At 36.6% G+C, this 57,671-nt stretch carries 49 protein-coding genes and 5 pseudogenes (2 of these 54 running past the window's edge); 38 read left to right on the top strand and 16 right to left on the bottom strand.

Features of this window, described 5'->3' with window-relative positions; all coding sequences use genetic code 11:
• From argB to LI951_RS02690, 6 genes are all read left to right on the top strand, one after another.
• A protein-coding gene (argB, locus tag LI951_RS02715; protein ID WP_229441179.1) for an acetylglutamate kinase crosses the window boundary here: on the top strand, positions 1 to 747 show its 3' portion. It extends 6 nt beyond the left edge of the window; only the last 747 of its 753 coding nucleotides appear in the window; its start codon lies beyond the left edge, outside the window; it ends in the stop codon at positions 745 to 747.
• Complete coding sequence (locus LI951_RS02710; RefSeq protein ID WP_229441178.1) at positions 744 to 1,898, top strand: acetylornithine transaminase; 1,155 nt, start codon at positions 744 to 746, stop codon at positions 1,896 to 1,898. The genes argB and LI951_RS02710 overlap by 4 nt, the downstream gene beginning before the upstream one ends.
• The gene (gene argF, locus LI951_RS02705) at positions 1,891 to 2,829 is read left to right on the top strand and encodes an ornithine carbamoyltransferase (protein ID WP_229441177.1); all 939 of its coding nucleotides are present in this window, start codon (positions 1,891 to 1,893) and stop codon (positions 2,827 to 2,829) included. The genes LI951_RS02710 and argF overlap by 8 nt, the downstream gene beginning before the upstream one ends.
• 361 nt (positions 2,830 to 3,190) lie before the next feature.
• The gene (locus LI951_RS02700) at positions 3,191 to 3,460 is read left to right on the top strand and encodes an IreB family regulatory phosphoprotein (protein WP_202068039.1); all 270 of its coding nucleotides are present in this window, start codon (positions 3,191 to 3,193) and stop codon (positions 3,458 to 3,460) included.
• A complete protein-coding gene (gene ruvX, locus LI951_RS02695; RefSeq protein ID WP_202068040.1) occupies positions 3,457 to 3,885 on the top strand; it encodes a Holliday junction resolvase RuvX in 429 nt (142 codons plus the stop codon). Before LI951_RS02700 ends, ruvX begins: the two co-directional genes overlap by 4 nt.
• A 41-nt stretch (positions 3,886 to 3,926) precedes the next feature.
• Positions 3,927 to 4,223: a DUF1292 domain-containing protein gene (locus tag LI951_RS02690; protein WP_229441176.1), complete on the top strand. Its 297-nt coding sequence runs from the start codon at positions 3,927 to 3,929 to the stop codon at positions 4,221 to 4,223.
• 166 nt (positions 4,224 to 4,389) lie between these two features.
• On the opposite strand, the pseudogene LI951_RS02685 reads toward LI951_RS02690, so the two are convergent.
• From LI951_RS02685 to LI951_RS02665, 5 genes and pseudogenes are all read right to left on the bottom strand, one after another.
• Positions 4,390 to 4,614 (bottom strand): annotated as a pseudogene (locus tag LI951_RS02685) (transposase); the annotation flags it as partial.
• 173 nt (positions 4,615 to 4,787) lie between these two features.
• Positions 4,788 to 5,246: a type II toxin-antitoxin system HicB family antitoxin gene (locus tag LI951_RS02680; RefSeq protein ID WP_202068043.1), complete on the bottom strand. Its 459-nt coding sequence runs from the start codon at positions 5,244 to 5,246 to the stop codon at positions 4,788 to 4,790.
• A gap of 35 nt (positions 5,247 to 5,281) precedes the next feature.
• Positions 5,282 to 5,463 (bottom strand): annotated as a pseudogene (locus tag LI951_RS02675) (type II toxin-antitoxin system HicA family toxin).
• 370 nt (positions 5,464 to 5,833) lie between these two features.
• Entirely contained in the window at positions 5,834 to 6,466 is a 633-nt protein-coding gene (locus LI951_RS02670; RefSeq protein ID WP_202068045.1) for a hypothetical protein, read from the bottom strand.
• Between the two features lie 287 nt (positions 6,467 to 6,753).
• Entirely contained in the window at positions 6,754 to 7,047 is a 294-nt protein-coding gene (locus tag LI951_RS02665) for a hypothetical protein (RefSeq protein WP_229441175.1), read from the bottom strand.
• A gap of 113 nt (positions 7,048 to 7,160) precedes the next feature.
• Between LI951_RS02665 and LI951_RS02660 the strand changes: the two genes are divergently transcribed.
• Entirely contained in the window at positions 7,161 to 7,391 is a 231-nt protein-coding gene (locus LI951_RS02660) for a helix-turn-helix domain-containing protein (protein WP_229441174.1), read from the top strand.
• 1,772 nt (positions 7,392 to 9,163) lie between these two features.
• On the top strand, positions 9,164 to 9,799 hold the full coding sequence (locus tag LI951_RS02655) for a MarR family winged helix-turn-helix transcriptional regulator (protein ID WP_202068047.1): 636 nt from the start codon (positions 9,164 to 9,166) through the stop codon (positions 9,797 to 9,799).
• Positions 9,800 to 10,391: 592 nt separating this feature from the next.
• Here LI951_RS02655 and LI951_RS02650 read toward each other — a convergent pair.
• Together LI951_RS02650 and LI951_RS02645 are read right to left on the bottom strand one after the other, a co-directional pair.
• Positions 10,392 to 11,690, bottom strand: a complete 1,299-nt coding sequence (locus tag LI951_RS02650; protein ID WP_229441173.1) for a murein hydrolase activator EnvC family protein — start codon at positions 11,688 to 11,690, stop codon at positions 10,392 to 10,394.
• A 213-nt stretch (positions 11,691 to 11,903) separates the two neighbouring features.
• Complete coding sequence (locus LI951_RS02645) at positions 11,904 to 12,521, bottom strand: helix-turn-helix domain-containing protein (RefSeq protein WP_229441172.1); 618 nt, start codon at positions 12,519 to 12,521, stop codon at positions 11,904 to 11,906.
• A 205-nt stretch (positions 12,522 to 12,726) separates the two neighbouring features.
• Between LI951_RS02645 and LI951_RS02640 the strand changes: the two genes are divergently transcribed.
• The 13 genes from LI951_RS02640 to clpB all read left to right on the top strand — a co-directional run bounded on the left by LI951_RS02640 (position 12,727) and on the right by clpB (position 30,425).
• Entirely contained in the window at positions 12,727 to 13,290 is a 564-nt protein-coding gene (locus LI951_RS02640) for a hypothetical protein (protein WP_202068050.1), read from the top strand.
• Between the two features lie 189 nt (positions 13,291 to 13,479).
• Entirely contained in the window at positions 13,480 to 15,510 is a 2,031-nt protein-coding gene (locus tag LI951_RS02635) for a heavy metal translocating P-type ATPase (protein ID WP_229441282.1), read from the top strand.
• A gap of 203 nt (positions 15,511 to 15,713) precedes the next feature.
• Positions 15,714 to 17,189: a helix-turn-helix domain-containing protein gene (locus LI951_RS02630; protein WP_229441171.1), complete on the top strand. Its 1,476-nt coding sequence runs from the start codon at positions 15,714 to 15,716 to the stop codon at positions 17,187 to 17,189.
• A gap of 206 nt (positions 17,190 to 17,395) precedes the next feature.
• Positions 17,396 to 18,307 carry an aldo/keto reductase gene (locus tag LI951_RS02625; protein WP_229441170.1) on the top strand — a complete coding sequence of 304 codons (912 nt, stop codon included), beginning with the start codon at positions 17,396 to 17,398 and terminating at the stop codon, positions 18,305 to 18,307.
• Between the two features lie 21 nt (positions 18,308 to 18,328).
• Positions 18,329 to 19,051 (top strand): hypothetical protein, encoded by a 723-nt coding sequence (locus LI951_RS02620; RefSeq protein WP_202068053.1) that lies wholly within the window; start codon positions 18,329 to 18,331, stop codon positions 19,049 to 19,051.
• 375 nt (positions 19,052 to 19,426) lie between these two features.
• Positions 19,427 to 22,072, top strand: coding sequence for a DNA polymerase I (polA, locus tag LI951_RS02615; protein ID WP_229441169.1), 2,646 nt, complete (start codon positions 19,427 to 19,429; stop codon positions 22,070 to 22,072).
• Positions 22,073 to 22,349: 277 nt separating this feature from the next.
• Positions 22,350 to 23,192 carry a DNA-formamidopyrimidine glycosylase gene (gene mutM / locus LI951_RS02610; protein WP_202068055.1) on the top strand — a complete coding sequence of 281 codons (843 nt, stop codon included), beginning with the start codon at positions 22,350 to 22,352 and terminating at the stop codon, positions 23,190 to 23,192.
• A complete protein-coding gene (coaE, locus tag LI951_RS02605) occupies positions 23,192 to 23,788 on the top strand; it encodes a dephospho-CoA kinase (protein WP_202068056.1) in 597 nt (198 codons plus the stop codon). The genes mutM and coaE overlap by 1 nt, the downstream gene beginning before the upstream one ends.
• Positions 23,789 to 23,943: 155 nt before the next feature.
• Positions 23,944 to 24,429 (top strand): transcriptional regulator NrdR, encoded by a 486-nt coding sequence (gene nrdR, locus LI951_RS02600; protein WP_202068057.1) that lies wholly within the window; start codon positions 23,944 to 23,946, stop codon positions 24,427 to 24,429.
• 12 nt (positions 24,430 to 24,441) lie between these two features.
• Entirely contained in the window at positions 24,442 to 25,854 is a 1,413-nt protein-coding gene (locus tag LI951_RS02595; protein WP_229441168.1) for a replication initiation and membrane attachment family protein, read from the top strand.
• Positions 25,854 to 26,783 carry a primosomal protein DnaI gene (gene dnaI / locus LI951_RS02590; protein WP_229441167.1) on the top strand — a complete coding sequence of 310 codons (930 nt, stop codon included), beginning with the start codon at positions 25,854 to 25,856 and terminating at the stop codon, positions 26,781 to 26,783. Before LI951_RS02595 ends, dnaI begins: the two co-directional genes overlap by 1 nt.
• 203 nt (positions 26,784 to 26,986) lie before the next feature.
• A complete protein-coding gene (locus LI951_RS02585) occupies positions 26,987 to 27,469 on the top strand; it encodes a hypothetical protein (RefSeq protein ID WP_229441166.1) in 483 nt (160 codons plus the stop codon).
• A 346-nt stretch (positions 27,470 to 27,815) separates the two neighbouring features.
• Positions 27,816 to 30,425: an ATP-dependent chaperone ClpB gene (gene clpB, locus LI951_RS02580; RefSeq protein WP_229441165.1), complete on the top strand. Its 2,610-nt coding sequence runs from the start codon at positions 27,816 to 27,818 to the stop codon at positions 30,423 to 30,425.
• Between the two features lie 91 nt (positions 30,426 to 30,516).
• Here the strand turns inward: clpB and LI951_RS02575 are convergent, their stop codons facing one another.
• The 4 genes from LI951_RS02575 to LI951_RS02560 all read right to left on the bottom strand — a co-directional run bounded on the left by LI951_RS02575 (position 30,517) and on the right by LI951_RS02560 (position 33,559).
• Entirely contained in the window at positions 30,517 to 30,753 is a 237-nt protein-coding gene (locus LI951_RS02575) for a hypothetical protein (protein ID WP_229441164.1), read from the bottom strand.
• 268 nt (positions 30,754 to 31,021) lie between these two features.
• Positions 31,022 to 31,702, bottom strand: a complete 681-nt coding sequence (locus LI951_RS02570) for a hypothetical protein (protein WP_202068065.1) — start codon at positions 31,700 to 31,702, stop codon at positions 31,022 to 31,024.
• A gap of 44 nt (positions 31,703 to 31,746) precedes the next feature.
• Positions 31,747 to 32,229 (bottom strand): nucleoside 2-deoxyribosyltransferase, encoded by a 483-nt coding sequence (locus tag LI951_RS02565; RefSeq protein ID WP_229441163.1) that lies wholly within the window; start codon positions 32,227 to 32,229, stop codon positions 31,747 to 31,749.
• A gap of 109 nt (positions 32,230 to 32,338) precedes the next feature.
• Positions 32,339 to 33,559, bottom strand: a complete 1,221-nt coding sequence (locus LI951_RS02560) for a GNAT family N-acetyltransferase (protein WP_202068067.1) — start codon at positions 33,557 to 33,559, stop codon at positions 32,339 to 32,341.
• 474 nt (positions 33,560 to 34,033) lie between these two features.
• On the opposite strand from LI951_RS02560, the gene lepA reads away from it, so the two are divergent.
• Positions 34,034 to 35,869 (top strand): translation elongation factor 4, encoded by a 1,836-nt coding sequence (gene lepA / locus LI951_RS02555; protein ID WP_324254773.1) that lies wholly within the window; start codon positions 34,034 to 34,036, stop codon positions 35,867 to 35,869.
• Positions 35,870 to 36,585: 716 nt separating this feature from the next.
• The gene (gene ltrA / locus LI951_RS02550; RefSeq protein ID WP_229441162.1) at positions 36,586 to 37,860 is read left to right on the top strand and encodes a group II intron reverse transcriptase/maturase; all 1,275 of its coding nucleotides are present in this window, start codon (positions 36,586 to 36,588) and stop codon (positions 37,858 to 37,860) included.
• Positions 37,861 to 37,993: 133 nt separating this feature from the next.
• Here the strand turns inward: ltrA and LI951_RS02545 are convergent.
• Positions 37,994 to 39,153: pseudogene (locus LI951_RS02545) on the bottom strand (IS3 family transposase).
• Between the two features lie 414 nt (positions 39,154 to 39,567).
• Here LI951_RS02545 and LI951_RS02540 point away from each other — a divergent pair.
• From LI951_RS02540 to LI951_RS02515, 6 genes are all read left to right on the top strand, one after another.
• On the top strand, positions 39,568 to 39,765 hold the full coding sequence (locus tag LI951_RS02540; protein ID WP_202069389.1) for a class II bacteriocin: 198 nt from the start codon (positions 39,568 to 39,570) through the stop codon (positions 39,763 to 39,765).
• Positions 39,766 to 39,816: 51 nt separating this feature from the next.
• A complete protein-coding gene (locus LI951_RS02535; RefSeq protein WP_229441281.1) occupies positions 39,817 to 40,077 on the top strand; it encodes a bacteriocin immunity protein in 261 nt (86 codons plus the stop codon).
• A gap of 104 nt (positions 40,078 to 40,181) precedes the next feature.
• Positions 40,182 to 40,328, top strand: a complete 147-nt coding sequence (locus LI951_RS02530; RefSeq protein ID WP_202069388.1) for an EntF family bacteriocin induction factor — start codon at positions 40,182 to 40,184, stop codon at positions 40,326 to 40,328.
• Positions 40,329 to 40,402: 74 nt separating this feature from the next.
• Positions 40,403 to 41,650 (top strand): sensor histidine kinase, encoded by a 1,248-nt coding sequence (locus LI951_RS02525; protein WP_202069391.1) that lies wholly within the window; start codon positions 40,403 to 40,405, stop codon positions 41,648 to 41,650.
• A 14-nt stretch (positions 41,651 to 41,664) separates the two neighbouring features.
• Positions 41,665 to 42,417, top strand: a complete 753-nt coding sequence (locus LI951_RS02520) for a response regulator transcription factor (RefSeq protein WP_202069387.1) — start codon at positions 41,665 to 41,667, stop codon at positions 42,415 to 42,417.
• Positions 42,418 to 43,477: 1,060 nt separating this feature from the next.
• Positions 43,478 to 44,536, top strand: a complete 1,059-nt coding sequence (locus LI951_RS02515; RefSeq protein WP_229441160.1) for an IS30 family transposase — start codon at positions 43,478 to 43,480, stop codon at positions 44,534 to 44,536.
• A 151-nt stretch (positions 44,537 to 44,687) separates the two neighbouring features.
• On the opposite strand, the pseudogene LI951_RS02510 reads toward LI951_RS02515, so the two are convergent.
• Both LI951_RS02510 and LI951_RS02505 read right to left on the bottom strand, forming a co-directional pair.
• Positions 44,688 to 44,967, bottom strand: a pseudogene (locus LI951_RS02510) (hypothetical protein).
• Positions 44,968 to 45,480: 513 nt separating this feature from the next.
• Positions 45,481 to 45,708 carry a hypothetical protein gene (locus LI951_RS02505; protein WP_202069399.1) on the bottom strand — a complete coding sequence of 76 codons (228 nt, stop codon included), beginning with the start codon at positions 45,706 to 45,708 and terminating at the stop codon, positions 45,481 to 45,483.
• Between the two features lie 267 nt (positions 45,709 to 45,975).
• Here LI951_RS02505 and LI951_RS02500 point away from each other — a divergent pair, with 267 nt between their 5' ends.
• From LI951_RS02500 to LI951_RS02480, 5 genes are read left to right on the top strand one after another with little or no spacing between them, the layout of a single operon-like run.
• Entirely contained in the window at positions 45,976 to 48,129 is a 2,154-nt protein-coding gene (locus LI951_RS02500) for a peptide cleavage/export ABC transporter (protein ID WP_229441159.1), read from the top strand.
• Between the two features lie 16 nt (positions 48,130 to 48,145).
• On the top strand, positions 48,146 to 49,513 hold the full coding sequence (locus tag LI951_RS02495) for an HlyD family secretion protein (protein ID WP_202069394.1): 1,368 nt from the start codon (positions 48,146 to 48,148) through the stop codon (positions 49,511 to 49,513).
• A gap of 32 nt (positions 49,514 to 49,545) precedes the next feature.
• Positions 49,546 to 50,580, top strand: a complete 1,035-nt coding sequence (gene sppA, locus LI951_RS02490) for a signal peptide peptidase SppA (protein ID WP_229441158.1) — start codon at positions 49,546 to 49,548, stop codon at positions 50,578 to 50,580.
• A gap of 1 nt (position 50,581) precedes the next feature.
• Positions 50,582 to 51,103 (top strand): RDD family protein, encoded by a 522-nt coding sequence (locus LI951_RS02485; protein WP_202068732.1) that lies wholly within the window; start codon positions 50,582 to 50,584, stop codon positions 51,101 to 51,103.
• Positions 51,100 to 51,486, top strand: a complete 387-nt coding sequence (locus tag LI951_RS02480; protein WP_229441157.1) for a DUF4064 domain-containing protein — start codon at positions 51,100 to 51,102, stop codon at positions 51,484 to 51,486. Before LI951_RS02485 ends, LI951_RS02480 begins: the two co-directional genes overlap by 4 nt.
• Before the next feature lie 292 nt (positions 51,487 to 51,778).
• On the opposite strand, the pseudogene LI951_RS15320 reads toward LI951_RS02480, so the two are convergent.
• Together LI951_RS15320 and LI951_RS02475 are read right to left on the bottom strand one after the other, a co-directional pair.
• A pseudogene (locus LI951_RS15320) lies at positions 51,779 to 51,913 on the bottom strand (IS3 family transposase); the annotation flags it as partial.
• A gap of 64 nt (positions 51,914 to 51,977) precedes the next feature.
• Positions 51,978 to 52,628, bottom strand: a complete 651-nt coding sequence (locus LI951_RS02475; RefSeq protein ID WP_229441280.1) for an IS3 family transposase — start codon at positions 52,626 to 52,628, stop codon at positions 51,978 to 51,980.
• A gap of 260 nt (positions 52,629 to 52,888) precedes the next feature.
• Between LI951_RS02475 and LI951_RS02470 the strand changes: the two genes are divergently transcribed.
• From LI951_RS02470 to LI951_RS02450, 4 genes are all read left to right on the top strand, one after another.
• Positions 52,889 to 53,173 (top strand): transposase, encoded by a 285-nt coding sequence (locus LI951_RS02470; protein ID WP_229441156.1) that lies wholly within the window; start codon positions 52,889 to 52,891, stop codon positions 53,171 to 53,173.
• 78 nt (positions 53,174 to 53,251) lie between these two features.
• Positions 53,252 to 54,085 carry an IS3 family transposase gene (locus LI951_RS02465; RefSeq protein ID WP_229441155.1) on the top strand — a complete coding sequence of 278 codons (834 nt, stop codon included), beginning with the start codon at positions 53,252 to 53,254 and terminating at the stop codon, positions 54,083 to 54,085.
• A gap of 386 nt (positions 54,086 to 54,471) precedes the next feature.
• The gene (locus LI951_RS02460) at positions 54,472 to 57,108 is read left to right on the top strand and encodes a BspA family leucine-rich repeat surface protein (RefSeq protein WP_229441154.1); all 2,637 of its coding nucleotides are present in this window, start codon (positions 54,472 to 54,474) and stop codon (positions 57,106 to 57,108) included.
• 513 nt (positions 57,109 to 57,621) lie between these two features.
• A protein-coding gene (locus LI951_RS02450) for a histidine phosphatase family protein (RefSeq protein ID WP_324254775.1) crosses the window boundary here: on the top strand, positions 57,622 to 57,671 show its 5' end (the start). Its footprint extends 244 nt past the window's final position; the window shows 50 of its 294 coding nt (coding positions 1-50); it begins with the start codon at positions 57,622 to 57,624; its stop codon lies beyond the right edge, outside the window.

The following is a 57,671-nucleotide window of genomic DNA, read 5'->3' as shown; positions in this document are numbered from 1 at the left end:
GCTTTAATAGTTATTAAAATTGGGGGAGCAGCCGGAGACACATTGACTCCAGGATTTTTCAGTCAGATTCATGCATGGCAGGCAGAAGGAAAAAAAATTATTATTGTCCATGGAGGCGGGCACTATATTTCTGAGATGATGGATTGCCTGAATATTCCCGTCTGCTATAAAAATGGGTTGCGGGTAACGACGGATGAAGTATTAAAAATCACTCAAATGGTATTGATTGGACAGGTACAGCCCATGATCACTGTCCGTTTTCAGCAGGAAAATCTTTCAGCTGTGGGCTTGAATACATCAAGTAATAAAATTATTTTAGGTGAGTATCTGGATAAACAAACCTTGGGTCATGTAGGGAAAGTGATCGATATCCAAACAGATTTACTGCTTGATTTACTTGAAAAAGATTATATTCCGATTGTTGCCCCTTTAGGAATAACCGATTCTGGAGAGTGGCTGAACATTAATGCCGATGATTCCGCCTGCCAGATTGCTTCGGAATTAAAGGCAGAAACATTATTTTTGTTAACCGATGTTGCAGGAATCAAATACGGAAACGAATATATTGAAGAATTGCGGATTTCCGATATTGAGTCGTTGATTGAGGAACAAGTGATAACCGGAGGTATGATTCCCAAAATAAAAGGTACGGAAAAAGCTATCAAAGAAGGTGTGGGGACTGTACATATTACTAATGATATCTTAAGCAAAGGAACAGTCATAATAGGAAAGAAGGTAGCGATATGAGTTATTTGTTTCCAAACTATCTTAGAAAAAGCATTGAATTTGTTGAAGGAGATAAATGCAGCCTGATGGATGCTCAGGGAAAGCGTTATTTGGATTTAACCAGCGGGATTGGGGTTGTCAACCTTGGATATAATCATCCTGTGTTGAATCAGACACTTCAGGAGCAATCGCAAAAAGTCTGGCACATTCCAAATCTTTATAAGAATAGTTTGCAGGAAAGAGTTGCTGAGAAGCTTGCTGATGGAAAAGAGTATGTTGCTTATTTTTGTAACAGCGGAGCTGAAGCGAATGAAGCAGCTATTAAACTTGCTCGAAAAGCCACAGGTCGAACAAAAATTATTTCTTTTCTTCAATCATTTCATGGGAGAACATTTGGTGCAATGAGTGCCACAGGTCAGGATTCAATTCATGCAGACTATCATCCGCTAGTTCCAGGCTTTATTTATGTTCCTTACAATTCTCTTGAGGGTCTTAAAGAACATCTTGATAATGATACTGCTGCTGTAATTGTAGAGGTTATTCAAGGAGAGGGCGGTGTTATACCCGCAAAACAGGAATGGTTGAAAGAACTGAAAGCAGTCTGCCAAGACAATGGGAGTCTGCTGATTGTTGATGAAATACAAACAGGAATTGGTCGGACGGGTACCTTTTATGCGTCAGATGGTTATGATCTTGTACCTGACATTATTACATTGGCCAAAGGGTTGGGGAATGGTTTTCCAGTTGGTGCAATGCTTGGAAAAAAAGAACTCGCAGCTTCTTTCGGACCCGGCAGCCATGGCTCTACATTTGGCGGAAATCTTTTGGCAATGAGCATTGCAGAGAACGTAATCGATCTGATTAATCAGGAAGAATTTTTATCAGATGTAGCTGTAAAAGGCAAGAAGACAATTGACGAGCTTTCCACAAGATTAAAAGAAAATAGGGTAGTAAATGAGGTAAGAGGCACAGGATTGATGATCGGAATCGAACTGATAAACAGTCAGATTTTGGCGCAGGCCATTGATAAATTACAATTAGCTGGTGTACTGGTCTTGAAAGCAGGAAGTAATGTTCTGCGGCTTTTACCACCGCTGACAATCACAGAAAAGGATCTGGCAAAAGGAGTTGACAAAATCTGTCAAGTATTGGAGGAGATAGCAAATGACTGAAGGACTATATGGAAAAAGTCTGTTGGATTTAACTGAACTGACAGAGGAAAATTTTATTGAGATTATACAGCTGGGAATTGGCATGAAAAAAGATTCAGAAAAATACAAGACGGTATTATCAGGTAAAATCTTGGCTATGATTTTTGAAAAAAACAGTACACGTACCCGAGTTTCTTTTGAAGCAGGTATTATTCAGCTTGGCGGTCAGGCAATTATTCTGGATACTAAAAGTACGCAAATGGGGCGGGGAGAACTAGTTAAGGACACTGCAAAAGTCATTTCTTCTTATGTGGACGGAATCATGATTCGTACATTTTCAGATCAGATGATTCAGGAATTTTCAAAAGAGTCTTCCGTTCCTATTATTAATGGACTGACGGATCATCATCATCCTTGTCAGGTTCTTGCAGATTTTATGACTATTTTTGAGATAAAAAATAAGCTGAAAGGTATTAAACTTGCTTATGTTGGTGATGGAAATAATATGGCACACTCTTATCTTCTTGGCGGAAGCATCGTTGGTATGGACATTGCCATTGCATCACCAAAGGAGTATCAGCCTAACCCGGAATATGTCGAACAGGCACAGAAAATTGCAAACACCTCAGGGAGTCAGATTATTATAACTGATGATCCATATGAAGCTGTAAAAAATGCAGATGTTGTGGTAACAGATGTATGGGCAAGTATGGGAGATGAAGGAGAACAAGAGATGCGTACACAGATTTTTCACGACTATCAGGTTAACGACTCACTTGTTCAGCAGGCAAAATCCGATTATATATTTTTACATTGTTTGCCGGCTCATAGAGAAGAAGAGGTATCTTCAAAGGTGATAGATGGAGATCATTCTTACATTTATCAGGAAGCTGAAAACCGTCTTCATGCGCAGAAAGCTTTATTGGTTAAACTGATGGCAAAAGAGAAGTAGACGTGGAAAAATTAGATATTGTTAACCAGCAGAGGATTCGGAAGAAAACAGGACTTCCGAATTTTTTTTATTGTTTCCAGAAGTTTTGAGAATAGGTAATTTCTTTATTAATAATGGCTTGAAAGCGAATAAAAAGCTAGATAGCTCTGGTTATCTCAAAAAAAATGAACCGATTGAGGATATTGAGCAAAGAGAACTGAAGGATGAAATTTATAAGATATAATAGAAATGCAGATTTTTTAGCTGTTCTTTTAATAATTTTATCTATATTAGTTTATATTGGAAGAATTTTTGTTTGTAGTTTTAATTACTTTCTAGTAGAATGAAACTGTATGTAATGAAAGAAAAGAGGTGTAGATAAATGGGTTTTACAGATGAAACAGTACGTTTTGACTTTGATGAAAGTCGTAAGAAAGAAGTAAGCGAGACGTTGGCAACTGTCTACCGGGCTTTGGAAGAGAAGGGTTACAACCCAATTAATCAAATTGTGGGATATTTACTTTCTGGAGACCCGGCCTACATTCCTCGTTATCAAGATGCGCGGAATTTAATTCGCCGTCATGAACGGGATGAAATCATGGAGGAACTTGTAAAGCATTATCTATCAAGTTATGGTATCAACCTTCGATGAGAGTGATGGGGTTGGACGTTGGATCAAAAACTGTTGGAGTTGCTGTCAGCGACCTTTTGGGATGGACGGCACAAGGTATAGAGATTATTCGAATCGACGAAGAAAAACAGGAGTTTGGTTTTGATCGTTTAGGTGAACTGATCAAAGAGTACGAAGTGACCAAAATGGTGGTTGGTCTGCCTAAGAATATGAATAATTCTATCGGACCAAGAGCTGAGGCCTCCATGGCTTATGGAAAACAAATCGAGGAAAGATTTCACTTGCCGGTTGTTTTTCAGGATGAACGGTTAACTACTGTTCAGGCAGAACGTATGTTGGTTGAACAGGCAAATACTTCTCGTGCAAAACGAAAAAAAGTGATAGATAAGGTAGCAGCTGTAATGATTCTGCAAAATTATTTGGACGGTGCAGGAAAAAATGCGTAACAGTATGTTTCCAAATTATTTATAGAAGAGGGAGAACGACAATGACAGAGCATAATCATGAGGGACATGAACATATTACGTTAGTAGATGAACAGGGGAATGAAACTTTGTATGAAATTCTTCTAACTGTTGACGGACAGGAAGAATTTGGTAAGAATTACGTTCTTCTATATCCAGCCGGCGTACCTGAAGATGAAGATGTGGAATTACAGGCTTACGCATATATTGAAAATGAAGAAGGCACAGAAGGTGAACTGCAGCAGATCGAAACAGATGCTGAATGGGATATGATCGAAGAAGTGTTCAATACATTCATGGCTGAAGAAGAAGAAAAGTAAGAATATATGAGCTAAGCCCTTGATATGTAAGGACTTAGCTTTTTCTGTTATTCGTTTGAATATGATAACGAATATGATTCGTTTAGAAATTTAAGTGGCACTTTGTCAACGAATGTTGGTAAGAAAAATCGAGAGAAATAGAGTCGAGTCTAGAGAGAAATTTTCTCTAGGCTTTTTTGTTCAGTTTGAAATGCGCTTCGCCAAAGCAGAGATTGATCCTGAGTTTGACGTTATAAAAGCTTCTGAATCCATAAGTATTGCGTTTGAGTACCTTGATATGATTGTTTAAGCTTTCCAAAGGGCCGTTAGAATAAGGTTGTTCAAGGGATCGCTTAATCTTCTTTGACATTTTTTTGAAGGTTTGTATCGTTTTTTGATAGTTTTCTGGAAGAGACATCTTCCAGAAGCGATTGGTGGAAATAAGAAAAATTTTTCTCTCTAAAAAAGATGCCAGTGATTTCTCACCAATATCATAAAGTATAGAGCCCTTAGAAATGCTAAGATTGAAATTACTATAGTAGGGTACAAAAACCCCCAACATCTTAAGAAGCTGGGGACTAAATTCTATACATTGAGTTTTTTATCAGCAATGGCATCGGTGAGAGTTTTAGAGAAATTTAAGTGCATCTCCCGGCCTAGTTTATCAGCCCATTTTGGGATGGTAAGAGTTTTTTTAATAGGCTCTTGGCTATCTAAGTATTCAGAAACATCCACGCTGACCATTGATATAAATGATTTTTCCGGATCGTAAGTATAATTAAGCTCTTCATCATTTTTAAAAGGGTTATTCCCAACAAGTGATAGCTGGCTGATTTGTGACGGTGTAGGGACTTTCCGGCCGTTTTCTATATCATCAGCCAGAGTTATGCCTAACCAATCAGAAGCCATATACATTGCTTCTGTAACCGTATCGCCGCAAGTTCCGCCGAAGTTCTCAAAATCCGGGAAAAAGACGGAATACCCTTCGCTATAACCGTCTTTTTCTGGTTCAAAGTAAAATAATGCTGGAAAAGTTACTAACATTCTTATTCTCCTCCCATCGTTTTAGAACAAGCGGGCTATCTAAGCCCAGCTTGTTTCAATATCCCCATTTCTAACCCCTTCTTGATCTTTTGGGGACAGTTATAGGTCGGTTAACTCCTGGATACCTCACCTTAACGTGTGAGCCTTTGCCGCCTTTGACTTCTACGCCTCCGTTGGCTACTAGAAGTTTAACCAGTTCTTTTTGTGTCATTGGCATTGTGCACGTATACCTCCTGACATCTATCATTGTATACGTGTTGCACGTGTTTTTCAATGGATTTACTGAAAATGTTGATTTTATCGTGTTGGACAAAAATGTCTGTCCCGTGTATTTTATGCCCTTTTCAACCGTGTTTACAATGTTGCTAGACTTTTATGGTAATTTCTATTGAAGGGGGTGTAAGACATCCGTATAGGCTAACATTCATATTCTTTAGAACCTCATATTCGTTCACGTATGGGACTTAATAAAACTTAACTTTTAAAATAAATAGTAAATTAAGCGGACTTAGCAAAACTTGGTTTTCAAATGGACAGGAATTTCATAACCCTGATAAAACCTGATATTTAAGTACTATAAGCGGTAGCTATTGCTCTTTGTTTCTCTTGATTTTCACTAGTTTTGGCAGTTTTAACTTATTTTGGAATTCTGGGTTAAAGAATTTTCTCCATTTAGATTGATGCCAGTAAATGCGCATAAGTCTTGACTTATTGTATCTAGTTTCGTATTCAAAATTAAAACTAAAAGTTGTTAGCTTATTTACGAAAAGACCGTGTGATGTTTCGGTTTCTAAATAATAAGTGCTTTTGTTGTATATCGTCTCTGCGGATTCACCGCTTAAGAAAAAAGCGTAGAAACTGGAAGAATAAGAGTATGGAGCTATCGTAATTGGCAACAATGATGTAGATTCATCTGTCATAACGGAAATTCCAGTTCTGAAAAACGATGAAACAGTACGTTTCTCAAAGATTAATTGACCATCATTTCCTGCAAATATTTTTCCGTTTTCGTCTAATATATTTGTATCATAAATAGTTAAAGGCGTAGATGATTCATTGATAAAAGTAATCCTGGCAAAGAGAATCTCTTCTTTTATGTTTGGCATGAAGTTGTCAGCCGATATCCCTAAACGATAAAGTCTGTTAAAGTGCTGGTTAGCAAAAGTGTATAACGAGAGAGCGGAGGATAATACCGAAATAATTAAAGCAAATAAGCCCATAGGAACACTTCATTTCAATCAAGTATATTTCAGCAAACTACTTGCTGATAGGAATAGTATAACATTTCAAAATGAAACACAAAACAAACACAGTCTAATTTCAAAACAACACGGATAGAAAGCCTAAAGTAAGGGGATTTATAGACATTTCAACGCTCCTTTTCAATCGGAACGTTGAAATGTCCAGAACCTGACAAATCCTGACTTTTATTTTATATATACAGTCGCATACAGAAAAACCTCACTCCTGTTTTTGAGTAAGGTTCATCCGGCACGCTTTGCGTTCCTTAGAGTTTTTCGCTTCGTCTTAAACTAGATATTTGATCGTCTATTTTATTGGTTAAGTCATGAAAATCGGAAACGAAAGCATTGAAAATTTTAGCCTGTGCATAGTATTGTTTGGCAATCTGCTGCTTGTTAACTGGCCGCTTCTTATCGCCGAAAAAGCTTTCTAATAACTTTAGCGGCTCTTTCCATGAATTGAGCTGTTCCACCAAGTCATACAAGGTATAAATATCTTGGTGAGTAACTTTTTTGATCGGTTGCGTGTCCTTAATCACTTTGTTTGGCTGTTCTTCCATCTGTCATACCTCCATACTTCTAAAACCCATGTCTATATAAACAACAGTGTAAGAATATCTTACTATATCATGTTCATACAGACAACAAAATTTTGAGTATAGGGGAAATTCTAATGAGTGCAGATCATAGTGAAATAAAAGTAGAAGTGTTGATAAATAAGCTATTAGCCGAAAGAAATATGTCATTAAGAGAGTTGGCAAGGCTATCCGGCATCGAACCATCAAATTTAAGTAACCTTGCGAATGGAAAACGGAAGAGGATTTATTTAGAGCATATCGAAAGAATCGCAGATGCTTTGGAAATTGATGATATTTCAAAAATCATAAAATTAACGAAGAAATAGGGTAAGCCTTGAATGTGGGTACAAAAAAAGATGGCCCTTTACCATCCTTTTTATGTTGTAGCCTTATGTATAAGCGCCGCAGCTTATGAGAATTTTTAGTGAATGCCATTTTGAATGCCAACAGTAAAATACTTGTTGATATTCAATGCTGTTTTTCTTCTTCTATTTTTGATTTAATTAATGAGATGATACCCTTAAAAATCTAGTGAAATCTGGCTATCATTCATGAGTGAAGAAGAAGAAAAGTAAGAATATATGAGCTAAGCCCTTGATACATAAGGACTTAGCTTTTTCTATTATTCGTTTGAATACGATAATGAATATGATTCGTTTAGAAATTTAAGTGTTATGTCAGTTTTTAAACTGTTCTTTCTTTCGATTCTAATATTGACTAGATGGATAAAGCTTAACGAGGGTCTTCTTGAGCAAAATTGTCAGTCTCACTGATGCTAGTGGGATTGCTAGTCCTGTTTGTTTACTCAGTAACAAGCTAGCAGGCTGGTATGCAATGCATTTATACTGGCGAATGTCTTAAGGTCATACAAGAACTTGCTCCTACGCTTCTTCGAATGCTCGTCGCCTATCCAGTAGTCTTATATGTAATACAGATAGGCTGTACATTTCTTGGATTAGAAGCATAGCTTGGTTTTGAAGCGATCAATACACTGGACAATTGTCATGATTATTTCTTCTAAATAGGGAAATGAAAAATAAAAAAACTGACCACCATAAGGCAATCAGCAAAGATTGATAGTTAGTAGTGTGGAGAATATATTTTTTTCTGTAAAAAATAACTGTGCTGCAAATTATAACTATGTGCACTAACTACCAATGACTTTAGAAAGCAGACTCATATTGGAAATGATGTTACGCATTGTTAAGAAAATCTCTTCCCCAAGATATTCCCTCATGCTAATTAGTATAACTGGTAAATAATAATTTAGTGTGAACAAGATATGCAAATTCGCATATTTTTATGAATGAATAATGAGTGTTATTTAAGAATTTGATAAGAAAACGGGGAGTTTTTGGTGGTACTCTTGTTACAGATAACGTTACTACTTTTATGAATAAGACATAAACCAAAAAGATTTAAGTGGTTTCCTAGACAGGATTACAAGAATGGTCCTGCAAAATTTAAGGATCACTTATAAAAAAATGTGTTAAGCTAAAAAGAAGAATTGTCACTTCCAAAAATATTTTGGCTGTTCAAAAAAGGTGAAGAGTTCCTATCAGATATTCGAATGTTATGTCCGCATATTATACTACTGTTAAATAAGAGCAGTCTGTTAAGAGAACATTTTCCTATTAAGAAATGGTAAGAGTTATGTTTGAGTTAGTGAAAAACGAAAAGATTGGACGGTCAAGAATTTCTGCAAGGTTAAAGGGAGATAGGGAATAAGCAGCTGCTTTATAAAGATAGTTACAGCTGCTTTTGCCAGTTCCCTTTATATAAAATTTGTAGTGGAATTGCCAGTTCCACTTTTGTACTGCCGTTTATTTGGGGGTAGATACGAAGAGAGCTTGGAACTTTATTTCTGTCCCACTCTCCTTTAAATAGTGTGTGTCCACTTGTTTTAGCAGAATACTGGACGAAGCTCTAAGGGACCTGTGACATTAGTATATCTAGAACCCTTAAAACCGAATAAACCGTATTCTGTAAACTGGAGAGTAAAATAGAAGTTGACTTTTTATTAAGGTACCTGTAATGTATGTTTCAAAGGTACCTTATATATAGTGAAAGGGATTTAATTGAAGCTGGAGGAAATCGAATGGAAAATTCAAACTTATTGGAATATTACTTGAAATTTGAAACATTGCTGCATAGATATTTTGCTTGGAAGAGAAGAGAGGAGGGACCACGCGGCAATCCACATCGTGGTCAAGGAAGGATTTTAAGTATTTTGAAGTTGCAGCCTGAAATTAGTCAAAAGGAAATGACCTATTTATTAGATATGCGACCACAGTCACTTGGAGAATTATTGACAAAGCTGGAGAAAGCAGAATTTATTACTCGAAAACCTTCTGAAACTGATCGTCGTGTTATGATTATTACCTTAACAGAAGCTGGTGCAGATGAAGCAGAAAAAATGAATAATGTAGAAGAAAAAAATATTTTTGACTTACTTAGCCAAGAAGAACGGGAACAATTTGAAGCAATTATTGCAAAGCTGGCCAGGGCGATTAAGGATGAGCTTCCTGAAGATGCTATGCATTCAGGGAAATATCGTCATTCTGAATTTGGTGGATTTGAAGGGCATCGCAGAGGATTTGGAAAACGGAGAATAGAAGATTTTCATCCTCACGGAAGAGATGGAGAACTTGGAGACTTTCAGGGTTATTCTGGATTTGGAGGATTTCCTCATAGATTTGGGCCTGATTGTTCAGGAGGAATTGAAGATGAATAGGATGAAGTTGCTTCAAAATTAGGAGAAGCTAAAATACTCAGTTAAAATATAGAAGAACGAGGTTGTAAAAATCTTTGATTTTCTAGGGGAACGAAGGGCTTTGCTTCTACGGTTCTCACCTTATTCTGATCCTTGAAGCACACAGAGACTGGAATATCTTTAAGGAGTCAGGAATACTAATGCTCTAATCGTATTTTCTACGGTTAGTCAAGGAGGTAATAAAAAGCTCTTTGATTTTTCAAGTATGTAAAAAAATAGGGGCTAGAGGATACATCAGGGAACTATCTGAAATTTTTATCTGGTCTGTGACATAATCTGCTCATAAGCATTTGTTCTTATTAATTGCTGGAGGTTGTATACACACTGGCGTATACTGTATAATTTCAGACTATGGAATACATGTACTTCAGAAGCTTGCTCATACAGGCGGCTGCGGCAATCTCCTCTTTTTTAGGGTTATATACAGACTTGAAGTTCGTAGGTCATGCTTGAGCTTCCGTTCACTTTCGCTATATTCTATCAATAGACAATAGCGGGTAAGATATTCCGTCGAATACCTACCCGCTAATTCTGGTATGTTTTGCTATTTTAATTAAAGACCTAAGAAAGGGGCTGGATTTACATAGCCAGACCAAAGTCCAGTTGAGATAGCAAAGTGCAAGTGAACTCCTGTTGAATTTCCAGTTGTACCCATATACCCAACTTGTTGTCCGATACTTACTGATTGTCCTTGGTTGACAGTTGTGCTGCTAAGATGAGCATACATTGAATAATATCCATTACTGTGCTTAATAATTACGCAGTTTCCTGACATGCTGTCATATCCTACGTAGGCAACTGTTCCTGTGGCAGCAGCCATAATAACTGTACTTGAGCTTCCGCCAAAGTCAATCCCTTCATGGAAAGTACCGGAAAGTCCGGTTGGATCTTGACGATAACCATATCCGCTAGTAACAACTACACTGGCAACGGGCGTTCTCCAGCCGCTGCTTGTTTCTGTATAATCAGTGTTTGTATTATTTGTATCTTCATAAGGTGTCGTTCCAGTTGTTTCGGGAACAGCGGCAGTAGCTGTTGATTCATCTGCAACAGCTTGTGCAGCAGCTTCTTCAGCGGCTTTTTGAGCTGCTGCCTGGCGTTCTTTTTCTTGTTGTTCTGCTAAGGCTTGAGCTTCAGCCATTTTTTTCTTTCGTTCTTCCAGTGCTTTAAGCTCTTCTTGTTTCTTTCGTTCGGCTTCAGCCTTTTGTTCTTCAAATTGTTTTTTTTCAGCTGTTTCTTTTGTCAAGCTGGCTGCAAGTTCATTCAACTTAATTTCTTGATCTAGCTTTGCTTGAGCAAGAGCATCTTCTTGTTCAGCCAGTTCAGCTGTTTTCGCTTCCAACACTTTTACCTGTTCCAAAAGGGAATTCTTTAAGAGATTTAATTCCTCTTTATCTGCTTTCTGAGCTTGAATAATATCGTTGTTTGCAGTAACGATTGTATTTACAGCTAAAACTTTTGAAATCGCATCAGAAATGGATGTGGCATTTAACAAAACAGAAATCATTGATGTATCCTGACCTGCTTGAGTTGCACGTGCCTGTGCTTCAAGCTGTTCGCTGCGCTTTTCAATCTTTACTTCAAGTGCAGCAATTTCGGTGTTCATTGTATTAAGCTGCTGTTCAGTATCTTGTTTCTCTGCCAAGACAGCATAGTATTCTTTTTCAAGTGCAGCAATTTCTTTTTCCAGAAGAGCTGCATAGTCGGAAGCTTCTTTCTGAGAGTTAATGATTTCGTTGATTTTTTGGTTCTTTGCTTCAATTTTGTTGTCGATTGATTCAGCAAAAACTGAAACAGGTGCAGCATTTAATAGTAAAACAAATGAAAGAGTCAAAATAATCTTTTTTTTCAAATCTAAATCCTCACTTCTTTATAGATAAAATTACATATTCTTTTCTTATAAATGTGTTATTAATGAGTTATTTTTTTACAGCATAAATCTGCTGAATGAATTCTAATTATTAGTATACCTTAAAATATTAAAACAAGGCTGTATTTTAATATTTTTAATCAGAAAGAAAAGACCAGAAATAATTGTAACATAGGCAGCTGTTTTTTCAAATGGTCATTTTGAGGTATTTTCATTAATATAGTTTTGTAAAAGGTCGATAAATCTGGAATCATCTTCTATTAGAAGTTCAGCACCTGCAGCCCATAGTTTCATCTTTTGAGGCTCTTTTGAAAGCTTGTCAATAAGCGGCAGCAGCTGTTTACGATAGTTGCTGTCACTTTCAATATGATATTCCGGTTCACTTTCTGCAATCAAAGAGTGAGCTTCTGACAGCTGATAAGGATAGACTTGTTCGAATAATTTAGGAAACACAGTTCTTGCTTCTGTTAAAATTTTCAGATCATCACCGTAAGAGATATGTCTTGCATGCAATGTATTAATTAATTGATCAAGCTGCTCTTCAGAGATTCTAAGAGAGGGTGTAGACGCTGTCAGCAAATTCTCCACGTAATTTTTAAAGTCTCCGAATTTGATCCATTCTACTGTTGTATTTCCTAAAATAGCGATTTTTTCCAATCTGTCAGTTTTTGGCAGATTATTTCCCTTTTCCCAGTTATTCACTGTACTTGCACTTGAATTCCCAACTAGTTTTGCAAAGGAAGCCATGGAATAATTATGTTTCCGACGAATACCTCTTATGCGATTTCCTACTTCTATTAAGTTGTCTGCCACTGATCGTACCTCCGATAACGTCTTTATAGGTAAATATACCATATTTTTTCCATCTCTTCATCCCGTTTTTTCTTCATTTTTCTATTGAGTTCACATAATAATCATGATATCATTTTATTACCGAAATATTTTCAATTATTGGTTATAATGTTTCTGGAATTTAGTTTTTTGAATGCCAAAATAAATTCATTTTTAAGGAGGAGCTATGAAAGGAACAGAGATTATAGAAGAAAGAAACAGGCAAAAAGTATATCGTATAATAAATGAATTGAACCAAACAAGCTCAGCTGCTGATTTAAATCCTCGATCCCTTGATTCCTGTACTCAGCAATATGAAGAGACTGTTCAAAAATTGTTCGTTGCGACTGTATTTTATAAAGGGATGAATCAGGCATGCATGGCTTATAAGCATATTGTCAAAAAAGAATATAGAAGATTTTGCAAGCTGCTCATCCAAAAAGCAGAAGATGAATCATTAAAAGAACGGGCTTTGAATAATCTACGCAAAAAAAGGAACAGATTATTAAAAAAAGCTCCTTCACGATTAAAAAAGGAGCCGGGCTTTGAAATTTTTTATGCACTGACTGGCGGTTTCAGGAAAAAATACACCCCTAATCGAAAATCAATAGAATTGATGTACAGAGAAATGGAATCAGCTTCTGCCAATCCACTTCATTCAATCTATTATGCAATATGGTGTGTAATGAAATATCTGGGCTATTTCAAAGAGTACACACTTTGGCAGCTTCGTTCGATAAGGTCAAATTAAGGTTTACAACAGAGAAAGTCTATTAGTGTAATGAGAATTCATCTTGTGCTACCCTCTAATTAAGTGAGAGAAATCTTTCAAAGAAAATTTGAGGAAGGATGACTTGCTATGGAAGAAGATCATAATCACAGCTTGGAACAAGGAACTCCGAACGTGGCAGGGCAGGATGCGAAGATGCATGATACAGTTATGACTGAGTCTGCTGAACATCAACATGTGCATTCATCTGGACATGATATGTCAGCCATGGACCATTCCATGCACATGGGAGATTTTAAAAAGAAGTTTTGGTTATCACTCGTTTTGGCAATCCCTATCATTTTTCTATCTCCTATGATGGGTATAGATTTACATTTTCAATTTACATTTCAAGGATCAGACTGGCTGATTTTAATTTTGGCAACTATTTTGTTTGCTTATGGCGGACAGCCGTTTTTAACAGAAGCCAAATCAGAACTGCATCAAAAAGCCCCGGCAATGATGACGCTGATTGCTATGGGGATAACAGTTTCCTATTTTTACAGTTTATATGCATTTGTTATGAATCGTCTATTTCCGAAAGATCATGTAATGGATTTTTTTGGGGAATTGGCAACGCTGATTGTCATCATGCTGCTGGGACATTGGATTGAAATGAATGCAGTGTCCAATGCTGGGGATGCTCTCAACGAAATGGCTGCTCTTTTACCTGATACTGTATATCGTATGAATGTTGAAGGTCAGGAGGAAGAGGTTCCTCTGGCTGAAGTTAAAAAAGGCGATCACTTGGTTATTCGTTCTGGAGATAAGATTCCAGCTGACGGCAGAATCATCAAAGGACAGACCTCCGTGGATGAATCAATGGTAACGGGAGAAGCTCATCTTGTCAGCAAGCTAGAGGGTCAAACAGTCATCGGAGGATCCATTAACGGCAGCGGCTCAATTGAAATTGAAGTAGTAGGAGTCGGAGAATCCGGCTATTTATCGAAAGTCATGAACCTCGTTGTTCAGGCCCAGTCAGAAAAATCTAAACTGGAATCATTGTCAGACAAAGTTGCAAGAGCGCTTTTTTATGTAGCATTGATAGTCGGAATTTCAGCATTTGTTATCTGGTTCTTTTTGGCACGAGATTTGGCGACAGCGTTTGAACGAATGGTCACAGTATTTATTATTGCCTGTCCACATGCATTGGGATTGGCGATCCCTTTAGTAGTTGCCCGCTCAATGTCTATTTCAGCTAAACACGGTCTTTTGATTAAGAATAGAAACGCATTGGAACGTGCAAATGATTTACAATATATTTTTTTGGATAAAACGGGAACTCTAACCGAAGGCAAATTTACTGTTACTGGAATAGAATTGTTTTCTCAGTTGTACAGTCGTGAAGAAAGTCTGAAATATATTGGGGCATTGGAAAGTAATGCAAATCATCCCTTGGCTATTGGTATTATGAACTATCTGAAAGAAGAAAAGATAAAGCCATACAATATAGAAAAGCTACAGAGCCTCTCAGGAGTCGGTCTGACAGGGAATGTCAATGGAAAAACAGTAAAAATCGTCAATGAAAAGGAGCTGGCTCGTCTTTCTTTTTTGATAAATCAACAGAAAAAGCAAAAGTATTTAGAGCAGGGGAATACCTTGAGCTATTTATTAATAGATAATCAACTTGTTGCATTGATTGCTTTGGGGGATATAGTTAAACCAGAAGCACAGGTGTTCATCAGTCGTTTGAAAGAACAGCAGATAACGCCGGTTATGCTGACTGGAGACAATAACGTTTCAGCTAAAATCGTTGCGGACTATCTGGGAATAACTGAATTTTATAGTGAGCTCTTACCAGAGGATAAAGAAGCACAAGTGAAAAAATATCTTCAGAACAATTATAAAGTAATGATGGTGGGAGATGGGATTAATGATGCGCCCAGTCTTGCTCGTGCAACAATTGGCGTCGCAATCGGTGCAGGAACAGATGTTGCAATTGAGTCAGCAGATGTTGTTCTGATTGACAGTGATCCGTTGGACATTCTTCGGCTTTTGGATCTGGCTAGGCATACACGAAGAAAAATGATTCAAAATTTATGGTGGGGAGCAGGTTACAATATTTTGGCCATTCCTCTGGCAGCTGGAATATTGGCACCAATTGGTATTCTTTTAAATCCAGCTGTCGGAGGGATACTTATGTCTTTAAGTACGATAATTGTTGCATCCAATGCGATGATCTTACGTATAAAAGGTGAGTGAAGTGCACAAATAGATATTTGGTTTTGAACTTTAAAATATACTGCAAATAAATTTATCTGACATATTTTTGGATTTTATTTATTTTTTGAATGGAATTGCTGCAAAACAGCTTGATTCCGTTCTTTTTTTATGAAAAAATAATTTAATAATAGAAATGCGTAGTTTGTTTTGTAGAAGATAATGGGAATACTTGGAGAGCTATTATGAAAATTCAGGAAATTTTAGGCTTTGAAACAAGAAAAATGTTGGAAATCTTAACTCTTTTTCAAAGTAGACTGGAACCGATTTCGGCTAAATTTGTAGCGGAGCAGCTTTATATTCATGCAAAAACAGCAGAGAAATATTTATTGAGACTACAGCAATGTATGAAAGATTATGGTTTCAGCAAATGGCTTCAGCTTGAATTTCAAGAGAATGATAAAGTGATTTTGAGGATGAAAAATACTTGGTATCTGGAAAAATTTCGTTTAATGATTATTTTTAATACCCCTGAAATCTTTCTTTTAGAAAAAACTCTGACAGCAGACAAAATATCCATCAAAGAGCTAGCTTTACGTTTAAATGAAAGTGAAGCCCTAGTAAGAAAGAGAATTACCAAGCTTCGCCAATGGCTGAAAAGCTACCAGCTGACATTAAAGCATCATACACTGGAATTGACTGGCAGCGAACACCAAATCAGAGAATTTATCTTTCAAATTCATCGACTAATTTTTCAAGAGAATATTCAGTTGAAGGATTGTTGTCTGGAAAATCAAATAAATCAGTTAACTCAAGACTGTATACTTTTTTTCCAAATGAAAATGAATCATTTGCAGGAACAATATTTGAGACTGCTAATTCAAATTCAGTTGAACAGGGTGAATACGGGAAACCCGGTAATGCTTAAAACAGATTTAAAAAACTATTGTTTGAGAAATCAATTGTTTCAAAATTTTTCAAAACAGATAAAGAAAAGCAGTTTTTTCAAATTATCCCAAGTTGAAGAAATGTATCTGTTCCTCAATGTGAAAGCACATTTTTCATTTACATTTGGTAAATTGATACAGGAAAAAATTGTCTACGAAAATTCAGCAGCTAAAACAACCGTTTATAAATATGCATCCAGTGGAGCAAAAGGATTAAGAAAAATCTTTGAACACAATGAGCTTATTATTGACATACAAATTTTTGTATCGCTGCTTGGGTTTCATTTGTATTATGAGATGAATGCAGGATTTCTGTATGAAGATCTTTCGGCATTAAAAGATTTGGTCAAATACTATCCAAATACGTTTGAACGAGTGACAAATATGGTAAGTATTCTTAAAGAAGAGTTTAATCATTTTAATAAAATTGATGGAAACCAGTTATTGTTACGATACTTCTTTATTCTTTCAGAGGCATGTTCACCAATTATTCTGGAAAAGCGGAAAAATATTTATTTTGTTCTTGAATGGAATTTAGAGCAGAAAAAAAGGTTCATTAAAAAGATAGCCAATTTTTTTACAGATAGAAAAAACATTCGCTTAATTGATGGCGGGCTTCATACAGAATATCAGAACGCAGATGTTATTTTGACTACTTCTGTTCATCGGATTTTTAAGAAAAAAGCATCTGAATGTCCTGTTATTTTCATTGCAGGAATGGATGAATATTCGCTGTTAAAACAATTAAATTATTTTCTTGAAGATAAAAATTAAAACCCTTTCAATTAATTATGTTAGAATAAAGTGAATACAAGGGTGTGACTGGAAAATCTTTCGATAACTAGATATAGTTTTTACTGATTATGCAATGATTCAACTGGTTTATATTAGCTGGAGTGATTGTTTTTGTTCGCATGATTATGCTGGGTAACGACGTTTGCTGATTTTTCAATTATGTCTAAATTTTAGGAGGCTATTTGATGAAGAAAGTTCAATTTGGTAATAGTGGTGTGGAGGCTGCAGCGGTTATTTTAGGCTGTATGAGAATGAACGGTGCCGATCACCCGCAGGAAATTATTGAAACAGCAGTTGAAAATGGCATCAATTTTTTTGATCATGCAGATATTTATGGCGGAGGAGAATGTGAAACAATCTTTGGGAAGGCAATGAAAGAAAGTACGATTTCCAGAGAAGATATTTTTATTCAGACAAAGTGTGGAATCCGTAAAGGAATGTTTGATTTTTCAAAAGAGCATATCATTCATTCCGTAGAAGACAGTTTAAAACGTCTGGGTGTTGATTATGTAGATGCATTATTGCTGCATCGTCCGGATACGCTGGTTGAACCTGAAGAAGTAGCAGCAGCATTTGATCAATTGGAAGCAGAAGGGAAAGTAAAATATTTTGGTGTCAGCAATCAAAATCCGATGCAGATTGAGCTGTTGAAAAAGACTGTGGTTCAGCCTTTAGTTGCTAACCAGCTTCAATTTGGGATTAAGCACACTGGAATGGTTGACCAGGGAATCCATGTGAATATGACAGATGCAGGAAGTGTAGATCACGACGGGAGTATTCTTGATTATTCCCGATTAAATGAGATGACTATTCAAGCATGGTCACCTTATCAATATGGTTTTTTTGAAGGTGTGTTTATCGGCAATGAAAAATTCCCGGAACTCAATGAAAAAATGGTTGAAATAGCTGACAAATATGGTATCACATCAACCGGATTGGCGACAGCTTGGATTTTGAGACATCCTGCCAATATGCAAGTTATTGCAGGAACAATGAATACCAGCAGAATCAAAGAAATTGCAGATGCCTCAAAAATTGTTCTTAGTCGTGAAGACTGGTATGCTATTTATCTTGCTGCCGGCAATATTTTGCCCTAGGAAGCGATTAAGGAGCAGTCAATGAAGTCAGCATCAAATGATTTGATTTCCAGAGGTTATCTTGAAGAAAATATCTTCATTGAGAAGAGTTTCCGTATGGAAGAACTAATTGAACAATTGAATGATCCTGAACCTGTACAGCGTTCATTAGCTGCCAGGTTAATTGGTGAAACATGTCTTTTGGACAATACAGCAGCAAAAGCTTTGCTTAAGTGTTTGATGATGGAGAAGAAGCTGTATACACGGCTTGAACTATGTCGGGCATTGGAAAAAGGGAACGGCAAGACAGCAAGATTGATGATCCCATATATCAATACAATTGGCAACAATCAGTATGAATCTATTTCAGAAGCAAAAACGTCCTTGAAAAAATCTTACCCTTTGCCAAGAGATATAATTTGCCGAGTGATTGGTAAGATGAGTGGAGAAGAAGGAATTGTATTGCTGAATTATTTAACGGACAAACAGTATTCACGAGAATTAATTGATGGTCTTGGTTTCCTGATATTTTACAATCCTTCTTTGCAAAGGGAAGACTACTTTCTTAAAGGAAAAGAGGCATATGAATTATTTAAAGATGATCCTCTCTATGTATGGAAATATATTATTTTTTGTTCGGCTTTTCCTTTTGATTATTCCAAAAGAATAGTAACAGAAATAGAGCGCTTGAATCCTGAAAAAATTTTTCAAACTGAAGTCGAAAGAACTCGGCGATTAAGCAGGATGCACCAAGTCTTCCTGTAAAATTTACAATTTAAGAAATATTCAGTCATAAAAAATTCAAAAATTGTGGTTAGAATAAACTCAAATAAGAAATTAAGTGTGATAATTTCATTTGTGTGAACTCGAAAAAGAACAGACCTCCTAAACTGTTCTAATTTCAAAAACCTTCAAGCCCGGAAAACTTGAAGGTTTTTTTGTCTGTTAATAAGGAAAAAAGGTCTTTATACCTTTAATTAATGGGGGAGTTATCAGGTTCTTTAGTTCATTTTGAGAGTAAAAATTTGGATGGAACGGAAATTTAGTGAATTTCTCAAACAGCGGTTGTCTTCTTACTGCAAAATTCAAGGATATTTGTTAGAATGAAACAGAGTCAAGTTGAAGAGAAGGAGAAAATAGATGGCTAAAAATAAATTATTGCTGGTAGATGGCAACAGTGTAGCGTTTCGAGCTTTTTTTGCTTTGCATAATTCTTTAGAACGCTTTAAAAATAAAAATGGATTACATACAAATGCAATCTATGCTTTTAATAACATGTTTGAAAATGTCATGACTAAGGAAGAGCCGACTCATGTGTTGGTTGCCTTTGATGCAGGAAAAACAACCTTTCGGACGGAGTGGTATCCTGAATATAAAGGAGGACGTTCCAAAACACCGGGCGAATTTAAAGAACAGATGCCTTATATTCGTGAGCTGTTGACAGGCCTTGGTGTAAAATATTATGAGTTGGACAATTACGAAGCGGATGATATTATCGGTACACTGGCGAATAAAGTTTCAAAAAAAGAGTTTGATATAGTGGTACTTTCCGGGGATCGGGATCTGACTCAGCTTGCTTCTGATTCAGTAAAAGTGGATATTACTGTTAAAGGTGTCAGTGATATTGAAACATACACCCCTGAACATGTAGCAGAAAAATATGATGGACTGACGCCTAATCAAATTATTGATATGAAAGGTCTTGCAGGAGATGCTTCAGATAATATTCCCGGTGTGACAAAAATCGGTGAAAAGACAGCAATCAAGCTGTTGAAGGAATATGGTTCTGTTGAAGGAATATACGATCATATTGACGAGTTGAAGCAAAGCAAGATGAAAGAGAATTTGATTAATGATAAAGCTCAGGCCTTTTTATCCAAACGTTTGGCAACTATTGAAATAGATGCTCCTGTTGACGTGGAAATTGACAGTTTAAAATATGAAGGGAAAGATTTGGACAAGCTTGTTCCCTTTTATAAAGAAATGGAGTTTAAACAGTTTCTAAACAAGTTGAATATTGAGGAAGAAATTCAGCCTATAGAGGATATTCATTTTAAAGTAGTAGATTCATTTACTGAAGAAATGTTTACAGATGACATGGCATTGTATGTTGAAATGATGGAAGAAAATTATCATACCTCACCAATTGTTGGAGTGGCATGGGGGACAAAAAATACCATTTACACCACGAATGAGCTGGCTTTGTTTGAAAGCTCAGCTTTTACCAGCTGGCTGTTTTCTGATAAGTACAAAAAGAAAGTTTATGATATGAAACGGACATATGTCGCTTTAAACCGATATGCTGGAAAAACTGAGGGGATAAACTTTGACGTTTTACTGGCAGCCTATCTTCTTGATACAAATGACAACAGTGCGGATATTGCTGGTGTTGCGCAATATTATGGCTATGAGCATATTCATTCTGATGAAACCGTCTATGGAAAAGGCGCCAAAAAAGGGCTTCCGGAAGATGAAGAAGCATTTTTTAGTCATCTGGCCAGAAAGATAAAAGCCATCCATTTTCTATCTGAAAAGCTGGATCAAGAATTAATTGAGAAGAACCAGTCCGACCTCTTTTACAAAATGGAACTGCCTCTGTCAAAAATATTGGGTGATATGGAAATTACCGGGATTCGAGTTGATGCACAACGGTTAAGAGAAATGGGCGTAGAGTTTTCTGAACGCCTAAGACAGATTGAACAGACGATTTATAAAGAAGCGGGTGAAGAATTTAATTTGAATTCACCGAAGCAATTAGGTGTGATTCTATTTGAAAAAATGGGACTGCCCGTGATCAAAAAGACTAAAACCGGATATTCAACGGCTGTGGATGTGCTGGAGCAGCTCAAAGAGCAGGCACCGATCGTCGAAGATATTTTAACCTATCGCCAAATCGCAAAAATACAGTCTACATATATTGAAGGTCTTCTGAAAGTCATTCAGCCGGACGACAAGATCCATACACGATACGTCCAAACGCTGACTCAGACTGGGAGATTAAGCTCTGTAGATCCAAATTTGCAGAATATTCCTATTCGATTGGATGAAGGTCGGAAAATTCGCCAGGCGTTTATTCCAAGAGAAAAAAATTGGCTGATCTTCTCTTCTGACTATTCACAGATTGAATTGAGAGTATTGGCTCATATTTCTGGTGATGAACATCTGAAGCAAGCCTTTTTAGAAGGACAGGATATTCATACAAGTACGGCAATGCGGGTATTTGGATTAGCCTCTGAATCAGATGTGACACCAAATATGCGTCGTCAGGCAAAAGCTGTAAACTTTGGAATTGTATATGGAATCAGCGACTATGGTCTTTCTCAGAATCTCGGGATTACCAGAAAGCAGGCGCAGCAGTATATTGATACCTATTTTGAAAAATATCCAGGGGTAAAAAAATATATGGAAGAGATCGTTCGTGAAGCAAAGGAACAGGGATATGTAGAAACCTTGTATCACCGTCGCCGTTATTTGAATGATATTAATTCACGAAACTTCAATCTGCGTTCATTCGCTGAAAGAACAGCCATTAATACGCCAATCCAGGGAAGTGCAGCTGATATTCTTAAGCTGGCAATGATTAATATGGCAAAACGTTTGGAAGAAGAACAGCTGGAAGCAACGATGCTTTTACAAGTGCATGATGAGCTTGTATTTGAAGTGCCTGAAATTGAGCTGGATCGTCTGAATGAGCTTGTTAAAGAAGTAATGGAAAATTCAGTCAGCCTTACGGTTCCGTTGATTACAGAAAGCAGCTGGGGTAAAACCTGGTATGATGCGAAGTAGCCAATAAAATAAGAAACTGAAGCAAAGAAAAATGAAATGATTTTCGAAGTTTGATTAATCGAATATAGGAGATAGTAAATGACTGGGAGTGAATTTTTGCCAGTCATTTTTCCTCTTTAAAAGAGAGAGAATCCATGGTATTGTAAAGTTATAAGTATTAAGAAGTTTACATTTATTGAAGGAGTGTTTTAATCACTCTATTTTATTCCATATAGTTATCTGTAATAAAACTTGCAGGATAGTCAAGATACAATTTATTCGAACGGAGGAGAAAAGGTTGCCTGAACTACCAGAAGTAGAAACGGTCCGAAAAGGCTTGGAAAAGCTTGTTACCGGCAAAACAATTAGAGCTGTAGAAGTTTTATGGGGAAAAATCATTGAACAGCCTGAAAAGGATCTGTTTGAACTGTCCTTAATTGGACAGAAAATAAATAGAGTGGAGCGTAGAGGGAAATTTTTGATTTTTAAGCTGACAGAGTATGATTTAATCTCTCATTTACGTATGGAGGGAAAATATGAGTTTCATGAATCAGAAAATGATCTGCTTGTAAAACATACACATGTCCGCTTTATTTTTGAAGATCATACAGAGCTCCGTTACCTTGATGTGAGAAAATTCGGAAGGATGGTTCTTGTGGAAAAGGACCAGTCGAGCCAATATAAAGGAATTTTATCTTTAGGACCTGAACCTGTTCCTGAAGTATTCATATTCTCACCATTTAGAGAAGGCCTCAAAAGACATCATAAAGCCATTAAACCACTTCTGCTTGATCAAAAACTAGTTACCGGCTTAGGAAATATCTATGTAGATGAAGCACTTTGGGAAGCGGAAATTCATCCCGAACAGCCTGCTGATACTTTGACTAAGAAAGAAATTGAGCGTTTATATGCCTCTATTATTGATGTTTTAGGAAGAGCAGTTGAAGCTGGCGGAACGACGATTCGAAGCTATTTGAATGCACTGGGAGAAGCCGGGAAATTTCAAGTTTCTTTACATGCCTATGGAAAGACAGGGGAGCCATGCATGCGCTGCGGTACCCCAATCAAAAAAATAAAAGTGGCACAAAGAGGAACTCATTTTTGCCCTGAGTGTCAAAAATTGAAAGGAAGAAAAAGCTGATGAGCTTTGTACTTGGATTGACAGGCGGTATTGCTACAGGAAAGACAACTGCAATGAAAGTCTTTAAAAATGCAGGATTCCCAATTGTAGATTCAGACAAAATCGCACGAGAAGTGGTTGAGCCTGGGAGTTCGGGATTATCAGCAGTTGTTTCTGCTTTTGGAGAATCCATCAAAAACAATGATGGATCGCTGAATCGAAAAAAACTAGGTACCCTTATCTTTTCTGACCATGAAAAGCGGGCACTTCTAAATCAGACGATGGCTCCCTTTTTAGAAAAAAGTATTGTGGGGAAAATCAATGAACTAAAGAAAAGTTATCCTTTGGTCATTGCGGATATTCCGCTGCTGTATGAAAACGGATATGAGGAGTTTGTAGATAAAACGGCTGTTGTATATATACCTGAAGCTAAACAGATAAAACGGCTGATGGCAAGAGATTCATTGTCAGTAGAAGAGGCGTTGCAACGAGTGAATAGTCAATGGTCGATTGAAGAAAAAAAGGAAAAGGCTGACATTGTGTTTGACAATCAGGGAACAATTGAAGACTTGGAAAGACAGATTTCGGAATGGCTGGAAAAAGAAGGGTTCATTTAATCAATTGGTCTGACTCCGTTTCCAGGAGCTATGGTTTTAAATTAGGCTGAAATTAAGAAAAACTCAAGCCGTTGAGAAAAGCTTGTCAATAACTGGTATATGATGTATTTCATGTTATAATATAACTACTAAATAATGAAATTGAGGTGATCATTGTGCGTTGTCCAAGATGCCACCATAATAACTCAAGAGTGATTGACAGTCGTCAGGCAGATGATGGAAGAGCGATTCGAAGAAGAAGAGAGTGTGAAAACTGCCAAAATCGTTTTACGACCTTTGAAAGAATAGAAGCGGCGCCCTTACTTGTTATTAAGAAAAATGGTGATCGTGAAGAATTTAATAGAGAGAAAATATTGAGAGGGCTGATTCGGTCAGCTGAAAAGCGGCCGGTAGCCATGGAACAAATGGTAAAAATTGTGGATAATGTTGAAAATCGGGTACGGGAGCTTGGTGAAAATGAAGTTTCAACTAATCTGATTGGTGAATATGTAATGGAGGATTTGGTCAATTTAGATGAGATTGCCTATATTCGTTTTGCCAGTGTTTATCGTCAATTTAAGGATATGAGTGTATTTCTTAAGGAATTGCAGGAGATTGTCGATAAGGCGCACTTAGATAAAGATGATACGGAGAACGAATAAGGAGGTCTTTCCGTGACAAATAACAGGAAAGAAATCCAGCCAAAAAATATTTTTAAAGTATTGGTTAACCATCCCTTTTCAGATTTGGAAAAAGATATCCTGATTTTTCTCTATCAGCCGATCGTAGGAGCTAATGCCTTTAGTTTGTTCCTGACTCTGTTAGGAGAAGTAAAGCAATCAGGTCTCAGCGATTCTCTTTTTCACAGAGAACTAAATCTTCTGCTTGATCTGAGTACCACACAATTGGAAGAAGCAAGAGCAAAGCTTGAAGGGATTGGACTGCTGGATACATTCGTTAAAGAGGATGCAGAATTGGATTGGGTATATGTTTTTCGACTAAATCATCCGGAGGCGGTTGAAGCATTTTTTAAGGATGAGGTACTGGCATTAACCTTGCTGAATCGTGTGGGGCAAAAGAAATTTGATCAGCTGTTTGAACGTTTTCAACCGGAGTTTATGAATTTTGCCGGCTATGAAAATATTTCCTGTGGCTATCAGGATGTCTATTCATTTAAGGAAGAACAATTGATAGCCGAAGGAGCTCTTCTTGAAAATTTAAAGCAGGCTTTTAAAGATCCGGTACCTGTCAGAACACAGTCTGTTATTGATGAAGCAAGGTTTGACTGGTCCTTCTTTGTCTCGCAGGTTGAACGCTTTGGGTTGAAGATATCAAATGACAATAGGGATTTGAAAGAAGAGATTTATTTATTTAATAGTCTTTATGGTATTGATGAGCTGGAAATGCTTGAATTCATTAAAGAAACATTTGATTATCAGACAAACGAAATTGACAGAGCAGCATTAAAAAGAGCAATTACACGTCATTATAGTGACAGCAAACCGCAAAAGGCTGTCCAGGTTAAAAGAAATGAACGAGCAAATCTTACAGAAGAGGAACAGCGTTCTTATCGATTTAATTCATTGAAGAAAGATGGCTTTTCTGACGAAGATATTCGTACGATTCTTGATAGTGAAGCAATCCCTCCAATGACCTATCTTGCGGCGATTAAACAGCAGACTGGAGGCTTTGAAATCGCACAGGAACGCTATATTATTGAGTACTTGGTCAAACGTTCAGGCTTGCCGAACAGTGTAATTAATATTTTGATTTCGTATGTTTTAATTATTCAAAAGCAGGCTACTTTGAAGGCAGAGTATGTGTATACCATTGCGAATGACTGGGCAAAGAAAGAAATATTTTCCCCTGAAAAAGCAATGAGCTATTTGAAAACCAAACAGGAAGAAAATCTTAAGAGACGAAATAATAAAGGTTATTCATCAAACAGAAAACAACCAGTAATCCGGAAAGAAACACTGCCGGATTGGGTGGCAAATCCTGTTCCAGAAGAAAAGCTGTCAAAAGAAGAACAAGAAAAACTGGATAAAGAGATGGAAGAGTTTTTGAGGAGACGAGGTGAAAGATAATGGAAGATGTAGGTAAAGAAATGTCAAAGATTATTCGCAGGAGAGACTTGAACGACCGCTTTACCGAACTGGTAAATACCGTATTGGATAATCCGGATGTGAAGCAGTTTATTTCGGAGCACCGGGATCGGCTGACAGACGAAGATATCCAGAAAAGCTATTCCAAGCTGTATGAATTCGTTCAGGAAAAAAAGAAATTCGATTTAAATGATCCGTCAATGATTGCTCCCGGCTATGAGCCGAAACTTACGCTAAATTTCCATTATATTGATGTAACCTATGTACCTACTGAACTTTTGCTGACACGACAAAGAGAAGAGGAAGTTCGTAAACGAGTTAGTGCAATGACGATGCCCAAAGACATTCGAGAAGCTACCTTCAGCAAATTTGACCGCTCATCCAGTGGTCGCTTTGAAGCGCTGAGTGAAGCAACGAAATTCATTGACGCATATATTGCTAAACCTAAGGATTTTCATAAGGGACTGTATTTACAGGGAACTTTTGGTGTAGGAAAATCCTATCTGCTGGGAGCTGTTGCTAACGATTTAGCTAGAGACGGATTTTTAACGACAATTATTCATTTCCCTACATTTACAGTAGAGATGAAACAGGCAATTGCCAAAGATCTGGTAGGTGAGAAACTGGATGCGGTCAAGAAAGCTCCGGTACTGATGATCGATGACATAGGAGCCGAATCAATGACCAGCTGGATCAGAGATGATATACTAAGTGTTATTCTTCAATATAGAATGCAAGAGCAGCTGGTAACGTTTTTTTCTTCAAATCTGAGTATGAAAGCTTTGGAAGAGCATTTAACGATTTCTCAAAGAGGAGAGCAGGAGCCATTGAAGGCGAAACGGTTAATGGAACGCATCCGCTATCTGGCAAAAGAAATCAGCATGAGCGGACAGGATCGGAGAAATGGCTGATCTATATGAGATAAAATTTTAATCTCATTATTTAATAATGAATGGTATGTAATGATACAGAGAGTTTATGATAATTGTTTCTAGACTTTCTGTTTTTTTATTATTCATTAATTTTTCCTAATGTTGCTCCTTGTTAGTTTACAGAGAGAAAAAAAACTTTTAAACTAAATGTGGTTTAATAAATATTTTTTGGAGGGATTGGAATGAAAAAAGTTAAAATGATACTTTTAGCAGCCGTATCTATTTTCATATTGGGTGCCTGCGGATCAGGCAATAATACTTCCAACGAAAGCAGTGAGAGCAGTGTGGCGAAAGAGGAATCAACGAGTCAGACCGGAGAGCAATCATGGTCAGGAAGCTCCGACAGTCAGTGGAGTTCGTTAGTTTCTGTATTTACTGGTGTATTGAGTGAAGATGCAGAAGCCGCTGAGCATGATGGGGCAATTCGTCTCGTACTGAATTCAGTTGAAGCTGTCGACGATCCTGAAGTGTTTTTGCCTATGATGGAAACGGACGGTGTAATTTTAAATGTTTCTGAAGATCAGTTGGCAGAAGGTTTAACGCTGGATCAATTAAAGAGTGGAGATAAAGTTCAGTTTACTCTGACAGGGATGCCGGCAATGACCGCGTCTATTCCTCCACAAGTAGCAGGAAATGCAGTGAAAATTATTGAGAAGGTTAATTAACAAATTTGCGGTAATTATAATAAGTTAATAGGGAAATATAAATCAGAATCGGCAGAAAAACTGCCTGGTTCTGTTTTTTTTGGAAAGAAATGCTTTTTTGTCCTAAAAAATGACAATAGGTTCATACTGAAGGTGGATTTTTTTAGTGATTGTCTGCTGCTGTATTGATTGGCAGTGAAAAATAAAAAGTGGTTGTAACGATAAATATAATGTTTGACCTTTGTTGACCAATTAATTATAATTTAGTTATGAGTATTCGATATCTTTGTATTTTGTGAACAGAAGTTTCATAATTAGTACAAGAATGTTTTTATAGAAAACTATATTTTTTAGGAGGGAATACAGTATGAATATTGAAAAAATGACTACTACATTACAGGAAGCAATTGCAGAAGCACAGAAAATCGCAGTAACAAGACGTCATCAGGAAATTGATATTGCACATTTATGGAAAATATTTTTACAGCCAAATCATTTTGGCAGGAATTTTTATACAGATGCCGGAGTTGATATAGAAGCCTTTGAAAGAGAAATTGATAAAGCACTGGATGAATATCCAAGTGTTCAGGGAGGAAATGTTCAATATGGTCAAAGCATGAGTCGAAATCTGTTCAATTTATTAAATGAAGCAGATAAACTACGTGAATCTTTTCAGGATGAATACTTGTCAACAGAAATTGTCGTTCTGGCTTTGATGAAATTGAAAAATTACCGATTGACAAAATATTTAGTCAGTCAGGGGATTACGGAGAAGGAATTGCGTGCGAACATAGAAAATATTCGGGCAGGTGAACGAGTGACTTCTCAAAATCAGGAAGAGCAGTATAAAGCACTGGAAAAATATGGAGTGGATTTAGTTCAGCAGGTTAGAAGCGGGAAAATGGACCCGATTATTGGTCGTGATGAAGAAATTCGAGATGTCATTCGAATCTTGTCAAGAAAAACTAAAAATAATCCAGTTTTGATTGGTGAGCCCGGAGTTGGTAAAACGGCCATTGTCGAGGGGCTTGCACAACGGATCGTGCGTAGAGATGTACCGGAGAACCTAAAAGACAAAACGATTTTTTCTTTAGATATGGGTGCATTAATTGCCGGAGCAAAATTTCGGGGTGAATTTGAAGAGCGTCTTAAAGGTGTATTGAAAGAAGTCAAAAAAAGTGATGGCCGGATTATTCTGTTCATTGACGAGATTCATAATATTGTCGGAGCAGGAAAAACGGAAGGCAGTATGGATGCTGGTAATCTGTTAAAACCGATGCTGGCCAGAGGAGAGCTGCATCTGATCGGTGCAACAACATTGGATGAATACCGTCAGTATATGGAAAAGGATAAGGCTCTCGAGCGTCGTTTCCAAAAAGTTTTGGTGAAAGAACCGACAGTGGAGGATACGATCAGTATTTTACGTGGATTGAAAGAGCGATTTGAAATTCACCATGGTGTAAATATCCATGATAATGCTTTGGTTGCTGCGGCTGCATTATCTGATCGCTATATCACAGACCGCTTTTTACCGGATAAAGCAATCGATTTGGTTGATGAGGCTAGTGCAACGATTCGTGTAGAAATGAATTCTATGCCAACTGAACTGGATCAGGTGACCCGCCGATTAATGCAATTGGAAATTGAAGAGGCAGCCCTAAAAAAAGAATCAGATGATGCCAGCAAGAAACGATTGGCAAATCTTCAAGAAGAACTGGCAGAGCTTAGAGAAGAAGCTAACAACATGAAGCTGCAGTGGGAGACTGAAAAGGAAGAAGTAAATGCAGTCAGCAACAAACGGGCTGAAATCGATAAAGCCAAACACGAGCTGGAAGATGCTGAAAATAATTATGATCTGGAGCGTGCAGCAGTTCTTCGCCATGGAACAATTCCTGAGCTTGAAAAGGAATTGAAAAATCTGGAGAAAAAGAACGATGATAGTAATATAAAGATGGTGCAGGAATCTGTTACAGATCATGAAATTGCACAGGTTGTCGGACGCTTAACAGGAATTCCTGTTACAAAACTTGTTGAAGGCGAACGGGAAAAGCTGATGAAATTGAATGAAACTCTTCATAAGCGTGTGATTGGACAGAATGAAGCGGTAGATGCTGTGAGTGATGCAGTGATTCGCTCTCGTGCAGGTCTGCAGGACCCAAATCGTCCTTTAGGTTCTTTCCTTTTCTTGGGACCGACCGGAGTTGGTAAAACGGAACTGGCGAAAGCGTTGGCAGAAAATCTTTTTGATTCTGAAGAACACATGGTACGAATTGATATGAGTGAATACATGGAAAAACACAGTGTCTCCCGATTAGTTGGTGCCCCTCCAGGCTATGTTGGCTATGAAGAAGGCGGGCAGCTGACTGAAGCTGTAAGAAGAAATCCGTATACAATAGTTTTGCTGGATGAAATTGAAAAGGCGCATCCAGATGTCTTTAATATCCTTTTACAGGTTCTGGATGACGGGCGCTTGACTGATTCCATGGGACGTGTGGTTGACTTTAAGAATACTGTTATGATTATGACCAGTAATATCGGTTCACAGCTTTTACTGGAAGGAGTAACTGCTGACGGTCGTATTCCGGAAGATGTAGAAGAGCAGGTTCGCAGTATTCTTCGTGGGAACTTTAAACCGGAATTTTTGAATAGAATTGATGATACCATTCTATTTACACCATTGAGTATTGCTGATGTGAAGGGTATTATCACCAAGCTGACTGCTCAGTTGTCAAAACGTTTGGAGTATCAGGAAATTATGCTGGTTATTTCGGATGAAGCTAAAGAATGGATTGCTCAGCAAGCTTACGATCCTGCATATGGTGCCAGACCGTTGAAACGTTTCCTGACAAAAAATGTGGAAACACCTTTGGCGAAAGAAATTGTTTCTGGAAAAGTGATGCCGAAAACAAAAGTCACCATCAGCTTATTGAACGATCATCTGGTATTTGAGAATAAAGTAATTGAAACAGAAGAATAGGATTTTGGATATTTTTTGACAGGGACTGTGACAAACACTCATGAGGGCTGTCGCCCACACCAAACAGAATGAAAAGAAAAAAACGATCGACCTACACGCTATTTCCTGTCATACTAAAGAGGACAGAAGGGCTTGTAGGTCGATCACTTATTGAGGTTCTTTTCCAAGTTGACCTTGAGGGACAAACTAGATCGTTCTGCTTATCTGCTCCTGCGATTACTCGTCGCACAAAGAGATTTGCTCCTGCGATTACTCGTCGCACAAAGAGATTTGCTCCTGCGATTACTCGTCGCACAAAGAGATTTGCTCCTGCGATTACTCGTCGCACGAAGAGATTTGCTCCTGTGATTACTCGTCGCATGGAGAAGTTATGTCACAACCTCGTCATAGTAACAAAGAACTTCTTCTTTTGAAAGAAGTCTGATTTTCTTGTAGATTTTACCGTCTTTATAATTAGCTGATATATTGGTTGAAAGCAAACCTCTTTTTTTGAAAATATCGCCTTTTTCATATTGGTCCAAAACTTTTTAACCGCATAACAGCCTCTTTTTATTTAAATAAATTACCGCCATTTACTGTCCTCCTTATTTTAAATCTTAATCTTTTGACAGCTTGCGAAATGCATAAGCTCTGAAATAATTTGGATTATGACGTTGAGTGACACTGTAAACTGTTAAGATCAAAGATCCAGCTGTGTTAGTTAACAAATCGCCCATAGTGTCCATCAGAGCTTCTCTGCCTACATACAGCTGACCAGATTCTGTCATGTAGCGCTGCAAATTCATATTTCCGAGACTGTCGCAAAGAAATTCCCAAAATTCCCAGAAGACACCGCAGATACCTGCAAATGCAAAGCCCATAATAATGAAAAGCCATGGGCTGATGGAAGAATAATCGCTGTTGCGAAGATAATGATTAATCAAGGCATAACCAACAGCCACCAATAAAATAGGACTGACAGCATGTAAAAATTTATCCCATAATGGAAAAATCAGCATAAATTGAAATCCAGTTCCTAAAAATACAGAAATAAAGAGAAAGAACCAATAATATAGACGGATAATCTTTGGAAAAATTAATCCGGTAAATTTAGTAAAAATAAAGGGAATAAAAATCGTTCCGATACCAGCAATCATTTCGACCGTTAACAATTGATAAAGGCTGGTTGGTTCTGAAATGAACATTCTTACAAAGTTCATAACTAAAGTAAAAATTCCAAATAGCAGCAGTCCAAAAAAGGCTGTGCGTTCCTGTTTGTCTTCAAATTCTAATTTCATTTTTTTCTCCTTCCAGCATTGATCATGGCTAGGATTTTGCCCCTTTAATGGCTGTCAATAAATGCTTTCACAGCAGTTAAAAACTGTTTTTCCGTCCCATAAATATTGCCGTTTAATTTAACCAGTCCAACCGTATATAAATTTAAGTAATGGAACTGGTTCTCTGCTGTTTCCTGCAAGGCAGCAAGCTTTTTTTGATTGTCAGCGCCTTGCTGACGAGTGTCGGTATAAAGAGCAGTGACTGGGATTCCTTTCGCATAGGCCACACCGATTTCAGAGGCTACGCCGGGATCTATTGTTAGACCGTCAAGTACAGCCACCAGCAAGCTGCTTTCAAGCACTCTTTCTGTATCGGCTAGAGCAATCATTTTACTGTCGGCGTACGCTGCCTTATCATTAATATCTGCATTTTCCTGAGGCAGATAGACTGTAACCATTTGATCTAATGCTCGAATTTCCTTTACTAAGTGTTCATTATAGCGTAAGTCTGCGTTGGCAAACATCGGTCCTGCGAAGTAAATATTCATGTGTTGATTCCTCCAATAGTAAAATAGAATGGTATAGCTGATTGATGCAGTATCCAGTTTTCAGAATGTTGTTGATAAGATAATTAGTCAATATTATCGTACTTTGTTTCTAAAAATTATCACTAAAATATGCTTCCTGATCGGGAAGCAGCTTTTCCAATATGTTTAATGTCGCTTTATCTGTGTTGATTCGTTCAATCTGATAAAGATAGTTTGGTCTGCGATAATTCATAAACAGACAAGTCAAGGTTTGGATATCAAGCCTCACTGGTTTTCCAACAGGCTGATCTGAAATAGTCAGAGTGTCTTGGTCATCCCAGCTTAAACCAAAAATCCCATTGTTCCATTCAGCAACTGGATCTTTAACCACAAAATGAAACGGCTCGGTACTGCTTTTAAAAGGATAAGCTGCTAAAAACTCTTTTACATCGACGATACGCGCCATAAAATAAGGCTCAATCGTTTCTTTAATTTGGCTGTCTTCCAGTAAAAATGCCAGAGGTTCATTCTTGTAGATATCACCCTTAACCCAATAAACCATGGAGAAATGAGCGGAGATGAAATTCCATAAACCGTTTCTGGCTTCCTGATTCAGATAAAACATCTCTTTGACATGGAACACTTCTTCTGCAATCCAGTAAAACAGCACGCCAAGAGGCTGCTGTTGTTCATCATAGTAAATGGCAGCTGTGTGCTCTTCCTGATTTTCAAAGCGCCAGTATTCTTCCCAGTTAAACTCACTGCGGATCATCGCCCCATGATTCTGACGGGCAAATTTATTATAAACAGTGAAGATATCTTCATGTTTAACAGAGACACGTTCAACTAAACCAGGAATATCAACGGTTTTTGGCAGTTGGGTATCACGGATTTTAAATGACAGCTTATCTGAGAGAATTTCCCAGCCCTTTCTGCGATAGTAGGGAACACTGTAGGGATATAAATAAGAAATCCACTGCTTGTCTGCCCGCATTGTTTTTAAAGCAATATGGATTAAGTCCTGCATCAATCCATGATTTGCATATTCCGGATAGGTCCCTACTCCAGTAACTCCGCCCATCTCATAGATTTTTCCGTGAATATTCACTTTGCAGGGATAGATAGAGAGTTGGGAAATCAGCTTGTTTTCATGAAACCAGCCAAATACTTTCGATACTTCCAGAATAGGACGCTTAGATTTTACAAATTCCCTTTTGTTATGAAATCCGCTTTCCTCCAAATCAGATTCTGTTACTTGAAAAACATAGCTGAGCAGCTCGTTAAACTGGTTGAGATATTCTTCTCCAACAGGTCTTAATTCCAGCTGTTTACGAAATTCCTTTTGATCCATCATTTTCGCTCCAATAAATAATAATTTAGAAATCATTTAGACTAGGGCGTGTCTGAAAAGTTAGTGGAATTTGAATTTTTCCGTGATTTTTGTTGAAATCAAGGAAGAAAACACAGCTTATGCGGATCATAAGCGAGTATTTATGACGATGAGTTCCATAAAAATCATCAAAATATTCACCGCTTGAGTTTTCAGACACACCCTAAGTATATCAAAAAAAGATGAAACATACAGACGATAGGCTGGAATAACGGGAATTTACTTTTTTTCAGGATACAGTGAGGCATTGCTGATTCTAAAAAGTGAATAGTTCGAGAACAGTGTTTATATGCTGATTTAGCGGTTGTTTTTTTAAGCCGTTAATTTTCTGAAAAAATGATTTTCCATAACTGCTGCTTTTGGTGAAAGTTCTTTAAATCTATGAAAAACCTTGTTATAATGATAACTGCTGATTGAAAAGAAATGAGGAAGACAATGAATATAAATGAAATGAAACAACGACAGGAGAAAATTCGTAATTTTTCGATAATCGCTCATATTGACCATGGGAAATCAACGCTGGCTGACCGAATTCTGGAAAAGACAAATACAGTGACGTCCAGAGAAATGCAGGCACAGCTGCTGGATTCTATGGATTTGGAAAGAGAGCGCGGAATTACGATTAAATTAAATGCAGTTGAATTGAACTATACAGCTAAAGATGGTGAAATGTACATCTTCCATTTAATTGATACCCCGGGGCATGTCGACTTTACGTATGAAGTCTCCAGAAGTCTGGCTGCCTGTGAAGGAGCAGTTTTAGTTGTTGATGCTGCACAGGGAATTGAAGCACAAACACTTGCCAATGTTTATCTGGCTTTGGATAATGATTTGGAAATTTTACCGGTGATTAACAAAATTGATTTGCCGGCTGCTGATCCGGAACGGGTTCGTCAGGAGATTGAAGATGTGATTGGAATTGATGCCAGCGAAGCAGTGCTGGCAAGTGCGAAAGCAGGAATCGGAATCGAGGAGATTCTTGAACAGATTGTGGAATATGTACCTGCTCCGGATGGAGATGTAGAAGCGCCGTTGAAAGCATTGATTTTCGATTCCGTTTATGACAGCTATCGTGGAGTTGTACTGAATGTCCGAGTGATGGATGGAGTAGTTAAACCAGGTGACAAGATTCAGATGATGAGTAATGGTAAAACTTTTGATGTTACTGAAGTCGGTGTCTTTTCGCCAAAAGGAATTGCCAGAGATTACTTAATGGTGGGCGATGTTGGCTATATTACTGCCAGCATTAAAACAGTTCAGGATACACGAGTTGGGGATACAGTGACTTTAGCAGATAATCCGGCTGAAGAAGCATTGGACGGCTACAGAAAAATGAATCCAATGGTTTATTGCGGACTGTATCCGATTGATACATCCCGGTATAATGACTTACGAGAAGCACTGGAAAAACTGCAGCTGAATGATGCGGCGTTACAGTTTGAACCGGAAACATCTCAGGCATTGGGCTTTGGTTTCCGTTGCGGATTCTTAGGTTTACTGCATATGGATGTAATTCAGGAACGCCTGGAAAGAGAATTTAATTTGGACTTGATTACAACTGCTCCGTCTGTTATTTATCATGTAAATAAGACAGATGGAACAAAAGTTGTGGTTGATAATCCGGCAGAATTTCCCGAACCGGTGACCATTGAATCAGTTGAAGAACCTTATGTAAAAGCACAGATCATGGTCCCGAATGAATATGTTGGTGCGGTGATGGAGCTGTCACAGCGTAAGAGGGGCGAGTTCATCACCATGGATTATCTGGATGATTACCGCGTAAATGTGGTGTATTATATTCCTTTATCAGAAATTGTCTTTGATTTCTTTGACAAGCTGAAATCAAGTACCAAAGGCTATGCCTCCCTTGATTATGAAATGAGTGACTATCGTGCAAGTCGATTGGTGAAAATGGATATTCTGTTGAATGCCGAGAAAGTCGATGCACTGAGCTTTATTGTACACAGAGACTTTGCCTATGAACGCGGAAAAGCGATTGTTGAGAAGCTGAAGAAACTGATTCCTCGTCAGCAGTTCGAAGTACCAATTCAGGCTGCTATCGGACAGAAAATTGTTGCCCGTTCTGACATTAAAGCGCTGCGTAAAAACGTACTGGCTAAGTGTTACGGCGGAGATGTTTCCCGTAAACGCAAACTTCTTGAGAAACAAAAAGAAGGGAAGAAGCGAATGAAACAAATAGGATCGGTCGAAGTGCCGCAGGAAGCCTTTATGGCAGTTTTGAAAATGGACGAGGACGAGCCGAAGAAATAGCTTATTTAAAATTGAAAAGCCTATTAAATTAGCCTTTTCGAGTGGTGGAAAATCTGTGATTTACCTGTTTAAAAAAGTTTAAACTGTCATTTGGTTGTCACGGTGATACTCAAATTAACAAAAATGGAATATTTTCCTTGAAGGTTTTTAACCATCAGCGTATGATGAAAGCATCTCATAAGGAGGTGCTTTTTTCAGTGCGCCAGGCATGGCGACTATCTAGGTGGTGAAAGTCCACTGCGAGGGTACACATCGACCAATCGCTAGAGAAACACAAGGTGGCATTCGTGAGGATGTGGCTGAAGGAAGCGTGTATCAAATTCTTGGCTCGACGAACAGAAACCTGATACCAAGGCTCGGTAAGTGGATAAGGTTCCTGAACAAACCAAAGTCCAAAAGATGTGCGTAAACTTATCGGGTAAATCAGGCGAGTAAAAGAGGAAAGTTAGTCGTCTTACCCTGGGAGGTCTCACGGACGACTGAGGAGAACCCTAATAAGAAAGTCGGTCGAAAAAGGTTTATCGTGAGAAGTCAGCAGAGGTCATAGTAATGGAATTTTTTTCCCATGAAGGACCGAACAATTTATAATGTTTCTACACCACGAATGCGTGAAAGAGTTAATTCTGAATGTGTTAATAAGGAAAGTATGAGCGTATCTCAAAGGATAATCAAAAGAGAATAATCTTTCGCTACGTGACAGGAAGGAAGAAACGAGTATGGAACTTTTAGAACAAATCTTGAGTAATCAGAACATGAACCAAGCTTACAAACGTGTTTACCGTAATAAAGGGGCAAGTGGAGTAGATGGAATTACAGTGGAGGAATTGAAGGAGTATCTTCGTGAACATAAAGAGGAGCTGCGTTCTCAAATTCGCCAACGTAAGTATAAGCCACAACCAACATTACGAGTAGAAATTCCAAAAGAAAATGGAAAAATGCGTCAATTAGGTATTCCGACTGTAGTAGATAGAGTGGTCCAACAGGCAATCAACCAAATACTAGGTCCAATGTTTGAAAAACAATTCAGCGAATACAGTTATGGATTTCGTCCGAAACGTAGTTGCGAAATGGCGATTATTCAAGCAATAGAGTATCTGAACGATGGCTATGACTGGGTAGTTGACATCGACTTGGAACGTTTCTTCGATACGGTTCATCAGGATAAACTCATGCGAATCATTTCCTACACTGTGAAGGACGGGGACGTCATTTCACTGATACGTAAATACTTGGTAAATGGTGTGATGGAGGATGGAAAGTATGTGGAGACGCCTGTGGGTACACCACAAGGAGGGAATCTCAGTCCATTATTAAGCAATATCCTGTTAAATGAACTGGATAAAGAGCTGGAAGCAAGAGGATTGCGATTTGTCCGCTATGCCGATGACAGTTTGATTTTCGTTAAGAGTGAGAAAGCGGCAACACGAGTATTGAACTCAATGACACACTTTATTGAAAAGAAACTGGGACTGAAAGTGAATGCCGAGAAAAGCAGAATCTCCCGCCCCAACAGGACCAAGTTCCTTGGATTTGGCTTCTACTTTGATACAAACACCAAGAAGTATCAGAGTAGACCTCATAAGGATTCAATCAAGAAGCTTCAACGAAAACTCAGAAAACTAACGAAGAGAAACTGGAGCGTTTCGTTGGATGAGAGAATCACCAAACTGAATCAGGTGATAAGAGGTTGGGTGAATTATTTCCGTATCGCGAAGATGAAAGGTAAATTGGTAGAAATTGACCAAAAACTCTGCTCGAGGCTCCGTGTTATTATCTGGAAACAGTGGAAGAATAATGGTAAACGCATTCGATCACTCGTTCAACTGGGGATTCCAGAGGAAGAGGCCAAAGGGCTCACCTATTGTCGAAAAGGGTATCGCTACATTGGGTTATCCAAAGTTGTTCAACGAGCACTCTCAAATAAACGGCTTGAGCAGAGAGGAATACCGTCTGCTCTTGGACATTATCTAAAAGTACACACTGAAATATAAATTGAAACGCCGTATACGCGAACCGTTCGTACGGTGTTGTGAGAGGGGCGGAAAGTTAGCTAACTTTCCCCTCTACTCGATTGTCTGAAAACTGAACAAATGTCAATAAAGTAGACACAAAAAGAGCAAATACCTAGTGAGAATCAAAGTATTTATCCTCCATTTCATTTGGTGTAAGCATATTTAGGGTGCCGTGAGGGCGTTGGGAGTTATAGAATCCTTCGATGTACTCAAAGTATGCCAGTTGTACTTCTTTGAGAGAAGAAAAAAACTCTTCTGTTGAGTTCCTCTTTTTTCATATATTTGAAAAAAGCTTCTGTGACAGTATTGTCTCAAGGATAACCAGGTTTCGATAATGACTGAACAATAGAATGATCCTCTAAATATTGTCTGAATTCAAAAGAAGTATACTGAGAACCTTGATCTGTGTGAAAAAGAACAGAAGTCTTGAGCTTCCTAGTTTGAATGGCTTTTTCTATTATTGTAATAGCCAAAGCAGTATCTATTTTTTTGCTGACAGTCCAAGCAATGACTTTTCTGGAAAATAGATCTAGAATCACGCAAAGGTAAACAAAAGATTTTTCCCAAATAGGAATATAAGAAAAGTCACTAGTCCATACTTGATTCGGTGCTGGAGGATTAAAAGCTTGTTTTAAATAGTTTGGGCGCTTCAAAGAAACCTGACTTTTGGTCGTTTTAAAGATAGGTTTCACTGTAGACATTTCAGGTAAATTCATGGTACTCATTAAACGATAGACTCGACCAATACTTAATAGAAATGCCATAGTCACGTAGAAGCATACGTCTTACTTTTGCAGGACCTACTCGTTTTTTAGAAGTCGTATAGATTTCTAAAATGATCGTTCTTAATTATTGATTCTCTGCTATTCTAGGAGCTATTTTTCCAGAAAAACGTTTGTAGTAAGTCGAGCGATTGACTTTAAGAACCCTGCAGAGAGTGACAACAGAGTGCTCATGTCATAGAATACGAATCGCGCTTAATCGTTTGTTGAGTGTGGCGTGAATATGGCAATCGCTTTTTTTTAGGATTAGATTTTCTTCCTCCAATTGGAGATTTCTTTTCTGAAGTTGTTTAATCTGACGAGCCGTGAGGATCGTATCGTCATCGATTTTAACTTCAGAATATTGTTTCACCCATCGAGCGACAGAAGATAGGGCAATACCATATTCTTTAGCTAATACGTTTTGTGATTTTCCACTTTCATAAAGTTTTACGATTGATTTTTTAAATTCCTCGTCAAACTTTCGCTTTGTTTTACGTTTGTCTACCATGATCAAAAGTCCTTTCTTAAATAGTGTCTAATTTATTAATAGTATAGCAAAAAAGCTGTCTACTTTATTAGCATACATGCACAAGTGGTCGTATTCATTATGTGACACAAGATATGAATTAACCCGATCATTACTTGTTGTTTGGAGAAGAAAAAACAAATGATGTGACTCGTTTTATGTTGATTCAACTTAAGATGGATCAACAGGTGAAAAAGATTGATGCAATTAAGGTTTATTATGTACGAAGTGCGTTTTGAAAAAATGTAGAAGAATATATCTAGTTTATATACTTAAAAATGTTTAAATTTTTTATTCAGGAATTATTTTACTGTGTTTCAAGAAGGAATTGTTTTTTGAATTCTAATGAATGCTAAAATGATGGCCTAAAAACATTAATTTAGGAGTGATTAGATTATGAAACATTTAAAACCATCGTCTATTAAAGAGACACAACTTATCTATGGAAGAACAACTCATAGTGGAAAGTACTATGGAAATGGAGTTTATTGCGCTAAAAATAAATGTACAGTCGATTGGGTCAAGGCAACTACTTGTATTGCAGGAATGTCCATAGGTGGTTTTTTAGGTGGAGCAATTCCAGGGAAGTGCTAAAATAAAAAAAATGCTAAATAACTTGTTCATGAATTATATAATGAACTCTCGATAAGTAAAGATCCTAAATATTCTGATATTCTTGAGGTTTTAAAAAAGGTATATTTAAAATTAGAAAAACAAAAATATGAATTAGATCCCAGTCCTTTAATAAATAGATTGGTAAATTATTTATACTTTACTGCTTATACTAATAAAATAAGATTTACTGAATATCAAAAGGAATTAATAAAAAATTTGAGAAAAATCGGAAGAACTGCTGGTATAAATGGTGTATATCGAGCAGATTATGGAGATAAATCTCAGTTTTAATTGTACTAATAATATTAAAGCTGTCTCAAAATTTTTTAATTAGAAAAATAGGTATATTGAATCAGCGCTATAAAAGGTATTTATATTTTTTAGGGGGAATTATAATGGATAAAAAAAATAGACTGAATACTAAACAGTGTTCAGATCAAGAGCTAAAAAAAATTAAAGGAGGGAATAAATCTGGAAAGCAAGGAATACCAATGTCAAATTTAGCACAGTGTGTCTTTACACTATTTAAAAAGTGTAGTTAATAATTTTTTATGTTATTCTATGATCAGGAGGTGTTCTCTTGATTACTATCGATACAAAGGCTTACTTATTGAGAATGTTTGTGGGCAATTGTTTCTTTTTTCTTTTGTACTATATGATTGATCCCAGTCTTAATAAGAAAAAATACTTGCTTATGTGCTTATTGTTACCTCTTACTTTTTTTGTTGAATTATTTACTGATATTTCTGAAGTTCTACCTATAATTGGAGGTTACTTTATATTAAAAGAAAAAAATAAAAGTAATATAGTACTTTTGAATAAATTACTTTTGTGTATGCTTACCTATGATTCTATATCCCTAGTTAGTTCATTAACTATGACCTCTATATTTTCATTTGAAGGAATAAAGGGATATGGCTATGTTTTGTTTCAAATAATGCTCGATTGTTTATTATTATTGATTTTTATTTTTCTATACAGGAAATTAGATATAAGCAAGATTGTTGAACAGTACAGTTCTAAGATTACTGCTATATTCATGATTTATTTACTTACAATTGGTTTATTTGTTTCATATGTTGCTCATCAATATCAAGTATTTGATCATTTTGTGTTTGGTGTCTTAGTATTTTTAATCATTCAAATGTTTGTTGTTCTGTTTTTATTTATTAGAATAACCATTAGGCAACGAGAACAATATGAACAGCAATTGAAAAGAAAAGAATTGGTTTATCTGAAAAAATATACTGACTCACTGGAAAAAGACCAAGAAAAATTTGCTAAATTTAGACATGACTATAAAAATCTATTGTTGAGTTTAAAGGAAATTGCCAATCAAAATCATGATTCACTATTAGAAAAGGAAATAAAAGAATTAGAAATCTATTCTAATTATTATCTAACCAATAAGTTTGAATATCGTTATTTAAAGAATATAAAAAATGATTATTTGAAAAGTTTGTTTATAGCGAAGCTATACCAAGCAAATAATAATAAAATTTGTTGTAAATTCGAATGTCCAAGTACTATTGTTGAAGTTCCTGTTCCAATATTCGACTGTATTAGGGTACTTGGAATTATTCTTGATAATGCAATTGAAGCATCTACAGAGAGTCAAGATAGAGAACTGTCTCTGGCTATTTACCGAGATGATAAACAGATAGAAATTTCGATATCGAATAGTTGTAAAGAGTTACTACTCTCTATAGATACTCTAATGAAAAAAGGAATAACAACAAAAAAGGGACATCAAGGGTTAGGATTATCTAGTATAGAGGAAATCAATAAAAAGAATCCCAATATGTTTGTGAACTATCAAAACGATCCGTATCAATTTGCTACTCAAGTTATTTTGTTATTTTGAGGGAAGGAGGATCTATGAGTTATCCAATAATATTATGTGAAGATCAAATTGTACAATTAAATCAGTTAGAACGAATTATTGATAATTTCATTCTTTTTCACGATGAAGTATTTAAGATAGTATTGAAAACGCAAAGTCCGTTAGAAGTTAAGAAATATCTCAAACAATTCCGACCAAAGCAAGGAATATATTTTTTAGATATTGATTTAAATCATGAAATTGATGGTATAGAATTAGCAGAAGTAATCAGAAAATATGATGTTCAAGCAAAAATCATTTTTACAACTACACATGATGAGATGTTACCCGTAACGATAAAAAGAAGAGTTGAAACGTTAGGATTTGTAACAAAAGATCAAACACTAGATGAGTATCGAAACGAGATTGTTGAGTTATTGTTATTAGCTCAAAAAAGGATAGATGCGACAAAACAGGTTACGAATCAAGCATTTGTTTTTTCCATAGGTTCTCAAACATTTACTTTTGATATAAATGAAATTTATTTTGTAGAAGCTTCAAAATTACCACATAGATTGTCATTGTGTACTAAAGAAGGGCAGTACGAATTTTATGGAAAAATTAGTGAGTTTGAAAAGAAATATCCTATGTTAACAAGAATTAGTCGAGCGTGTTTAGTAAATATCTTTAACGTTAAAGAAATAGATTTTAAAAAACGTTCACTATATTTTGATTCAGAGTTGGTCAGAAACTTTTCTTTAGGGAAAGCGCAAAAAATTAAGGAGAAGTTGAAGGAAAATACTGTGTAGTAATTTTTCTTCAGGGATAGGAGATATGGAGTACAGAAATAAAAATCTACTGTTAGGCGAGTTTAATATAAACCTTGAAGTAACCGAGAATATAATATTAACTGTGTAAGTAGTCACTAATCCTAACCATGTGGGCGCTTCACAGTTTTTCTTTCGCCTTTTATCATTTTAAGTTTTTCAGAATACAGTGGCTTTTTTTTTATTGATTGTTGTTTCATAGTCAACATTCTCTCTTTAATAATGAATGTAGTATGTCATAGTTTTAAATTTAAAATGGAAGGTATTCCTGAACGAGGCATTTTAACCAGATAACTTGTTTAGGAAGAAAATCTTAGGGTTCAGGAAAGACTTTACTGTTAACCAAATACGTATGTTACAGTAACACCCTGGTAAAATATTATTTAAAGGAGCGTGTTTAAACATGCAAAATGTTAAGGGGTTGACTATTAAAGAAATACAATAAGTTTCTGGAGGTGGTTGGCAAACAATGTCTTTTACACCTAATTCGGATAACCCGTAGGAGCAAGTTCCTGCATGCCGCCCAGACATGCGACGAGCATTCGAAGAAGCGTAGGAGCAAAGCCCCTCCATGCTTCGAGGATCGGAACGAAGTCCTTCAATTCTTAATGGCTCTGCCGTTTAGAAATTGATGAGATCGAAAGGAAGTGTAGTGTAGTGAGAACCGTAGACGCAGAAAAACGGCTACAGCGTAATGTTTTGTCTCGAGAATCGTTAGACTCGTAGAGACAGCAGTTCTGGAAATAAATCACTATGATTGACTTGTCAGAGTAGATGATGCATGATACCTACCTGGTTCTTGAGACAGCACACTTCTGCTCCTGCGGTTACTCGTCGCATGGAGAAGCATTGTCACAACTTCCTTATAAAAATAGTATTGGGAATTTGTAGATTTACTATTCACTGAATTAGATTATTTTATAATGCTTCTGAAACGCAAATTTTATAATCAAGTTAGCCACCTAAAAAATAAAAAAACATCCTAGTGAAAAATCGTGTATTATTGAGGTTCCAACACCAATCAATAAGGAGACTTTTCACTATGACTTATACACATTCTACTATAGAACGCAGGAAAGGAAAACACCTAACTTCCATTGAACGGGGAAAAATCGCCGGCTGGCTGGAAGAAGCTCTTTCTCATGGTGAAATAGCTCGTCGAATCGGTGTTAATCGGCAGACCATCAGTAACGAACTTGCTCGTGGAACGGTTGAACAGGTGCGCAAAGTCAATGGGATTAAGCACTTCTCTATGAAGTACGACCCGGAATTCGCTCAGAACCGCTATGAAATCAAGCGACAGAACTGCCACCGTCCCTGCAAATTTGTCCAAGTACGATCTTTTTTAGCCTACTTCGTTAAGTTGTTCAAAACGGCGGACTATGCACCGGATGTCGTTGTCGGCACCACCAAACGTACCGGACTGTTTTCTCCTGAAGAGATGGTTTGTACAACCACCTTATACAAGTACATTGATGCCCAGCTTTTAGAAGTCAGAAACATCGATTTAAACTGTCAGGTCAGCCGAAAACGTACCAAGAAATACACCCGTAAAAATAAGAAAGTGTTGGGTCAAAGTATTGAAGAACGGCCTGCCCACATTGAAGAGCGTCAAGAGTTCGGTCATTTTGAAATCGATACAGTCATCGGAAAGCGTGGAGGGGCTGAAACGACTCTGCTTACGTTAACTGAGCGCAAAAGTCGTTTTGAGATCATCCGGCTCATTGACGGTAAAGACGCTGACTCTGTGGCCTATGGTATCCGACAGCTAATCAAAGAGTACGGCAGCCGTTCCTTCAAACGACTCTTCAAAACAATTACTTCAGACAATGGTTCAGAGTTCACCACACTGGCTGCCACATTGAAAGGTTACTGTGAAGTCTATTTTACGCACCCCTATACTTCTTGTGAACGAGGGACGAATGAGAATCATAATCGCATGATTCGCCGAAAGATCCCAAAGTATGAGAGCCTGGAACAGTATGGGCGTAAAGACATTCAACGGATAGAAGATGGTATGAATGACTTACCAAGAAGAATTTTAGGGTATCAACCCCCCAGACAACAATTTGAACAAGAAGCTTTTATAGTTGTGAGTTGATTTGACAGTGAGCCTCTTGGAATGTGGCTTAAGTCTGGGAAGTCTGGCGGATACCAGACTGTCCTGATCAGACTACCACACACCAACTCACAATCAAATCAACAACGGAACGTAGAGATAACAGACATTTTTCACTTATTTCGAAAAGTGGCTAACTTGTTCTTGAAATTTGGGAATGCTTCTGAAAGTATTTTTTTGAAACTAGTTTGTGATTAGTTATGTCTAAAAAATCTCCTATATCCTCCATAGAATACATAGCGTATCCACTAAATTCTCCTCCAATAGTGTTTACAGCTCCAATTTTTAGATTTTCTTTAGTCGATGGATTTTAAAGCAGTTATTAAAATTTTTAGTCTATTATCAGACCAGAAAAGGTAAATCTTTAAAAATGCTTCTTTTACCCATGTAGGTTGTTCACTCGACTTACTAATCTACCATATATCAGCTGGTTTTCCTTTATATAAAGTTTTCATAAAATATTTTCTTTTTTGCTTTGTTTACTATGGATTACAAGAATTCGGAGTTCCATCTTGTCCATATGGACCGCAGCTATGAGCTTTGAAATTTTTAGTCTTTTCTCCGTTTAACTCTTTGGGAGTTGGCGAAGTGGCTAATCTCCAAGAAGTCCAGTAAGTGCATCAGCCCAGAATCCACCAAAAATTTGTTTCAATTTTTGATTAGAAATTTGCTTAACATTCTTCATAAATAAGCACCTCTAATTTTGTTTTCTTGATTTATGCTACTTGTCTCTATATTTTTCTATAAAAAATGTAATAAGACTTACTATCACTGAAAATAAGATTATAAGATTTAGTTTCCATGGATAGCCAGATAAATTGCCGAAAAAATAGATTATTCCAACTGTAAAAAAGAAGTTGAATAAAATTTCTCGTATACGAAGATAGATTTTATTCATAAATTTTTCCTTGCCTCCTTACTCAAAATTATCCTCCATTTCGATTGAAGCAACCATTTTTTGACATATGACTTATTTCGGCACCTAAGCCACCAACTAATGCAAAAGGTCCTAATTTCCAATTCTTTACAGTGCCAGTTATAGCCGCGCCATAGGCACCAGCAACACATGTATTTAAGTATTTTCCCTTGCTCCATTGTCCACCACCAATAGTTTGTTGCATTTCAACAGTACTTAGTTCTTTAACATTTTGCATGTTTAAACACGCTCCTTTTTAATTATTTTTGGTACTAGTAAACAATACTATAGTTCATTTGTATACAGTAAAAATCTTCCTGAACCTTATTAAATTTATTCTTGAATAGTTAAAATGCTAAATAAATTTAATTCAAGAATGAAAAAGGTGGTGTTCAAGAACTGTTTTCAAATTTTTTGTTGAATCATGAGACAATATTTTTACCGCATTTAAGCTATATTGAGGATTTTTCTAAAAAAATTTTTTAGAAGGAGTTGTGTTAGATAAGTGATAAAATCATTTCCTTTTGTGCACCAACAAGATGAAAAAGATTGTGGTGTTGCCTGCCTTTCGATGATTTTAAAATATTTTAAATCTGATATTCCGATTCATAAATTAAGGGATCTATCTGGGACAGATTTAGAGGGGACTTCAGCATTTGGTTTGAAAAAGACATTTGAAACATTATCTTTTGATTGTATGGCTATTCAAGGTGATAGTAAGATCTGGAAGGAAAGAGATCTTATCTTACCATTAATTGCACATATATTGGTTGATAATAGCTATATGCACTATGTTGTAATTTATAAAACGAAGGGAAATGTACTATGGATTGCAGATCCTGCGAATGGAAAAAATAGAAAAATGATTGAAGAGTTTGAAAAAGAATGGACAGGTATTCTTTTGATACCTATCCCTAGAGAAACCTATATGCCTATTAAAGAAAAAGTAGCTGGATTAAGTTCCTTTTTGCCTATAATTTGGAAACAAAAAGGATTAGTATTCCATATCGTTTTAGCGTCGATTTTCATTACGTTTTTTGGGATAGGGAGCTCATACTATTTTCAAGGTATACTTGATTTCTTCATTCCTAATCAAGCTCGTTCTACCTTAAATATAATTTCCATTGGATTGATCGCTGTCTATTTATTTCGGGGATTGTTTGAATACAGCCGAAGTTATCTTCTTATTATTTTAGGACAGCGAATGAGTATGGCAATTATGCTTCAGTATTTCAAACATGTGTTAACTTTACCAATGAATTTTTTTGCTACGAGAAAATCAGGGGAAATTATTTCTCGTTTTCTTGATGCCAGTAAGATTATTGATGCTTTAGCAAGTGCAATGTTATCAATATTTTTAGATATCGGTATGGTGTTGCTTGTTGGGATTACCTTAGCTATTCAGAATAGTACGTTGTTTTTAATCACTCTATGCTCGTTGCCTTTTTATTTAGTTGCAATATTGGCTTTCGTGAAAAGCTATGAAAAATCGAACAGGGAAGAAATGGCAGCCGGTGCAACTGTAAATTCTAGTATCATAGAAAGTCTTAAAGGAATAGAAACAATTAAAGCATATAGCGGTGAAGAGAAAGTATATAACCGTGTAGACCATGAATTTGTCAAATTAATGAAAAAATCATTTCGTACGGTTACGCTTGATAACATTCAACAAGGAATTAAACATTTGATTCAATTAATCAGCAGTGCATTAATTTTATGGTTAGGTTCTTATTTCGTTATGGATAATAAGATTAGTCTAGGGCAACTTATCACATACAATGCCTTACTAGTTTTTTTCACAGATCCTTTACAAAACATTATTAATTTACAAGTGAAAATGCAAACGGCTCAAGTTGCAAATAATCGTTTAAATGAAATTTTTGCGATTGATCCAGAACAATCGAACCAGTCTTTTGAATATATGATTTCTGAACAATTATTTCAACAAGATATTACTGTAAAAGACGTTTCATTCTCGTATAGCATGAAGGTACCCATGTTGAACGAAATTTCATGTACAATTCCTTCGCACAGTAAAATGGCTATAGTTGGAGTTAGTGGTTCAGGAAAATCAACCCTTGCAAAGTTATTTGTTCGTTTTTATGAAGCAACAGAAGGATCGATCCATTATGGAGACATTAATCACTTAGACATTCCTTTTCAGATATTGCGTGATCGAGTGACATATCTGCCTCAAGAGTCATTTTTCTTTAGTGGAACAATCATTGAGAACCTTATATTCGGTTTAGATAGCCCACCAAGCTTCGAACGAATAATAGAGGTTTGTGAGGTAGTACAACTAAATGAATTTATTAATCAACAGCCATTACGTTACGAGACATTGTTGGAAGAAGGTGGAAATAACCTTTCAGGAGGACAAAGGCAACGATTAGCCATAGCACGGGCTTTATTAAAAGATCCAGATATATTAATTCTAGATGAAGCAACTAGTGGATTAGATACTTTGTTAGAACATACAATTATGAATTATCTACTCAATTTAAAAGAAAAAACTATTATTTTTATTGCGCATCATTTACCAATAGCAAAAGCATGTGATCAAATTTTAGTTCTCCATGAAGGCTGTTTGGTGGAAAAAGGAACGCACGATGAACTTCGTTTTGCTGAGGGTATCTATCAAAAATTATGGGAAATCTAGGAGAGGTAAGCGATTTATGCAGAATAATAATTGGTTAGAACATTCTAGTATCTATACTAAGCAACATCATAGCTTCTACCGTTGGGTGTTATATCCTGTAATTCTTTTTTTATGTACTATTGGATTGTTTTTAACCTTTGCTAAAAAAGAGGTTGTTATTCGGACAACGGCTCAATTGAGCCCTGAAAAAATAGAGAAGTTACAAGTGCCATTAGAAGCTAAAATAATGGAAAACTTCTTAAAAGAAAATCAATTTGTTCATAAGGGCGATGTGTTGGTTAGATTTGATTGTTCTTTAATAGAGAATGAAAAGACTCAGATAGAACAAGAAAATCAACGTATTACTCAACAAATAAAGATGGCTCAGCTATTTATTGAAAGTATAAGTAAAGGAGAAAATTTATTTTCAACGGATGATAGTTTTGGCTACAGTAATCAAGTAAAAAGCATATTGTCAGAAAAAGAATCAATTCGCTACGCTTTGAAGCAAAGTGAATTAAATGATCAAAAGCAATTAGAAGTATACGAAAAGACAAATAGACAACTAGAAAAACAAATTGAGAGTTCAGATAGTAAATTACAAGAATGGCAACAAGTGCAGGTAGCTTGGAGTAATAATCAATCATTAAAAGGATTCTCAGAAGAAATGATGTCAAACTATGAGAATTGGCAGCAGCAACTAAATAATGTTTCTGATGAGCAAAAAAATCAAGTAAAACAGACAATTTCAGCGAGCATAAATGAACAAATTGAGCAACTAAAAAAAGAAATAGAACAGTATCAGTTAGAAAAAGCTAAATTAGTTAAACCAACTACTTCTGAGAATGACCGAAAGAGTCAATCTGAAAAAGGAAAGCAAGAGATAGAACAAGTAATAACAACTGTAAAACAAACACTTACAGAGCTAAATGAAAAACAAGAAAAGAACCAGTCTGTTATCAAGAGTTTGGACGATCAACTTTCACAAGGAGTACTAAAAGCGTCTGTATCTGGAACGATTCATTTAAATGAAGATACAAAAGGACAAACAGAACTAGCCAAAGGAACAGTGCTTGCAGAAATTTATCCAGTCCACGAAAAATCAAAAATGATATTTACAGCATTTTTACCTGCGAATGAAAGTACCTATATTAAAGAAGGTATGAAAGTTCATTTTAATTTGGATCAAAAAGGTGTTGCTCCGATTACGATCGATGGAACTTTGGATGAAATTTCAGAAAATTCTATTGTAACTGAGAAAGGTGCATTTTATACAGTAAAAGGATCCTTAAAAACAATTCAATCAATACCGTTTCGTTATGGATTAACTGGAGAGTTGTCTTTAATTGTAGGAGAAAAAGTATATTGGCAACAAATTGTCGATGTGTTTCTAAATAAAAAATAATTATTTTCACTAAGAACACAGGAGGAGTTTACATGAATAAAAGAAGATGGATTGCTGTGGGAATAGCGTGCGGATTATTGTTACTATCCATTATCATTGCGCTAATTCCAGGAAAAGATAAAGAGGAAGCGTCAAATACAACCTTAACAGGAATAAATAAGATTTTTTACGGATCTAACGAAATCACAGAAGAAACGTTAGAAGAAGGAGCGTCAAATAAAAAGATTATCAAACTATCCGTCGATGGAGTTATTTCAGATACAGGTGAAAGCAATCTTTTTAGTAAGGAACAATATAACCATCAGATTTTTTTAACACAGCTAAAGAAGATTCAAGAAGACAAAACGGTTAAGGGAGTGTTATTAGAAGTAAATTCACCTGGGGGAGGGGTATATGAAAGTGCTGAGATTGCTAAAGAAATGGCAAAAATTAAAAAGCTAGATATTCCTATCTATACTGTATTTAAAAATATAGCAGCAAGTGGCGGTTATTACATTTCTGCTGGATCAGATAAAATATTTGCTACGGAAGAAACAACAACTGGATCAATTGGTGTCATTATCTCTGGTTTAAATTATTCTGGCTTATTAGAAAAACTTGGCGTAACTGATGCGACGTACAAAAGCGGTGCATTAAAAGATATGATGTCACCTCAACACAAACCTTCAGAGGAAGAGAATAAAGTTATACAGGAATTTGTGATGAGTGCTTATAATCGCTTTGTCAATGTTGTAGCAAAAGGAAGAAATATGGATACGAATGCAGTAAAAGAACTTGCGGATGGAAGAATTTATGATGGTAACCAAGCAGTAGAAAATGGGTTGGTGGATCAAATTGGTTACTCTGAAGATGCATTAGATGCTCTAAAAAAAGAAAAGAAATTAACTGATGCGACGGTTATAGAATATAAAAATGACACAACTGGCTTTGCTTCTTCTTGGTTAGGTAATAAGATTGCTGAATGGCAAGGACTAAAGGCGACTACATCAGATCGTGTAATTTCAGTTTTTGAAAAACTTGGATTTTCTGATACTCCAAAACCAATGTATTACTATGGGGGGCTATAAAATGAATAAGAAGAGTGGTGTTGAAAATTTACCTAACTATGTATTTGCGGGATTTTGGTTACGATTTTTTGCTTTTCTTATTGATTTAATTTGTATTAGTATTATCACCCATGCTACTATAGGTCTCTTTTACAAAATCATGGGATTGGAATCTGACAAATCTATTATTACTTTTTATGGTATAGCGTCAGTAGCCATTTATTTAACCTATTTTGTACTTTTGACTAAGCTGAATTCAGGACAAACAATTGGGAAGATGATTTTTGGGATAAGAGTAGTGAGCTTTGAAGAAAAAGAGCTAAGTTGGCAAACTGTCTTTATTCGTGAGTGTGTATGCAGGTTTATATTAAAAAACTTTGTATTTCAAATTGGGTATTTGGTGGCTGCTTTCACATCTAAGAAACAACATGTTGGGGATTATTTTTCTAATACTTCAGTGGTTATTATTCATTCATTAGAAGCTATTAACTATGGAGAAAAAATTTCTAATTCTAAAACGCTTAATTTGGAGGGAATTCAATGAATAAGAGAAAAGCAGAGTTTATTTTGATTTTAATTAGTGGAATAACAGGGATTTTATGTAGTCTTTTAGCATTGTTGGGTGGTATATTTCTATCTTCTATTGATTCAACTACTTTAAATACTACAGAACTAACCAGTAAGGATATAGATATGTTAGTTAATCTAAGTGGAAATGTTGCTTTATTTGCAGGAATTGCCTTAGTTTTTTCGATAACTATTTTCATAATAGGTTTTTTAATAAGAAAAAATCTAAAAACAGTGGTCTATGGTATTAGTTTACTCATTTTATCTATTATTCCATTTTTTCTTTTAACATTATTGTGGGTAATTCCTGAAGTTTTAGGTATTATTGCGGGATTGATGCTTCTAATAAGAAAGTCTTAATTAGGTAATGTAGACAACATGAAACGAATTAATCAATAAAAAGCTAAATACGTTTTGAGAAATGATAACCTGTAGTCAATGGAAGACACGTAGATAAAAAAACTACGTGTCTTTTATTTTTTTCTAGTTTTTTCGAAAAATAGGCACTCTCTGATCGTTGTATTAGTGGAAAGGGGAAAAAGGAGCATATTTATTATGAAACAAAACTCTAATGAAATTTCTATACAACACCAATTTGATGCCTACTGTAAATGGATAAATGTCAATAAAGTAGACACAAAAGAGCAAATACCTAGTGAGAATCAAAGTATTTATTCTCCATTTCATTTGGTGTAAGCATATTTAGGGTGCCGTGAGGGTGTTGGGAGTTATAGAATCCTTCGATGTACTCAAAGTATGCCAGTTGTACTTCTTTGAGAGAAGAAAAAAACTCTTCTGTTGAGTTCCTCTTTTTTCATATATTTGAAAAAAGCTTCTGTGACAGTATTGTCTCAAGGATAACCAGGTTTCGATAATGACTGAACAATAGAATGATCCTCTAAATATTGTCTGAATTCAAAAGAAGTATACTGAGAACCTTGATCTGTGTGAAAAAGAACAGAAGTCTTGAGCTTCCTAGTTTGAATGGCTTTTTCTATTATTGTAATAGCCAAAGCAGTATCTATTTTTTTGCTGACAGTCCAAGCAATGACTTTTCTGGAAAATAGATCTAGAATCACGCAAAGGTAAACAAAAGATTTTTCCCAAATAGGAATATAAGAAAAGTCACTAGTCCATACTTGATCCGGTGTTGGAGGATTAAAAGCTTGTTTTAAATAGTTTGGGCGCTTCAAAGAAACCTGACTTTTGGTCGTTTTAAAGACAGGTTTCACTGTAGACATTTTAGGTGAATTCATGGTACTCATTAAACGATAGACTCGACCAATACATAGAAATGCCAAGTCACGTAGAAGCATACGTCTTACTTTTGCAGGACCTATTCGTTTTTTAGAAGTCGTATAGATTTCTAAAATGATCGTTCCTAATTGTTGATTCTCTGCTATTCTAGGAGCTATTTTTCCAGAAAAACGTTTGTAGTAAGTCGAGCGATTGACTTTAAGAACCCTGCAGAGAGTGACAACAGAGTGCTCATGTCGTAGGATACGAATCGCGCTTAATCGTTTGTTGAGTGTGGCGTGAATATGGCAATCGCTTTTTTTTTAGGATTAGATTTTCTTCCTCCAATTGGAGATTTCTTTTCTGAAGTTGTTTAATCTGACGAGCCGTGAGGATCGTATCGTCATCGATTTTAACTTCAGAATATTGTTTCACCTGATGTTAGCATAGAGTTAGGACAAGGCAAAATGAGAATACTCTGACCGCATGGTACACTTGAAGTACCAGAAAGAAGGAGGAACTCATCATGGTCAAGCCGTATGATAAGCAGTTTAAATTGGCTGCAGTTCAGTATTATTCGGAGCATAAAAATCTGGGGTTGAAGGGATGTGCCAAGAATCTGGGCGTCAGTTACCAAACCCTCTCCCGCTGGAAAAAAGAACTACGAGAATCCAGAGTCATTCACCCTAGAGGTTCTGGCAACTACAGCTCGGATTTAGCCAAAGAAAATGCCCGTCTCAAATGTCAGCTACGGAATACAGAAGAGGTACTGGATGTCCTAAAAAAAGCCATCAACATTCTGGGAAACTGACAGAGACACTTTATCAGAGCGTTTCTGATTAAGATGGAGGCAGAATCAAAGTAGGAGCGCCGTCCCTCCATCTCTGGAATGTTGGCAGTCTTAGGTGTCTCCCGATCCGGTTACTATGCTTGGTTGAATCCCCAGCCATCCGCCTGCCAAAAACGCAAGGAACAGGTCAAGAAGAAAATTCGAATACTCTACCACGTGTCTAAAGAAAACTACGGTGCTCCTAAGATTACGAAAGAGTTGCGCAAAGATGGAGAAATCATTGCGCAACGCACGGTAGGTAATTATATGCGTCAGGAAAGTATCCGGGCTCAGTGGGTCAAACCTTGGACGGTTACAACGAAACCCACTGATTTCTCTAGTAAACTTCAAACTATTTTAGAAGAAGACTTCAACCCAGAGCGTCCCAATGCGATTTGGTGTACGGATATCAGGTATGTTTGGACAGGGACTGGCTTTGTCTATCTAACCAGTGTCATGGATTTTTTTTCCCGTAAAATCATTGCCTGGAACGTGACGGATACGTTGGAGGTTTCCTGCGTGGTGGATACTGTCAAAAAGGCCAAGAAAGGTCGGCACATTTTTCTGCCGTTGGTTTTACACAGTGACCGGGGGAGCCAGTATATTTCCAAAGAATACCAACGCGTCACAGCTGATATACAACTGAGCTGCTTAGCCAAGGCTGCACCATGGGAGAATGCGTGTATCGAGTCCTTTCATGCTCTGATTAAACGGGAATGGTTAAATCGTTTTACTCTCAAAAATTTCACTCATGCCTACCATATGATTTTTGAATACATTGAAACATTCTACAATACAGTTCGAATCCACAGCTATTGCAATTATCTGTCCCCAAATGAATTTGAAACGGTGTATGAACAAGCCGAGAAAAGGAAATGTCGACTCATTAGCTAAAAGCAGAGGGCGTTCTCATTTTAACTTGTCCCAATTCTTGACTTAGGACCATACAGTCTGACGCATGGTGGTTTGAGAGGTCGGTGAGTGAACTAATCGCTCCCCTCCTACTCGATTGAGTCCTTCATGAGCAATAACTAAGTGGTGAAAGTTGGCTACAGGCTTGGGAGAAAAATTGTGTATTTTGAATGATGAAAATTAGGATGATTATTATTCTATACCTGCTACTATTCTATCTATTTATACTGTATAATTATTTTTGAAATAGGTTAATATGCGTAAGGCTTATTCAACAAATATTGGAAAGGTAGGTGTTTTTGCCGTTAAGATTGTTTTCATGTAGTTGTCATAAATGGGGTTAAAATAAGAAAGAAGTGGGGAGAAAAATGAAAAAAAAATTATTTTTGGGGATTAGCTCTTTAATGATACTGAGTACATTATCAGCCGTATCTGCTCAAGCGGTAGAACAACAGTCAGTTTTGAATAAAAATGCTGTATCTGCTGTTTCGACTCAAACAAATGAAAATGTATATCCTGTGTCATTAGAAGAGTATAATAATATTATCAGTATGCGTGATGAATACCGTGAGATTCAAAATGATGCTGTTTCAATAGAGAAATTTATTGAATTACCAGTTCTTCAGGATGGGGTTTATACACTAGGGACTTTCAAAGTTCAGACAACAGAGAATGCTACAAGAAATCTAAATTTCATGCGTAAGCTGGCAGGAGTTTCCGAGATTCCGTATTCTCAGTCTGACTTTGAAACTTCCCAATATGGGGCTGTAGGGATGGCGGCGGCACTATTGCAAAAACACGGACTTGATGATTCGAAGAAACCAGAAGATATGCCTGATAGTTTTTGGGAAAAGGCAAAGCAGGCAACAAATAGTTCAAGTATTCATTCTCATTTTAAAGAGGTGTCTCTTGAGTATCATACACGTGCGTTTATGACCGATTTTGGATATACAAATACCTATGCCGGGCATCGAAGCCATATGCTTGGAATCGCTAATACGAGTGTTGGATTTGGGTATGCGATAGCCAATGGAAATCCAGAATCAGGAATTAAGTATTACACTAGTGTGTATGCAACTCAAAATTATACTTCAATGAGCAGTCGTTACAGTAATGATACAATTGCTTATTGGCCAGCTGAGGGTTTATTTCCATATGAATTGTACAATACTGACAACCCGTATGCAGATGAAGCCTATGCAAACCGTCTGGGCCAGGATTACGAGAAGAATATGCGCTGGACAGTTCATTTTAATCTTTTTGGCTATAGACTAACAGAAAATATAAAGGTAACAATTGAAAATACAGAAACGAATGAATTAACTGTAATGAAGAATGATGATAACAGCGGAGAGTTAACAATAGCTACTGTCAGAGAGAATATGTATGGGAATGATGGATATAATACAGTAATCTTTAGACCCAACAATGATTTTACTGCTGAAAAAAATGTTTTGTATAAGGTAAAGATTGGAGGAATACTCAAAGATGGAAAAGGGTATACTCATGAGTATGAAACAAAATTTGTTGGTTTGGAAGATAACTATGAAATTAGAGCAGAAAAAATAGAATTACCTCAAGCTCTTGAAGTAGAACTAAATCAAGACATTCCGTTAACTGTTACGGTGCTTCCAGAAGAAGCGACAGATAAAACAGTTATTTGGACAACAAGTGACGAATCGATAGCATCTGTGAATGCTCAAGGAGAAGTAACTGGTCTGAAAGAAGGAACTGCCATAATCACAGCTTCAACAAAATCAGGAAAAGTAAAAAGTTCTTGTGTTGTAACAGTGACACCAGAGAAACCAAAAGGGACCTTTGGTACAACTACATGGGTATGGGATAAAGATAGTCAAACAGTGGCTTTTAGCGGCGGAGAATTTCCTGTTGGAGATTTTTCTGAACATTACATCAGAGATGATATAGAAAACCATTCATTATTAGGTGGATTGAAAATTAAGAAGATTGTTTTTACAGCACCGGTAAAATTGAATTCCAGAAGCAGCTATATGTTTTCTTCTCTATCTAATCTGGAGGCAATTGAAGGAATTGAGCTTTTGGATACCTCTGAAGTTGTAATGATGAAGTTTATGTTTAGTGGCTGCACTTCATTGAAGAAATTAGATCTAAGCCATTTTGACACTAGTAATGTCTATACTATGAGCAATATGTTTAAGGGGATGAGCCGCTTAACGGAATTAGACCTTAGCAGCTTCAATACTGGCAAAGTTCAGTTTATGGACTCGATGTTTAATAACGTAACAAATTTAACGGAATTAGACTTGAGTCATTTTGATACAAGTAGTGTTTTATCAATGGGTGCAATGTTTGATGGCATGAAGAATCTAACAAGTCTAGATGTAAGCAACTTCAACACAAGTAATGTAAGAGATATGTTTGCCATGTTTGCTTATCTTGAGAAGATTGAACTGTTGGATATAGGTCATTTCGATACTGGTAAAGTAACAAATATGGGTTCTATGTTTGCCAGAACCTATGAATTAAAAAAATTGGATGTCAGCAATTTTAATACAGAAAATGTGAATAATATGGCTGCAATGTTCAGCTATGCACGTAAGCTTTCTGAACTGGATGTGAGTAATTTTGAAACAGGTAAAGTAACAAGTATGTACAGCATGTTCAGAGAAATGCAGGAATTGCAACAAGTAGACGTCAGTAATTTTAAAACTGATAAGGTAACAGATATGTCTCATATGTTTAGAGAAATGACCAAAGTAACCAAAATAGATATGAGCAACTTTGATACAAGGAATGCGAAAAATATGGATGCTATGTTTCTTCATTCCAATAGGATTGAAGAATTAATACTTGGTACAAATTCGAAGTTGAGTACAGTTTCCATAAATTTAAATGAAATAGTCGATGAATTTTATACAGGGAAATGGTTAGGACCGGATGGAGTATCTGTATATGATACGACAAAAGAGTTCATTTTGAATTATGATGGAAGTCAGCCTGGAAAATATGTAAGAGAAAAAATTTAGATTTATAGCTTAATTAGCTAAAATTAAGGAAAAGTTAAATGGGATAAGTCTTTTAAATAAGAAAATGGGACTGTGACAAAAGTAGTCCTAAAATGATCAAAAAAGAAAAATGGTAATCGAAAATCTGTTGAAAGATTTCGATTACCGTTTTTCTTTATCTTTTCCCCGTGCTCTGGCAGCTAATTTTATCATGTTTAAAGCGAAAGTGATAATCCCGGATTCTCTCCGAACCTTCTCCATCCCTCCTACATGATAACGGGTGAAACCCAAACAAGCCTTCATGCATCCAAAAACAGTTTCCGCATCAATCTTTCTGCTAAGTATGATGATTATGTTATTGTTTTCTATTGCAGGTTGTGCCAGCACTGAAAATGGCAAAGACTCCAGTTAGGCTAACTCAAGCTTTACTGAGTCGCAGGAAGTGGTTCTCTATGTAGCCCTTCATGGGAAAACAATGTTTAATACAGCAGAGCGTGTACAAGTCTGGTCGGACAGCCCTTTGATTGATGAGGTATTGAGGCAGCTGGACAACTTGGAAAAGGGTTAGAGAAAGAAAATATCCA

It is taken from the genome of Enterococcus sp. BWT-B8, assembly GCF_020567625.1.
Lineage (GTDB): Bacteria > Bacillota > Bacilli > Lactobacillales > Enterococcaceae > Enterococcus_L.
This window is presented reverse-complemented; position numbering and strand designations above follow the sequence as displayed.

Bases quoted from the DNA above. Each gene is read 5' to 3' on its own strand.
- LI951_RS02520 (WP_202069387.1), top strand. From the start codon at position 41,665: ATGAGTTATCCAATAATATTATGTGAAGATCAAATTGTACAATTAAAT.
- LI951_RS02540 (WP_202069389.1), top strand. From the start codon at position 39,568: ATGAAACATTTAAAACCATCGTCTATTAAAGAGACACAACTTATCTAT.
- polA (WP_229441169.1), top strand. From the start codon at position 19,427: ATGGCTAAAAATAAATTATTGCTGGTAGATGGCAACAGTGTAGCGTTT.
- LI951_RS02620 (WP_202068053.1), top strand. From the start codon at position 18,329: ATGAAGTCAGCATCAAATGATTTGATTTCCAGAGGTTATCTTGAAGAA.
- LI951_RS02505 (WP_202069399.1), bottom strand. From the start codon at position 45,708: ATGCAAAATGTTAAAGAACTAAGTACTGTTGAAATGCAACAAACTATT.
- LI951_RS02570 (WP_202068065.1), bottom strand. From the start codon at position 31,702: ATGAAATTAGAATTTGAAGACAAACAGGAACGCACAGCCTTTTTTGGA.
- LI951_RS02660 (WP_229441174.1), top strand. From the start codon at position 7,161: ATGAGTGCAGATCATAGTGAAATAAAAGTAGAAGTGTTGATAAATAAG.
- LI951_RS02485 (WP_202068732.1), top strand. From the start codon at position 50,582: ATGAATAAGAAGAGTGGTGTTGAAAATTTACCTAACTATGTATTTGCG.
- LI951_RS02470 (WP_229441156.1), top strand. From the start codon at position 52,889: ATGGTCAAGCCGTATGATAAGCAGTTTAAATTGGCTGCAGTTCAGTAT.
- LI951_RS02640 (WP_202068050.1), top strand. From the start codon at position 12,727: ATGAAAGGAACAGAGATTATAGAAGAAAGAAACAGGCAAAAAGTATAT.
- LI951_RS02515 (WP_229441160.1), top strand. From the start codon at position 43,478: ATGACTTATACACATTCTACTATAGAACGCAGGAAAGGAAAACACCTA.
- LI951_RS02665 (WP_229441175.1), bottom strand. From the start codon at position 7,047: ATGGAAGAACAGCCAAACAAAGTGATTAAGGACACGCAACCGATCAAA.
- LI951_RS02690 (WP_229441176.1), top strand. From the start codon at position 3,927: ATGACAGAGCATAATCATGAGGGACATGAACATATTACGTTAGTAGAT.
- LI951_RS02625 (WP_229441170.1), top strand. From the start codon at position 17,396: ATGAAGAAAGTTCAATTTGGTAATAGTGGTGTGGAGGCTGCAGCGGTT.
- LI951_RS02560 (WP_202068067.1), bottom strand. From the start codon at position 33,559: ATGGATCAAAAGGAATTTCGTAAACAGCTGGAATTAAGACCTGTTGGA.
- LI951_RS02530 (WP_202069388.1), top strand. From the start codon at position 40,182: ATGGATAAAAAAAATAGACTGAATACTAAACAGTGTTCAGATCAAGAG.
- dnaI (WP_229441167.1), top strand. From the start codon at position 25,854: ATGGAAGATGTAGGTAAAGAAATGTCAAAGATTATTCGCAGGAGAGAC.
- LI951_RS02710 (WP_229441178.1), top strand. From the start codon at position 744: ATGAGTTATTTGTTTCCAAACTATCTTAGAAAAAGCATTGAATTTGTT.
- LI951_RS02565 (WP_229441163.1), bottom strand. From the start codon at position 32,229: ATGAATATTTACTTCGCAGGACCGATGTTTGCCAACGCAGACTTACGC.
- sppA (WP_229441158.1), top strand. From the start codon at position 49,546: ATGAATAAAAGAAGATGGATTGCTGTGGGAATAGCGTGCGGATTATTG.
- LI951_RS02460 (WP_229441154.1), top strand. From the start codon at position 54,472: ATGAAAAAAAAATTATTTTTGGGGATTAGCTCTTTAATGATACTGAGT.
- ruvX (WP_202068040.1), top strand. From the start codon at position 3,457: ATGAGAGTGATGGGGTTGGACGTTGGATCAAAAACTGTTGGAGTTGCT.
- argF (WP_229441177.1), top strand. From the start codon at position 1,891: ATGACTGAAGGACTATATGGAAAAAGTCTGTTGGATTTAACTGAACTG.
- ltrA (WP_229441162.1), top strand. From the start codon at position 36,586: ATGGAACTTTTAGAACAAATCTTGAGTAATCAGAACATGAACCAAGCT.
- clpB (WP_229441165.1), top strand. From the start codon at position 27,816: ATGAATATTGAAAAAATGACTACTACATTACAGGAAGCAATTGCAGAA.
- LI951_RS02465 (WP_229441155.1), top strand. From the start codon at position 53,252: ATGTTGGCAGTCTTAGGTGTCTCCCGATCCGGTTACTATGCTTGGTTG.
- LI951_RS02525 (WP_202069391.1), top strand. From the start codon at position 40,403: ATGTTTGTGGGCAATTGTTTCTTTTTTCTTTTGTACTATATGATTGAT.
- LI951_RS02670 (WP_202068045.1), bottom strand. From the start codon at position 6,466: ATGGGCTTATTTGCTTTAATTATTTCGGTATTATCCTCCGCTCTCTCG.
- LI951_RS02585 (WP_229441166.1), top strand. From the start codon at position 26,987: ATGAAAAAAGTTAAAATGATACTTTTAGCAGCCGTATCTATTTTCATA.
- LI951_RS02700 (WP_202068039.1), top strand. From the start codon at position 3,191: ATGGGTTTTACAGATGAAACAGTACGTTTTGACTTTGATGAAAGTCGT.
- lepA (WP_324254773.1), top strand. From the start codon at position 34,034: ATGAATATAAATGAAATGAAACAACGACAGGAGAAAATTCGTAATTTT.
- LI951_RS02635 (WP_229441282.1), top strand. From the start codon at position 13,480: ATGACTGAGTCTGCTGAACATCAACATGTGCATTCATCTGGACATGAT.
- LI951_RS02655 (WP_202068047.1), top strand. From the start codon at position 9,164: ATGGAAAATTCAAACTTATTGGAATATTACTTGAAATTTGAAACATTG.
- LI951_RS02480 (WP_229441157.1), top strand. From the start codon at position 51,100: ATGAATAAGAGAAAAGCAGAGTTTATTTTGATTTTAATTAGTGGAATA.
- coaE (WP_202068056.1), top strand. From the start codon at position 23,192: ATGAGCTTTGTACTTGGATTGACAGGCGGTATTGCTACAGGAAAGACA.
- LI951_RS02630 (WP_229441171.1), top strand. From the start codon at position 15,714: ATGAAAATTCAGGAAATTTTAGGCTTTGAAACAAGAAAAATGTTGGAA.
- LI951_RS02495 (WP_202069394.1), top strand. From the start codon at position 48,146: ATGCAGAATAATAATTGGTTAGAACATTCTAGTATCTATACTAAGCAA.
- LI951_RS02680 (WP_202068043.1), bottom strand. From the start codon at position 5,246: ATGTTAGTAACTTTTCCAGCATTATTTTACTTTGAACCAGAAAAAGAC.